The following is a 57,671-nucleotide window of genomic DNA, read 5'->3' as shown; positions in this document are numbered from 1 at the left end:
AACGAAGTGGGTTAAAATGGTTTTATTTACAAAACTGCGCCAGCGCATTGGCTGCGTCCGAATAGCCTACATTCAATGCCTGTTTCAGATTGGTGCAGCCAAGATCTTTCTCGCCATCATTCCACTGGGCAAGGCCCAATCCGTAAAATGCTTTGCCATAAGCCGCATCCAAACGCACAGTCTGGCGAAATGCCAATGTTGCCTTTTTGTAATCCTTATTGCGATAGTAAGTGTTTCCGAGGTTATACCAGGCTTGCTTGTTGTTGTCGTCCAGTTTGGTCGCTTTTTCAAAATCTGCGATCGCTTCCGTTGGTTTTTCCATTAATACCAATAGTTGGCCACGGTTAAGGAAGACATCGGCTGTGTCCGGCGCCAGTTCCGCTGACTTGTTGTAATCTGCAAATGCCGAATCCAGGCGGTTTTCATCTGTGTAAAGCAGCGCACGGTTAAAATAGGGACGGTAAGAATTTGGTTTCAGCTTGATTGCCTGTCCGAAGTCCAGCAGCGCACTCGGGTATTCTTTCAATTCGTAATATGCAACGCCGCGCAGGTTGAATGCATCAGCGTTTGCGTCGTCTTTTTCAATCGCTTTATTAATAAATTCAATGGCTTCACGGGTTTTGCCCTGTTGCATTAATTCTTTCCCTTTTTGCAGAAAAGCATCAGAAGATTGGGCACAGGAGAAACATAAATAGAGGAAAAATAAAAAAAAATAACGCGGCATAACTGTTCATTTCTAATTGATTCGCACAAAAGTAAGCCCAAACGTTAAATGAATGTTTTCTTTTTGTCAATAAAATGTCTTTATCTTTGCACCTGGCAAATCGGAACTACCAGCTCCTTCCGAATCCCCCAGGTCCTGACGGAAGCAAGGGTAGGTGGTCGATGCGGTGAGATTCTCGGTTTGCCTTTTTTTATGTCCTTTCGGTTCTATTCTCCTCTTTCTTTTTGCTTTTGACCAGGGTTTTCTACTTTTGTGGAATATTCTAACCAATAAATTCCCGTTATGAAATTTTTTATTGATACTGCTAACCTGGCAGAGATTCAGGAAGCACAGGCACTTGGTGTTTTGGACGGCGTTACTACCAACCCATCGTTAATGGCTAAGGAAGGAATTACGGGCAGGGATAATATCATGCGCCATTATAAAGCAATCTGCGACATCGTTGAAGGTGACGTGAGTGCAGAGGTTATTTCAATCGATTTGGCTGGAATGATCCGCGAAGGTGAAGAATTGATCGAGATCGATGATAAAATCGTTGTGAAGATCCCAATGACGAAAGAAGGCGTTAAAGCATTGAAATATTTTTCTGGGAAAGGTGTTCGTACCAACTGCACATTGATTTTCTCGGCAGGACAAGCGCTTTTGGCAGCAAAAGCAGGTGCAACATACGTTTCTCCGTTTATCGGTCGTCTGGATGATATTTCAACAGATGGTATCGCACTCATCGAGCAAATCCTTTTGATTTACAGAAATTACGGTTTTGATACACAAGTTTTAGCGGCATCTGTTCGTCACCCAATGCACATTATCCAATGCGCAGAAGTAGGTGCAGACGTTATGACAGGTCCATTGAGCGCGATGGAAGCATTGCTGAAACACCCGCTTACGGATATCGGTCTTGAGAAATTTCTTTCCGATTACAAAAAGGGAAATCCAAATACCTAATTTTTTATGACGGAGTCAACAGAGCCAATTATCATACTGGATCGGGCAGATATTTATCAGGGTGAGCGGCCTGTTTTAAACGATGTACATTTTGAAATAAAAAACGGCGAGTTCGTTTACATGATCGGACGGACCGGCAGCGGGAAAAGTTCTCTTTTGAAAACGTTATATGCAGATCTGTGGCTGCACACAGGTTCTGCGAAAGTTGCCGGTTATGAGCTTCATAACATTAAGAGATCGGACATTCCGTTCCTTCGTCGTAAGATAGGCATCGTTTTTCAGGACTTCCAGCTACTTTCCGACCGTTCTGTTGAGGACAACCTGTCATTTGTGTTAAAAGCGACTGGCTGGGATGATAAAGGCAAAATTTCAAAACGCATTGCCGAGGTTTTAATGCAGGTAGGACTGGGAACGGCTCAGAAACGAATGCCGCACCAGCTTTCCGGCGGTGAGCAGCAGCGGGTGGTAATCGCCCGTGCAATGCTGAACGAGCCCCGGATTTTGATCGCGGATGAACCCACTGGTAATCTTGACCCGGAAGTTGCCGAGCAGATCATGCAGGTGTTCAGGACGATTAATAATGCCGGCGTTGCGATCTTAATGGCGACCCATAACCATGAGTTCCTGCGAAAATTCCCCGCACGTGTTCTGAAATGCGAGAACGGAAGTGTCATAGAAGGCTGATTAATTCAAGCATAAAAAGGGAAAAGCATCCGATCATATGACCGGATGCTTTTCCCTTTTTTATATAAACCAAATTTACTTCGCTTTCAGATCAATGATCGGAATGATCATTTCTTCGAGGGAAACGCCTCCGTGCTGGAATGTATCCCTGTACAAGTTGACATATTGATTGTAATTGTTCGGGTAAGCAAAGAAATAATCCTCTTTGGTAAACACATAAGAGGTCGATACGTGCGGTTTTGGAAGGAAAATTCTCTCCGGTTTGCGACAAACCATTAAATTTTTGTCATCAAATCCCAAATTCTTCCCGTGTTTGTAACGGAGGTTCGTATTCGTTTCACGGTAACCAATAATTTTCACCGGTTTCTGAACGCGGATCATGCCGTGATCAGTTGTTAATATCAGCCTGCATTTCTTTTCAGCCACCTTTTTGATAAAGTCTAAAAGCGGTGAATGCTGGAACCATGACTTGGTTATTGATCTGTATGCAGCTTCGTCAGGAGCAAGTTCTTTAATCATTTGCACATCCGTACGCGCATGTGAAAGCATGTCCACGAAGTTGTAAACAACCACATTCAGCTGGTTATTCAGCATATTGTTGAAGTTGTCGATCAACGCTTTTCCCTGATTTGCATTCAGGATTTTGTGGTAAGAACTTTTAACATTGTTCAAATGATTCATTTCCAGTTGTTTCTGGAGGAAATCGTGCTCGTGATTATTAAGTCCTTCTTCACCTTCGGGTGTATTTTCGTCACTAACCCACCATTGCGGGTGCTTGCGCTCCATTTCGCTCGGCATAAGGCCAGAGAAAATAGCATTACGCGCATATCCGGTCGTTGTAGGAAGAATTGAGTAATAAGAAGACTCTTCTTCAATGTTAAAATATTCCTGCAAAATAGGCTGGATCATCTTCCATTGATCATATCGGAAATTGTCAATTAACAGGAAAAATAATGGTTCGTCCGATCCTTTAAGATGTGGGAAAACCTTTTGTTTCATCAATTGATGCGATAAAATAGGTTTATCCGAACGAGGATCATTCAGCCATTCCTCGTATTCGTCTTCGATGAACTTGCAAAAATTGGCATTGGCTTCGCTTTTTTGCATACTGAAAACTTCCGCCATTCCCTGATCTTCCGAGCTTTCCAATTCCAATTCCCAGTAAATCAGCTTTTTATAAATGTCAGCCCACTCCTCATGCCCGATCCTGTCCTGATATTGCATCGCCAAATTCCTGAATTCCTGCTGGTAACTCAATGTTGTCTTTTCAGTAACCAATCGTTTGTTATCCAGGATCTTTTTTACAGAAAGTAGTATCTGATTGGGATTCAGTGGTTTAATGAGATAATCGTCGATTTTTGAGCCGATAGCATCTTCCATAATATGCTCTTCCTCACTCTTTGTAATCATCACAACAGGCAAATTAGGCTGTTGCTGTTTTATTTGTGCCAATGTTTCCAGGCCAGTCATCCCCGGCATCATTTCGTCCAGAAAAACAATGTCAAACCGGTCATTTTCAATACGGTCCAAGGCATCTGCACCGCTGTTAACCGGCGTTACGCTGTAACCTTTATTGGTCAGGAACATGATATGTGGTTTGAGGAGGTCTATTTCATCATCGGCCCAAAGAATGTTATATTGCATATGTATGGTTTTTCAATTGTGGTAAATAAAATCACTATAAGGGTAACGCCCCAATTCCAACAGGTCGTATAAAAATACCCATTTTAACGTTTTTTAAGAGAATTGAATCTGAAAGCGCGTTGCCCTAAAATTTACAAATAGCGTTCCAGACGGGCATTTCTACAACAAAAACTTTCTGCTTACCCGCACAAGGTCTTCTGGCGTATCAACTCCATGAGAGTCGTCCGACGTGATCACTGCTTTGATAGCATAACCATTTTCCAGCCAGCGAAGTTGCTCCAGCGCTTCCGCTTTTTCCAATGCAGAAACAGGCAGTTTGGTGATCTCCGCCAGCACGTCAGCACGATATGCGTAGATGCCTATATGTTTGTAAAATGTGTGAGCACCAAGCCATTGGCCTGATTCCGGATTGCGAAGATAGGGGATCGTCTGACGGCTGAAATACATCACTTCGTTCCGTTTATTCAGGACTGCTTTTGGCACATTATGATTAAAAAGGATTTCATCGCTGTCGATAACCTTGACAAGTGTTGCGAGTTCAACTTGCCCGTCCAATGCTTCTGCCAGATTATCAATCGGTTCCGGGCTGATAAAAGGCTCATCACCCTGAATGTTAATCACATATTCGTATATGCCGTCCGTTTTCGTAAGTGCTTCAAAACAGCGATCTGTGCCACTCTGGTGTGTGTTTGCGGTCATTATCGCCTTTCCGCCGAAATCCGTAACGTGATTAAAGATTCTTTCGTCGTCGGTAGCAACAATAACCTGATCGAGTTGCGTAGCTTTGGATGATTGTTCATAAACCCGCTGGATCATGCTTTTTCCGCCTATATCAACCAACGCCTTGGCTGGAAAACGGGTGGAAGCATAGCGGGCAGGGATTATTCCTAATATTCGCACGAGGTCAGTTGGTCTATATTTTGTTGAATTTTGTTTCAAAATAAAGCTAAAAAATTGCAAAAAGTTTTTTCTCAACGGTTTTCACAAAATATCTGGCGGATTTTGCCTGACCCGGATCCGCAAAGCGATCTGTGGGTTATTGAATTGCGTGAAAGTGAACCCAAGCAAGTTTCATTCGCAATGGTCGATACGGCCCAGATGAAGCAATTGTGGCATTATTCCCCGCCGGAAGCAGATTGGTGGAGTTCTCTGACCGCGTTCTCTCACAACAATATTTTCCTGCATAATTATCGTTATCCCGAAGTGCCGGAACCAACTGATCTGCTTGCGTTTTCTGCTGTCAATGGAGAATTTTTATGGGCTTTGCCAGGACATTTGATGGTTAAGCCGCTCGATGACAAATACATAGAGGTGGCGGGCAAATCGGGTGAGCAATTTATTTACAAGGCTTGCAATGCTGACACGGGTGAAACATCCGCTTTGAAGGAAAGTTACACGGACGATTTTGAAAAAGTAATTTTACAGGAACCGGTTCGTTACAGGAAAGACAGCGTATACTTTGAAAAACTTGCCACTTTTATTCAAGATGTAACGAATGGGCATATAGCGGTGAGCATTGATTATCTGGAGAAAAGACCCTATATAATGTTTTCTTATTATATTTACGAGCAAGATAAATCAGTTCAATATCTCCTCATTGTTACAGATCAGAAGCAATTGGTTTTACACGAACAATTGTCAGAAGAACGCGAAGGAATGGGCCGCTCAACGATGATGTTAAAAGCATCTACATTGGTTTATCTAAAAAATAATAACGAGTTTTCGAGTTTAACACTTTCATAATAAATGAAATACGTTTTTTGCCTGACCATTCTGGCAGGTTTGTTGACAGGTTTGACTGAGGCCCGGGCAAAAGGGAGTAATGTTGTTGACTCCGTCGGGGTCGAAAGAGTAGGAGGTAAGATATTTGTTCTGCATAGAGTAAATCAAGGGCAAACTATGTTTGCGGTGGTTCGTCAGTATGGCACCACCATTCAGGCGCTCCGGGATGCTAATCCTGGCATGGCAGACAACATTCAGTCCGGGCAAACGATCCGCGTCCCTTACACGCCAAAGACCAGCAAAAAAGATTCAAAAAAAGAAGATAAAAAGGACGCCGCCAAAGCAGAGGAGAAGGAAGTTAAGCCTGTAGTGACAACGCCAGCTCCAACGGTTCCGGCGCCAACTGCTACAACGCCTGCCGTCCCTGCACCAACTGCCCCCGCACCAACAACCACTTCGGCACCCACTGCCAGTGCAACAACGCCAGCTCCGGCCAACGGTCTTCACAAAGTAGAACCTGGTGAAACACTTTATCGCGTTGCAGTGAAATATGGTGTTTTGATGGCCGACCTCAGGAAATGGAATAATTTGACAGACGATAACCTGAAAGATGGCCAGGAACTGATTGTCAGCGAGAAAGGAACTGAAAAACCCGCTCCAACTGTGGCAGCACCCGCACCCAAAGTGACTACAACGACAACAGTCGTTAAAGATTCAGTGAAAGCCAAAGCCATAGTTCCTGAAAAGGTAGTGAAGCCGGTGGAAGAAGTTGCGCCGCCAAAGGTTGTTAAGGGGAAGAAGAAATCGGAGTCCGGTCTAGCGGAAGTGATTGAAACAGACGAAAGCACGAGCAAATTTCTGGGTTTGCACCGTACGGCACCGGTAGGCGCTTTAGTGGAGGTTTTAAATGAATATAATCAGGAAAAAATTATCGTGCGGATCATTGGCCGTATCCCCGATACAAGTATTAATGACGACATTGTTATCAAGTTATCTTCCAGGGCTTTTGAAAAAGTTTCGCCTAACAGCAAACGATTCAGGGCAGTTGTAAGTTATCTTGAGTAAGCATCCTACATCAACATTATGAAGCACTCACCGGAATTTCGCTCAAAAAGAGAAGAAGAGCGGGCAGCACTTAAAAATACAGCAGGGTACAAGTTGTGGAGCGTAATGTTCACATTGCTTTATCCCTTCATTGCCATTTTTACCTTCTTGTTTTCGGGCATAATCATGTTTTTTTCAGGTATTTCAAAGGTTTTGGCTTACCTGTTCGGAGGAAGCCATGCAAGGCACTGAGACTATAATTCCTACATTTTCCTCATTCGTTACGGATTTATTGGAAGCAAAGGCTGAGCAGTATAACCAGCCTGCATTCATTCCTTTCGATCCAATTAGCATTCCGCATTCATTTTCTGTAAAGCAGGACATTGAAATAATGGGTTTCTGGGCGGCTGTGCTTGCCTGGGGACAGCGAAAAACCATCATCAACAAATGTCTGGAATTGTCCCGCTTAATGGATGGCGCTCCCTACGATTTTGTCCTCAATCACACCGAAAGTGATTTGAAACCCTTCCTACATTTCAAGCACCGCACATTCAATGCTACGGATACGCTTTACTTCCTGTATTTCTTTCAGCAATATTATAGGCAGCACGACTCCCTGGAATTCGCATTCAGCAGTCATATGCAAGAAAGCGAAGAGACTATAGAAAATGCATTAATCGGATTTCATAACCTGTTCCGGGATTCCGAAGATTTCCCTGCCAGAACGGCCAAACACATTGCCACACCATTAAGAAAATCCTCCTGCAAACGCCTCAATATGTTCCTGCGCTGGATGGTAAGGAAGGACGACAATGGCGTGGATTTCGGCATCTGGAACACCATTAAGCCGTCCCAACTCGTCTGCCCCTGCGACGTCCACGTGGACCGCGTCGCCCGTTTGTTAGGCCTCATCAAACGACCCGTCACCGACTGGCAAACCGCCAAAGAACTCACCGCCTCATTAAAGCAATTAAGCCCCGAAGATCCAGTGAAGTATGACTTTGCATTGTTTGGGCTGGGGATTGAGGGGTTTGCGAAGTAGTTGGCTTACTTGCCATAAGTACATTTATAATGGTTGTATTGCACCAATCTAGTATATTCCGATTGCTCACTGACTCCCGCCTTTCATTCAATCTTTTAGTTTAATAAATCGTCATCAGCACAATTTGCTATTGCTAAACGGAGCCTCTCTCCGATTTGTTAAACCAAAATAAAAATTGCTATGAAAAAAATTTATCTGACTGGATGTCTTCTTGTCCTTTTCTTATCCACGAATACCGTATCTGCACAAACACATTATGGTCCTTTGGTCGGAACCAATGGAAGTTACCACACTTTTTATGGTGAGTATGCGGGACAACACAACACTGGAGGCTATAATACATTTATTGGAGCTAACGCAGGAAAGGAAAATACAAGTGGAAAAGGCAATACTTTTGTTGGCAGCACTTCCGGACACTTTAATCTTTCAGGCGAGGAAAATACTTTTGTAGGGATATCGGCTGGTTTTAAGAATTCCACGGGAGATGATAACGTATACATTGGATCAACCGCCGGAAGGGAAAGTACCACTGCTTCTTCAAATACTTCTGTGGGTAGTCGTGCCGGATATGAAAATCAAGTGGGGATTGGAAACACAAACCTGGGATACAAAGCAGGATTTAGGAACGAGACAGAATATAACACTTTCATAGGATATTCAGCGGGCGCAAATACTCAAAGTGGTTATCATAATTCCTTTCTGGGGACCGACGCTGGTCTAAATAATAAGTACGGAAGTTGGAACTCATTTTTCGGCTCGGGATCTGGAAAATCAAGCCAAGGTCATTTCAACAGCTTTTTTGGGGTAAACACCGGCTTCAAAAATGAAACTGGTGAAGGGAACAGCTTCTTTGGGAGCCATGCAGGGTACAACAACAAGACTGGGCAGGAAAACACCTTTATCGGCTCGAAATCGGGAAGTGGTATTTTTGGTGACTTGTACAATGCAACCGCGATTGGTGCCAATGCATTTGTAAGCAACAGTAATAGCCTCGTCCTTGGTAACAATGCAAATGTTGGAATAGGCGTTTCTGCCCCGAACTATAAATTGCAGCTAAACACATTTTTGGCGGCAAAAGCGGGAACATCTACATGGATTGTTGCATCTGATCGCAGGTTGAAAAAGGACATCTCAGAGTTTGAGGACGGCCTGGAGTTGATCAAAAAGATTAAGCCGGTTTGGTTTTCTTACAACGGCCAAGCAGGAATCGGTACTGACAAAAAATTCGTTGGCGTAATCGCTCAGGACATGAAAGAAATCGCTCCTTACACAATTGGTAACTTCACTTACCAGGATTCATTGGGCAACAAAACGGAATATCTGGATTATGATGCGGGTACGGTGACATATATGCTGGTCAACGCGGTAAAAGAACAGCAGGAAATTATCGATCAAAAAGAAACGAAAATTCAGGACCTGGCGAAACGTTTGGAACAATTGGAAAGGATTGTAGCTTCTGGGACAATCAAACCCTTAACTGGTAATGCCGCAGCGCGTCAGGAGTCAAATGCAAACGGCGTCATGCTGGAACAAAATGCACCGAATGGCTTTTCTCAGAGCACTGCCATTCGCTTTTTTATTCCGCAGTCTGTGAAAGATGCCATTATTAATGTCTATTCGATAGAAGGCGTAAAGGTTGGTTCTTATCCTGTTAAAGATCGTGGCGAAGGCTCTTTGACATTATCAGCTGATCAGTTTGTTAACGGCGTTTTTGTTTATGATCTGGTTACAGACGGCAAAAGCAATGGTGCCAAGAAGATGATGGTTAACAAATAACATTGCTTCCATTACAGTGCTTAAAACAAAAATGCTGGCTTCTTAACGAGGCCAGCATTTTTATTCTGATATAATTCAAAATCTACATCGCCGCGCTATCAAACTTTATCCATTCGATTCCGAAGAGTGGCTTCGGGCCAGCTGAGGGATTTTTGAAAACGAAAAACAGTTTGTGCAGCTTATTGTCTGCCGGAGCTTTGATCGGAATGTTGATCGTCTCAGCTTTATCGACTTTTCCTTCGCCAACTTTTGGCCCGGAAACGCCATCCAGATGTATTTCAAGTATTCCTCCCGCTGTCCGCTCTGCAACAGATGTGACCGCAACGGAGAGGTTAGAAATGCCATTCAAATCAATGTCATCAAATGTGATGAAACTGCCATTTTTTGTGCCTATCACTATTTCTGTTCCTTTTTCATTTTTGAACTTGAAAACATTACTTGTGCTATCGGCTGCATTGGCCAGAATCGTCGCCGGGCGCAATGCGATCGTTTTAGAGCCTGTTAATGGTCCCATGTTCGCGCTGCCCTTGTCTGTATAGCTGGCTGTGAAAATGTATGAACCGTCTTTTTTCTTAGCCTCGGTTACATAGGAGCTTTTCAATGGCTTTTTGTCGACCGCTTTTTCCTGAGCGAGGGAGAGGATGTATTTTACCATTTCTTCCGCCTCTTCCGGCTTATGCTGCGGGTGCGCTGCCATAGCTTGCTCACCCCAAACACCACCACCGCCTCTGATCACCTTATCTGCCAGCGTTTTTACAGCGTTACGTTCCTTCTCGTAGCGTTTTGCCACTTCGATATAAGCAGGTCCGATCGACTTTTTATTGATCGAATGGCAAGCCTTGCAATCACTCAGTTCGATTAAGCGCTTTCCGGTTTCGAAACCGGTATTAGCCACGTGGCCTTGCGCCAGCTGCGTTTTGTCGAAACCTTCCAGGTAATTAATGGTCAAGGTTACTTCGTCTTCCGGGATTTTCTTGTCGGACAAACTTCCGTCCTCCTTATCTGCCACGGAAACCTCGTAATTGACCGGTTTATCATTCCAATAGAATGTTTTATTTCCCTTAATGGCCACATCAACTTTTGGAATAGCATTCCCTGCTTTTACTGTTACTTCGGATGTGTTGGAATTTCCGGCGCTATCGGTCACTTTCAAAGTTGCGACATATTCACCTGGTTTGGCATAGGTGAAGCTTGGGTTGGCAACAGTGCTTTTTGGTAATCCTTTGCCAAATGACCATTCATATTTCACGGCGTCACCATCGTAGTCTACTGAGCCTTTTGAAGAGAAATTAACTTTTAACGGAACTGCTCCAACCGTGTTGGTAGCATTTGCCATAGCAACAGGAACACGGTTTCCAGCATTGTAAGTAATGTGTGACAAGCTGGCTTCATCATTTTGCGCAAACCAGTTTGGCCCATATTCCAATGTATAAAGCGAGCCATCATTAGCGAACTGCATATCAATCGGATGACTGAATTTTGCGTTCGGCATAAAGCGTTCTATGTTCATCAAATCACCCTGCTCGTTCATCGTTACAATGTTAATGTAATCGCGGATCCAGTCGTAAGCGAAGAATTTGCCATTGTAATAACCTGGGAATTTATTTTTGCTATCCTGAAAATCAGCTGCATAATAAACCGGTCCGGCCATTGCATTACGGCCGCCTTTGCCAACAATTGCTCCGAAATCGGGCGAATCGGCATAAGGATAGTAAATGAATGCGGGCTGTGCCGGAGGAAGCTCTTGCAAACCCGTGTTGTGCGGTGAATTGTTGATCGGCTTAGCAGGATCAAATGGCTTTCCAGATGTGCTGTCCGCAAAATTGAATTCAATGTAAGGCTTGTTGTCTGCAATGAATAGGGGATAACCGAAGTAACCCGCCTTTCTTGCCTGGTTAACTTCATCATAGCCACGCGGGCCGCGCTTAGGGTCGTCATTTGATGCATCAGGCCCTACATCACCCCAATACAAATAACCCGTATGCTGATCGACAGAAATCCGATAAGGGTTTCTGGTTCCCATGACATAAATTTCCGGACGCGCTTTCGGGTTGCCTGCTGGGAATAAATTGCCTTCAGGAATGTCATATAAATTGGTTCCGCCTGGCATATTCGCACGGCGATCGCCATATCTTGGCTTAATTCTCAACACCTTACCACGAAGCGAATTGGTGTTAGAGGATGAATGTCTGCCGTCCCATCCCTCACGTCCCGGACGCCCGTCAATAGGGCCATATCCATTTGACTGGAAAGGATTTACATCATCACCCGTTGATAAATACAAGTTTCCTTTTGCATCCCATGCAATTGAACCGCCGGTGTGGCAGCAATCGGTTCTTTTCACAGGAACAGTCAGCAAAACTTCCTCGGTTGAAAGCAGCAATGTGTCTTTTACATCATCATACTTAAAGCGAGACAAATGCTGGGCAGTGTCCTTTTCGGTTGAAGGCGGAGAGTAGTAAAGGTAAACCAGCTTGTTGGTTTTGAAATTAGGGTCAATGTTGAGGCCCATTAAACCATATTCCTGTTTGATATAAACCGGAACATCTGCAACAACCTTAATCTTGCCTGTTTTTGGATTGTAAAGTTTGAGTTTTCCTTTGCGCTCAGTCAATAAAACGCGCTGGTCGTCCAGCACGACAAGCTCTGTTGGTTCGTCCAGTTTCGTAGCAAGCACTTTCTTGGTAAAGCGGTTTTCTTCCGGACGTGATTTGGAATAATCCAGGCTGGACGCCATCACATAGTTAAGGCCGCCTGTTAAATGTTTGACAAAAACAGGATTAACAAAAGTCGCATCCTCGTGCCCGAAATTGGTATAAAACGCTTTTCCACCGTCGTATTCGTGATACCAGGACATCGGGTGGTTATCACCCATTTTGCCGTCTTTATAAGACTTCTCATCGATCTTAACCAGCACATTAACCTTTGGGTTGAAGTTTTTAAAGTCATAGAACTCATCCTTAATCTTCCATTTTTTAGGAAAATCAGTCATTGACTCATGCTGATCATTTACCACATAGGCTTCGCCTTCCTGCACATTCGGGTTACCTGGGTGGCTTAGGAATTGCGCTCCTGCCAGTTTATTATACCAGGGCCATTCATATTCCGTGTCGGTCGAAGCATGAATGCCGAGATAGCCGCCACCCGCCTGAATGTAACGCTCAAATGCGTCCTGCTGCTTGTTGTCCAGCACATTGCCCGTGGTGTTCAAGAAAACAACGGCGCTGTATTTTTGTAAATTTTTTTCATTGAAAACGGAAGAATTCTCCGTTGTGTCGACGGCAAAGCCTTTTTCCTTGCCTAGCTTGATAAGTGCAGTCCGCCCAGCCGGGATAGATGAATGCCGGAAGCCTGCGGTTTTAGAAAACACGAGCACCCGTTTCTCAGGCGTGACGGTTTGTGCGGTTGCATTTACACAAAAACAGGCCATTGCAACGATGCCAAGCTTCCGCAGCTGTTTTGGTAAAATTTGATTTAAAAAATTACTCATTCTTAGAGTCATAATTGGGTTAACTGATATAGCAAAAAAACCTATCTTCCATAAGGAAAATAGGTTTTCAATATACTTGTTAGTTCGACAATTAAAGTCCTAACACCTTACGGTTGAATGCTTCATCAGCACCGGTTCCTGCAAAATCGTCAAATGCTTTTGTCGTAACTTCAATGATATGATTCTCAATGAATGGCGCACCTTCCGCAGCTCCCTGAACCGGCGATTTGATGCAGCATTCCCATTCCAAAACAGCCCAGCTATCGTAGTCATATTGGGATAATTTTGAGAAAATACTTCCGAAATCAACCTGGCCATCGCCTAGCGAACGGAAACGTCCTGCCCGGTCAGCCCAGCCTGCAAAACCGCTATAAACGCCTTGCTTGCCAGTTGGGTTAAATTCTGCATCTTTTACGTGGAACGCTTTGATACGGTCGTGGTAAAGATCAATGAATTGCAGATAATCCAATTGTTGCAATACAAAATGGCTTGGATCATAGTTAATGTTCGCACGCGTATGACCGCCCAGATAATCCACGAACATTTCGAAAGTGGAACCGTCAAAAACGTCTTCTCCCGGGTGCAGCTCGTACGCTACGTCCACACCATTCTCGTCATAAACGTCCAGAATCGGTTTCCAGCGGGCTGCCAATTCTTTAAACGCAGTTTCAACCAAACCAGCAGGGCGTTGCGGCCATGGATAAAGGAATGGCCATGCCAATGCGCCTGAAAATGTTGCACTTGCTTTCAAACCGAGATTTGCGCTGGCTTTCGCAACGTATTTCAAATGTTGCGTAGCCCATTCTGCGCGTGCTTTCGGGTTATTTCTCACTTCCGGAACAGCAAAGCCATCATACATCTCGTCATAAACGGGATGCGAAGCAACCAGTTGTCCAATAATATGAGAAGCCAGTTCAGTGATCTCTAAGCCTTTATCTTTCAGTTTTCCTTTCAGCTCATCAGCGTAAGTTTGAGATTCCGCGGCCTGCTTCACATCGATCACCCGCGGATCCCACGTAGGAAGCTGCAAGCCTTTATAGCCCAAAGCGGCCATGTAGTCCGCAATAGAATCCAGTGAATTAAACGGAGCTTCGTCGCCCAAAAATTGAGCAAGAAAGATTCCAGGTCCTTTTATTGTTTTCATAATGTTAATGAGTCAAAATTAAATAGTTACCCAGGCCTGCGCTTTGTTGCTTTCCAAAATCTTTTCACAAATCAACAGCTCGCGATAGCCGTCAGCGAAGGTTGGGAATGTTGGGTTTTCTGGTTGTTTTCCGGCGGCGATGGCTGCGTACACTTCTTTGAACATTTGTTTTGAAGTGTCCGGGAAGCCTTCGTTATGACCACCTGGGAATGTGATCGTCGAACGTACGTCTTCGTTTACCAGAGAAGGATCGCGCATCAGGATTTCATTCGCTTTGTCGCGGTTACCGATCCACATTTCATTGGGCGACTCGGAGCACCAGCTGAAAGTTTTCTTGGAACCTGAAATTTCCAGACTCATGCGGTTTTTACGACCGGCAGAAACTTGTGAAACGGTGATAACACCTTTGTTACCATTATCAAAACGAAGCAAAACGTTCGCATGATCCTCAGTTGTAATGGGGACGTCTGCGTAATCTTCGGGCTGCAACATTTTGCCGGAATATGTTTCAACGGCTTTAAGCGGCTTTTTACGCGTTTTATGAACGGTATTGAAATCGGCCATCACGGCAACGGTTTTCAATCCGGTAATGTATTCCAAAATGTCCATTAAGTGTGAACCAATGTCGGCAATCGCACGGGAATCGCCGGATTTGTCTGGTTCGAGGCGCCAGTTGTAATCCGTTTGGTAGAAAAGCCAGTCTTGCAAGTAAGAACCGATGAATGAATAAATTTCACCCAGTTCGCCCTTTTCACGCATGGACTTCATCTGGCGCGCCAAAGGATAGTAACGCAAATTAAAGTGAACAGCATTCACAAGCCCGGTTTCAGCTGCCAGCTTCACCAGTTCTTCTGCTTCATGCAGATCTTTGGCAAGCGGTTTTTCGCAAATCACATGTTTCCCTGCCAGCAACGCGGCTTTTGACTGGGAATAATGAAGAAAGTTTGGTGTACAAATGTGAATGGCCTGAATATCATCTTGTTTCAGTAATTCATCAAATGTATAGGAACGAGCAATTCCAAGTCCATCTGCTTTCTCTTTGGCAAGCTCGGCGGTTACTTCGCAAAGTGCAGCAACTTCTACATTTGGAAGACGTCTCAAAGCTTCAATATGTGCGGGCCCAATGAAGCCGGTTCCGACAACGCCAACTTTAATTTTGTTCATAAAACGGGTATTGAATGAAAAGGTGAAAAAAGATAAGATCAGAAATTAGTCCATTTGGTGTCCGAAGCATTTGATGCAATGACGGCATCAATGAACTTCATACCCCTAAGGCCGTCCTGTGCAGACGGGAAATCGTAAACAGGATCAGCATTGCGGCCTTCCCAATATGCTCTCAAGTGGATGGCAAAATTGCGGTAGAGGTTTGCAAAAGCTTCAAAATAACCTTCCGGGTGACCTGCGGGAATGCGGGTGTGCACCTGCGCGGCTTTGGACAAATTCCCGACGCCTGTCCGAATGATCCGGGCGCCTTGGTTGGTTTTGTGAATTAATGTGTTGGGATCCAGCTGTTTCCATTGCAGGCCGCCTGTTTCGCCATAAACACGAATGTTCAGGTCGTTTTCCTCGCCATTGGCAATCTGGCTGTTTTGAAGAATTCCTTTTGCACCATTATTAAAACGCAGCAGCACATGAGCGTCATCATCCAGCAAGCGGCCTTCCACGAAAATCGTCAGATCAGCGCAAACTTGTGTGATTTTCAGCCCTGTAATGTATTCAGCCAGGTTTTCAGCATGGGTTCCGATGTCGCCTAAGCCGCCCGCAGCACCGGAGCGTTTTGGATCTGTTCTCCATGCCGCTTGCTTGTTGCCAGTCACTTCCACCAATGTTGCCAGCCAGCCCTGCGGATATTCAACAATAACCTTCCTGATTTCCCCAATTGCGCCCGAAGCGATCATATGCTTCGCTTCTTTGACCATGGGATAACCTGTATAATTGTGGGTAAGACAGAAAATCAGGCCGGTTTTTTCAACCAATGCCGTAATTTCCTCTGCTTCCTCTGTATTCAGTGTAATAGGCTTGTCGCAAACAACATGAAATCCGTTTTCAAGTGCCAGTTTTGTCGGCGCTTTATGCATGTGATTGGGCGTTACGATAGCCACGAAATCCATGCGTTCTCCTTCAGGAAGTTGTTTTTCTTTGAGGATCATCTCCTCGAAATCGTTGTAAAGTCTGTCCTCCGGCAAATACAAGGCGCGGCCGGTTTCTTTTGATTTGGAAGGATCTGAACTAAAAACACCACAAACCAGCTCAATTTCTCCATCCATAATAGCAGCACGGCGATGGACCCCGCCTATAAAGGCATCAAGCGATCCGCCCACCATACCCATCCTGATCTTTCTTGACATTCCAGTTGGTTTAAAGTTTTGAAAAGATTTTTACAATATTAAAGAGTAGTATAGATGACTCTTACTTCTTACAAATATAATTTTAACACATAAAAAACACTGCCCGGGCATAATTAAAACCAGTAGAAAAAGCGTTAATTTGTTTTTTCTGTGAAATTCTTTCATAAAAACATTAGTCGTCAGGCTCGTAATTATCTTATTTTAAATAACAAACCCTTTTAGTCTTATGACTCAAACAATCAACAGTGGCAGGCTTTTTAATGCAAGTTGTTTTGCCCTCATTACCACCGCTTTTTCTTTCAGTATCCGGGCTGGGATACTTCCGCAGCTGGGGGATGAGTTTGGCCTGACCGCGGAGCAGCTTGGTTTTATTAACCTCATGTTTTTCCTTGGGTTTCCATTGTCCATGATCATTGGCGGACTTGTTTACCACACGGTGGGCCCCAAAATTATCATGCAAATTGCATTTGTTTGCCATGTTATCGGCATCCTTCTTACCATATATGCAGGCGGTTATACCGGCCTTTTGATCTCGACATTTTTTATTGGAATCGGAAACGGATGTACAGAGGCTGCTTGTAACCCGATGATAGCCGACACTTACGAAGGTTTGAAAATGAACAAGATGCTTAACCGCTTTCACATGTGGTTCCCGGGCGGAATTGTTGTCGGAAGCTTAATATCGAAGTTTATGACAGATGCTAACCTTGGATGGCAGGCGCAAATCTGGGTAATTATGATCCCAGCTGTTATTTATGCATTCTTATTCTGGGGGCAGGCGTTCCCTAAGCCACACGTTGCGGGCGTAACTTCTATCGGCGAGAACTTGAAAGCAATGGCTTCGCCTTTATTTATATTTATCTTCCTTTGCATGGCCCTGACAGCGATTTCTGAGTTTGGACCACAGCAATGGACTGGACTGATCATGAGCAAAAGCGGTGCAAGTCCTATGCTTATTCTTGCGCTTGTAACTGGCTTAATGGCTTTGATCCGCTTCTTCGCTGCTCCAATCGTGAAACTTCTCGGTGCAACCGGAATTCTTTGGGGATCGTCTATATTAGCCGCAATTGGGATCTATCTTTTCAGCACAGTAACAGGTGGAGCGGCTTATGCGGCAGCGGTTATTTTCGCGATGGGTGTTGGACTTTTCTGGCCGACAATGATTGGATTTATTGCACAGAACGTGCCTCTTAGCGGCGCTTTGGGAATGTCTCTTGTGGGAGGTGTTGGTATGTTTTCAACGGCGATCTGGCAACCGGTTATTGGTAGGTGGCTGGATGATGCCAAAGCTGAGAAAATAGCAGCAGGTTTGACAGGCGATGAAATGGAACTGGCAGCCGGACAGGCAACGCTCAGCACTATGATCATTTTCCCTGCGATCCTGATCGTCGCATTCGGAATTTTGTTCTTCTGGATGAAAGGCCGTCCGGCTACGACGACTTCAACGGCAGCTGCGCATTAATTCTGAGACATTATAAAATGCAAGAGGGTGCCATAGGCACCCTCTTTTTGTTTGCTATGTGGTCAATGAGGCCTATTTCAACTTCACAATGGTCACGCCGGCTCCACCGCGGTCCGGATGCTCGTCTTGCATGCCGGAAACCTGCGAGTAACCTCTCAAATGGTTTCTGACCAATGTTCTCAGGATTCCGTCGCCCTTACCGTGCACAATGCGCAACTCGTCATAGCCGAGCATAATGGCGTTATCCATAAACTGGTCCACTAGGGTAAGTGCTTCTTCGCCGCGCTTGCCGCGCATATCCAGGTTGAAACTGAAATTGAGCATCCGCTCGTTCAAGTCCACACCTTTTGCGCTCGTTTTCAGCTTTTTCTCGCCGGTTGCTGCTTTATAGGTTTTGTTTGAAACCTTTTCGAGCCTGTTAAGCTTGATGGTCGATTTCAAATCTCCTATCCGAACTTCTGCATCTTTCCCCCTTAGTCCGATCACCTCGCCAATGGCTGTCTGCCCGATGATCCGGACATAACTTCCAGGGATAATGTCGCCGCTTTCCGGTTCGAAAATTTCTTCTGCTGGCGTGGGTTCGGTAACTTGTTCGAGTTCCAGGTTTTTCTTGCCGAATTTTTCAAGTTCAACCCGGACAGTTTTCGTCTTTTCTTTCTCTGCTTTGTTTTCCTTTATCTCGCGGATTGTATTTTCAATCAGCTGATTCGCGTCTGAAATGAGGGTTTTGGCCTTTTGCTTGGCCTCGTTGACAATCTTTTTCTCATTGTTTTCCAGATTTTCTTTTAGCAAAGTGTAATCTGCGAGCTGCTTTGCCAGTTTCCGCTCCTTAATGCCGACTTCAATGTTCTTCTCAGCAAAAACGCGTCTTTCAATGTCGAGTTCCTTCAAAAGCTTTTCGAAATTCACCTGCTGGTTTCCCAGCTTCTCTTTCGCACGGTCAACCACCGCATTGGGCAAACCTATTTTTGAAGCAATCTCAAATGCAAATGAACTTCCCGGCCGTCCTATTTCGAGTTGATAGAGTGGTTCCAAATGTTCACCGTCAAAGCGCATCGCTCCATTTACAAGGCCCTCCGTTTTGTCGGCAAGCACTTTCAAGTTGGTATAATGCGTGTTAATTACTCCGTAAGCACCCGATTTTGTAAGGTTTTCAAGAATCGCTTCCGCTATTGCGCCACCTAAGCCCGGTTCAGTTCCTGTTCCAAACTCGTCGATCAGGAACAATGTGCGCCGGTTGGCCATTGCCAGAAAATGTCGCATGTTAGTCAAATGCGAGCTATACGTGCTCAGGTCATTTTCCAGCGATTGTTCGTCACCGATATCAATGAAAATGTTTTGGAAAAAACCCATTGTTGAACCTTCCGCAACTGGAACCAGCAAGCCGCATTGGAACATATACTGGATCAATCCGACAGTTTTGAGCGACACAGATTTTCCACCGGCATTAGGCCCCGAAACGATCAGTATGCGCTGTTTTTCCTGCAATTCAATGTTGAGCGGAACCACTTTCTTTCCCTGTTTTTGAAAGGAAAGATGTAGTAATGGATGCCTAGCGTCGCGCCAGTCGATGAATTGTTTGTTGAAAAACGGCGGATTAACCGCGCCCATTTCCGCAGCCAGTTTTGCTTTTGCTCTCAGGAAATCCATTAATCCCAGAAAGCCATATGCTTTTTGCAGATCCGGCACGAATGGCCGAAGTTGAGCGGTTAATTCCAGCAGGATGCGGTTGATTTCGCGGCGCTCTTCGTATTCCAGTTCACGGATTTCATTGTTGGATTCAAAAACATCCGTTGGTTCAATAAAAACCGTTTGTCCTGTCGCCGATTCGTCATGGATAAAACCCCGCAACTTACGCTTATGTTCAGCGGCAACGGGGATCACCATTCGCCCATTCCGCACGGTAAGCGACACATCGTCAGCGATCCAGCCGTTACTCCGGGCAGATTTCAAGATTGTGTCCAGCTTCTTTCTAATGCCTGCTTGTTCCGATATCAGCCTTTTTCTAATGCGCGATAATTCAGAAGAAGCCGAATCTCTGATCTGTCCGCGATCATCAATAATGCGGTCGATAGCGTCCGTAATTGCTTTATCGACACGAATTGTTTTGGCATACTCACCCAAAATAGGATAGGCTTCCGGCTCTTCATTTTCGAAAAAGCGAAGACAAAGTCGGATTGTCAGTAACGAAACTTTAATATCTGAAAACTCCGCCTGTGTCAGCAACATTCCTTCAATTGCTGCGCGTTTCAGGTATGGAGTTGCGTCAATATAGTTTTGCGAAGGGAAATTTTCGCCGATCTGCATGATTTTCTGCATTTCAGCGGTTTGACTTACAAGTTTTTCAACAAGCCCGAAGTTTTCGGAAAATTTTATTTTCTCTACGAAATTTTGTCCAAGCGGACTTATACAGGCTTCTTTCAACCGCTCACGCAGTTTGTCAAAACCTAATTTTTGTTCTAATGTATTGGGATAAAGCATTTTTTATGGCCAGGCTTCCGGCATGGGCCGTCAGCACTCTTTTCTTTTTAAAATAATGTCCTGATTTCTTCTTTCAGCACTTTCAAAGCATGCGAAGCAGGTTGCACCTCTTTTTCGATCACGTGGGAAAATATTTTCTTGGCAAGATCTGCGGGAGGGGCATCGGCAGGGATTTCCGTAGATGCCTGGTTAATAACCGCAACGGTTTCATTCATCGCATTGGTAACCTGTTCCCATGCATTGGCACTGATATACAATTGCTGTGCAACATTGTGGTTATATTCCTCGCGGATCTCATGCAATAAAATTTGTTGCAGTTCCAATGCGCTCATTGCAGAAGGCACCAGTCTTAACAACAAATTATTAGGTGTAATCCGTTCTAGGAAGAGGCACATGCGTTCGTAAGCCTGCAATCGTAATGGAAGGGTAATATCGGTGTGTTTACCCCGGATTTCCCATCTTTGCTTCTCTGATAATTTGGCTGCTACGGTCGTGATAGTTGCGTAAATGCCGTATATAATGGCTATTCCAAGAACAAAAATGACAAGCAGTGAATAATATTCCATCGTTTTTAGTATGCTGATTTTATCAATAAACCGCAAAATTAAAGGAATAACTGCATTAAGCAGAGAATTATTTGAAATAGCGAATGGATTGCAATGGATTCGTGTTCATGGTTATACTTAACAGAACATTGTACCAGATTTCAAAATGGAAAGTCCCGTTCAGCTCACGGAAAAGGCCAAATCGGAAATAAAGACAACCTTAGCTGCCAACAAAATTCCTGACTCTTATGGATTAAGAGTGGGACTCAAAGGCGGTGCATGCAGCGGTTCGTTCATGCTCGGTTTTGACACTGCAACAGAGCATGACCAGACTTATATGGTGGACGATATCAAGATCTTTGTAGACAGGCGACACCTCATGTACGTAATCGGTTTATCGGTCGATTACGAAGAAGGCGCGAACGGCACAGGTTATACGGTTTCTACGGACGAAAAAAAGTAGTTAAGTATTTCCTTTAATCCTCAATGGTTACATGTTTCCAATTTTCTCCTGAACGGATCCTGTTGAGCTGCGTATGCGTGATGCCAAATTGCTTCGCGATCATTTTCAAGCGGTTATTGTCGTTCTTCAACAGCTTTTTAATGATCCGCACTTTACTCTCCGTCAGTTTATAATTTTTAGTCCTTCTCGGTATAACACGGTTAATGAAAGCAGGATTTTCACGGTTGTGATCAATCATTTCTGCCTTCGTCACCCATTTCAGATTTTCGAAATAATTGTTCTGCTTTTCGAAGTCCGAATGGATCACAAACACGTGATCGTCGCTTGGTTTATCAACAAAATGTTCCGCTACCAGCTTGTGCACATATCTGTTAATAGTTTTACCGCCAGCCACACGTATGTTTAAAGACCTGTAACCTTGTATTACAGAACCCTTTATAACTGCACCTTCCTTTGGATTATTTTGAAAACTCTTTAATCTGCCATAGTTCGATACTTCATAATGAGGAGCGTTCTCGATTTCGTCGAATATAATTTTTGCCCACTTTTCGTTCCAGAAACTCCGACTTACATTTGACTCATTCATTTTGATTCAAGATATATAATTTGGTTTATAGCTATTTTGATGCACTTATCGAGACCGGCTTTTGGTGAAGGAAACGATTTTGTATTCTTTCCATGTTATTAATAGTGTTTAAAGGATCTGATTCCTTTTTTGTTTCACTAAATCCATTCATATGAAGCGCACGCTCATCTTAGGTGCAACATCAAACCCTTCCAGATACGCTTATCTGGCTGCACAAAAACTCAGAACCTACGGACATCCGATATTGCTCCTTGGCCGGAGAAAAGGAACTGCATTAGGCGAAGAAATTCATCTGGACAAACAAGACTGGAAGGATGTGGATACGGTAACGTTGTACATTAATCCAAGCCATCAGCCCGAGTACTATGATTATATTATTTCTTTAAATCCTAAACGCGTCATCTTTAACCCTGGTACAGAGAATCCTGAATTTAAAAGCATACTAGAAGATAAAAATATCATACCAATAGAGGGATGTACCCTTGTAATGCTTTCAATAGGACAGTATTAGTTCATTTTACCACCTGATCAGCGCGGAAGCCCACGTAAACCCGCTTCCGAATGCTGCCAGACAAATCAGGTTGCCGTCTTGCAACCTGCCCTGTTCCCAGGCTTCGGCCATGGCAATCGGGATAGAAGCCGCCGTGGTGTTGCCAAAACGTTGAATGTTGTTAACGACTTGTGCCTCATCGAGTCCTAATTGCTGGCGGACATAGTCACTGATGCGGATATTGGCTTGATGCGGAACCAGTAAATCCAGGTCGCTTTGCTGATATCCATTGGCTTCCAAAGCTTCATTAATGACCTCTCCGAAACGCACGATTGCGTGTTTGAAGACTGCATTCCCATTCATATGCACATTGAAGCCGCCTTCATCCAGCATTTCTTTTGTTGCTGCGCGTCCGGGTCTGCTGCTGCCTGGTTCTTTTACAAAAAGATCCTCTGCAAAACGTCCATCTGCATGAAGGTGTGTAGATAATATACAATGTTGGGGATCTTCAGTGGCGGTAAGAACCGCTGCTCCTGCGCCATCTCCGAAGATAACGGCCGTGTTTCTGCCCGCAGTAGTCTTGTCGATCCAGGACGACTGAATCTCGCTGCCGATCACCAGCGCGGTCTTGTACATGCCTGATTTAATGAATTGGTCTGCAATAGAAAGCGCATATACAAATCCCGAACATTGCTGGCGAATGTCTATCACTGGCTTCCCATCCATGCCGAGCTCCCGCTGCATAAGAAAGGCAGATCCGGGGAAGAAATAGTCGGGTGTAATGGTGGCATATACAATTACATCAATGTCGTTGGGCGCTAAACCGGCACGTTCCAAAGCTTGCCGCGAGGCTGCGGCAGCCATGCTGTAATTGGTGTCTTTCCCGTGCTCGAAATAGCGGCGCTCACGAATTCCCGTCCTTTCCTGAATCCATTCATCCGATGTCTCCATCCACTTGGTTAGGTCATTATTGGTGATAATGTTATCCGGAACGTAATAGCCAAGGCCGGTTATTCTAGAGAAAGCCATATTTTTTTGCAAAAAATTAACGTGAAATACAGTGGGCAAAGTTGCAACAAAAACTAAATGTTACCAATTGATCGACCCTTTTTCGTGACGTTGTCCACGATGGAAAGCAGAATGTAGAGAATAATAATTGCCGGCACAGCGAGGATTTTGAGTGTTACCACTAAAATGATAGTCAGCCCTATCAAGAGAAAGCGAAACTCGTTGCCTTTCCATCCGAAGTGCTTGAATTTCAATGCGATCAGTGGCATTTCCATCACGAGCAAATAGGACATTATCACCGAAAATATGAGCAGGTTATTGGTGTTGACAATTATTTCTTTCCAAAAAGGATCTTCGGTAAGAATGATAATCGGCAAGGATGCGACGAGCATTGCGTTGGCGGGAGTAGGCACTCCGATAAACGAATCGCTTTGCCGCGGATCATTGTTGAACTTTGCCAGCCTGATTGCTGAGAAAATGGCGATGATGAATGCGGGATAAGCCTTCCAAATACCGAATAGATCGGGAATGCTTTGCATCAGGAGCTGGTAAATGATAATAGAAGGCAGCAAACCGAACGTAACCATATCGGCCAGTGAATCAAGATCCTTTCCAATGGCAGAGCTCACTTTTAGCAATCTGGCAAGGAAACCGTCGAAAAAGTCAAAAACAAGCGCTACGCCAATCAGAATGCAGGAAATGACGATATTGTTATGAAACGCTTCTACAACTCCAATGCATCCGCACAGAAGATTTCCACAGGTAAGGGCGTTGGGGATGTTGCGACGGATCATATTATCTGAAAAAAGGATTGTTTTTCTTTTCAAAACCAATCGTAGTGGCTTGCATATGACCTGCATAGACTTTGTAGTCTTCGGGCAGTGTAAACATTTTGGTCCGAATGCTGTGAATCAATGTCTCGTGATTTCCACCTGGCAGATCGGAGCGGCCTATGCTCATATAAAACAACACATCGCCCCCGATTACGAAATGATCGGCGTGACTTACAAACGCAACGTGGCCGGGCGCATGACCGGGGACAAAAATGATTTCCAGTTCCGAGTTTCCAAACTTTATGATTTCTCCTTCCGTCAGGTAACGATCGATTTCAGGCTCATCAAACTGATAAAAACCGTAATTGGACGCGTAAGTTTTAACTGCCTTTAAATACGGCTCATCGATCTGGTGCAGCGCGAACGGAATATTGTATTTCCGCTTTACAGCCGCAACGCCCAGGACGTGGTCAATGTGTGCATGCGTGTTGATGATCTCAACCGGTTTCAAGCCGTTGACTTCAATGAAATTATACAATTCCTGATATTCGTCTTTCTCCACACAGCCCGGATCAATGATAACCGCTTCGCCCGTTTCATCGTAAAGCACATAGGTATTTTCCTGAAACGGGTTGAATGTGAAAGTCTGGACTGTGGTCATTTTCTATTTTTAAGAGCTGCAATAATTTCGGGCGAAGTTACAAAACACTTTGCAAACCGACCCGAAAGAAGCCTTTAATGTGCCAAAAACAAAAGCGTCGTTACACGGTAGTGCAGCGACGCTTCATTTTCGATTTTTGTTTTGGTATTCTACTGAGCGGAAATTAATGCTTTGATCCGGTCGTAGTAAACGGTGTTAATGCCTTCATAACCGGAGTCAACTCCGACGAACAGCCAGATTTCACCTTTTTCATTGGCCTTTGCTACAAATGGTTTTGTGCTGGCCTTCCGAACTAGCTTATAAGTGCTTTCAGATGTGCCATTTGTTGCGTCTCCAATGATCACAGCGTCCACGCCTTCCTCTGACTGTGCGCCTTTATCAAGATTGAACTCGTATATTTTGTTCACCAGCTTTCTGGCTGGCTGAATACCAGAGGCCCCGGTTTTGAGAAACATAGAGCCACCGGGAGCACCACCAGCTCCTATGCCGCCTTCCGGATAATGTGTGGCGATGGTTACCTCAAACGAAATGTTGTAGGTCTGGTTCGCATTCAAGCCGGTCAGTTTCTTTTTTAGATACATAAACATATCGTCACTGCCATTAGAAGCCTCAACCATATAGGCATATTTACTGGTATCCAGGCCGGTTGGTAGCCGGGACCTTCGCGCCAGCATACGCAATGTCAAAGAATCTGTCTCCGTAGAATACTCTGCAAATTCAGCAACCCATTCGTCTGTGCCCGTCTCAAAGGCTGAATCAGAAATAAATACTGGATTCAGCGAGTCATCATCATTGCAGGCTGACATTAATCCGGCCAGCGACAGGGCGGAAAATAAGATCCATTTTTTCATGGCGAAGTAAAGCTTTTTGTAGTTGAGTTATTGACTTTAATTACCATTAAGATCAGTTCACCCTGCATATGGTTGGAAAGATTGTATCAATTTTTACTTTTACCCGATCAGGAAAATCGTAGGCTTCTTGTGCAGATCCGGTTTATTCGCCTTCCAGTTTTTGACAGACATTGTTTTAATAAACTCATCCTCAGCAGTGACATTGGCAGCAATACAAAGCATCGTGTCTGTTGCACAGGTTTCAAGAATTGCATCTAAAAACGCGTTATTTCGAAATGGAGTTTCCATGAAAATCTGCGTCTGACCACTTTGCCGTGCATCACGTTCCAACTGCTGCAAAGCTTTTTTTCGTTCAGACTTATCAATGGGCAGATATCCATGAAAAGCAAAAGACTGTCCGCTCAGCCCGGACGACATTAATGCCAGCAAAATAGATGACGGTCCCACCAGCGGCACCACCCGAATGCCTAACCTGTGCGCAATGCCCACCGCCACTGCGCCGGGATCCGCAACGCCGGGACATCCCGCTTCCGAGAGCACGCCTGCATCCTCGCTAAGGCTTCGCAAATGTTCCATTGTAACATGCTCAGGCGTATCCTTATGCAGCTCAATGAACGTAAGCCCGTCAATCACCTTCCCTAGTTTCAGGCTGCTGATAAAACGCCTTGCAGTCCGGACATTCTCCACAAAGAAGACATTCAGATTTTGGATCGTGCTCAGGATCTGAGGGCTTAGCACTTGCTGCTGAGTATCATCTGCAAGAACTGTTGGGATAAGATAAAGCCTTGTATGCGGCTGATTCATAAGTTAATGTGAAATTTAATTTTTCTTCCAACCTTATTCACATGATTTGTATCATACATGAAAGAACAAAGTTAAAAACAATGAAACGGTTACTATACATACCCTTCTGTATCGCCTTGATGTTGTCGTGTAAAAAAGACTCCATGGACACTTTGAGCGCCGCCGACTTTTTATCCATTCAGGGCAAATGGTATCTATCGGCAACTGAAAAAAATGCGATAGACGGCACGAAAAACGTCTGGGAGCCCATTGAGCCGAGTAAAGCAGATACACTGATCTTTCGATCTGACGGCGTTATCCTCGAGCCGGACGGGAAACCTGCGTGCTGCGCACCCGGAACGCTCATCATTAATGGTTCGGTCATGGATGTAAAGCCGCAAATAGCCCTTCCTGCCAACCCATTATGCGCGCTTGTCAACTGCGTGAATTGCCCGAGTTGGGAAATTCAAATGTCGGGCAGCGAGATGATTGTTAAGCCCTGCAATAATCCAAGGCTTAAATTTGTCAGATAGTTTCATCCAGGAATTTTAGAAGCGCAGCCACAAAAGCTTTCGGTTGCTCTGCCTGCACCCAATGCCCTGCGCCGGAAATGGTTTCCAGCCGCGCATTCGGAAATATTTTCTGTATTCCTTCCCAGTCTTCTTCAACAATGTATTTGGAGTTCTCACCCTTGATAAAAAGGGTGGGGGCTTCAATTTTTTGTTCAGATACAATTTCTGCTCCAACTTTGCTCATATCCGAGGTCAGAACGGGCAGGTTAAACCGCCAGCCGAAGCCGCCTTCATCTTTTCTGTAAAGGTTTTTCAGCAGGAATTGGCGCACAGCCAGAATCGGTTCGTATTCGCTAAGGACTTCATCAGCCTGGTTTCTGTTTTCTATCTCACCGATCTGGATCGCGTTAAGCCCTTCCAATATTTTCTTGTGGTGAATAGGGTAAGCCTTCGGGCCGATATCCACGATTACGAGCTCTTTAATGCTTTCGGGATAGGTCACGGCATATTCCATTACAGTCTTTCCGCCCATCGAGTGTCCGATCAGGATAGGATCGGAAATCTGATGTTCTTCTAAAAATCCTTTCAAATCAGCTGCTAATGTCGGAAAATCAAGCGGCCCTTCGTGCGGCGACCGGCCGTGATGGCGCTGGTCAACCAGGAATACTTTGTAGCCGTGTTCGGAAATCGTTTTGCCAATGGTAAGCCAGTTGTCAAGGAAACCAAAAACGCCGTGAAGAATGATCAGTGGTCTTCCGTTGTCACCGATTTGTTTATAATTGAGTTGCATGGAATGCTGATTAATTTGATTTTTTCTCCGTCGAAATAATACTAATCACTTTATTTCATTGCTAAAAGCACGAATTGCAAAAGTCGCTAAAAAAACTTGTCAAGACATCAGAAATTGCTTTAAAAGCACAGGGACGCATCCTGGCTTTTGTTAACAATTTGATAATGCTAAAAATATTGAAGTATTGTTACAGAATTCTGCATTATTCCAACAAATCAAGTAGTTACACTTATTAGTATTGCATTTTAGTAGGATTTACAATTTTGTTATTAAAATAAAAAAGAATTTATTTTACGGTAAATATTACTCATCGTCATTGATGAAGCTACTAATATTACAAACCAAATCAACCAAATTTATGAACGGGAAAAGTTTACTTTTCAGGGCAGCGAGTCTAGCGCTGGTTGTCTTCCTATTATCCCTGTTTACTCCCGATGTCCGGGCGCAGGTAACTTCATCAGCAATCACGGGTCGTGTAGCGGACAGCAAAGGAGAAGTGCTGCCAGGAGCGACTGTAGTAGCAATTCACGTTCCATCCGGAAGTAAATATGGCTCCGTAACCAATGATCAGGGACTTTATACGATCCCCGCAGTGCGTGTGGGCGGACCTTACACGGTGACGGTTTCATTCGTTGGTTTCAGCGACAAATCACAGGAAAACATTTTCGCTAACCTCGGAACGGCCGCAAACGTAAATTTTGATTTACAGGACGGTTCAACGGAACTAAGCGAGGTGATTGTAACGGGAGCCGGAAGCGATATTTTCAGCTCGGACCGCACGGGAGCAGCTACGACATTCAACAAAGGCTTGCTTACAAGCCTGCCTACATTGGGCAGAACGTTGAATGACATTACGAAATACAATGCATACGGCAACGGCCGCTCTTTCGGAGGCCAGGACAGCCGGTATAACAACTTTACAATTGACGGCTCTGTTTTTAACAACGGTTTCGGCTTGGGTAACGAGGCAGCAGCTGGCGGGCGGACAGGCTCTTCTGCAATTTCGCTGGACGCGATTGAAGAGGTTCAGATCAACATTGCACCTTATGACATTCGCCAGTCCGGGTTTGCGGGTGCAGGCATTAACGCGGTAACGCGCTCGGGAACGAACGAATTTTCAGGTTCTGTTTTCCACTTTTTCAAAAACAAAAGCCTTGCAGGTGATAAGGCTGACGGAAACAAGATCAATGTTACTGAGTTCAATGAAAAAACAACCGGGTTCCGTCTGGGCGGACCAATTATTAAGAACAAACTTTTCTTCTTTGTTAACGGCGAATTTGTGAAACGTTCCAGCCCTGCATTGGATTTCGTGCTGAACCGCGGGCAGTCAGGAGACAATGTTTCGCGCACAACGGCGGCGGATCTCGAAGATCTGGGTTCTTTCATGAAAGAAAAATTCGACTACGACATCGGGGCCATCGACGGATTTAACAACGAGAACAAGAGTAACAAATTCCTTGCTCGCATTGACTACAACATCAGCGACGCACATAAACTGACATTGCGTTACTCACACCACGATTCTGACTCGGACGTGTTGATCAGCCAGAGCAATAGTAGTAATACAGCAGGTTTTGGTAACCGTACCAACTCATTGTCAGCGATTTCTCCCCAGAATACGGGCTACATTATCCAGGACAACACGCGCTCGTTCGTCGCAGAATTGAACTCCAACTTCGGCGGGAAGTTCGCAAACAACCTGATCGGAACATTCAACAAGCAGATCGAGGACAGGAAATACAAAGCGCCGATTTTCCCGACTGTGGAAATCCAGAAAGACGGATCGACTTACACGACCATTGGTTCCGATCCATTTACGCCAAACAACCGTTTGGATTACTCCACATTCAACATTACGGATAACCTCACGTATTTTGCGGGTAAGCATACATTCACTTTGGGTGCTTCTTACGAACATTTCAAGTCGAACAACTTGTTCTTCCCGACTTCCAATGGTGTTTATGTATTCAAATCGATCCAGGATTTCAAAAACGCTGCCAATGCATACTTAGCGAATCCTAATCTGACGGTCGCGCCGGACACATTGGTTCGTTTTAACTATCGTTATTCATTGCTTCCGGGCCAGGCACCACCTTGGCAGGTTTTCAAAACACAAACGGCGAGTCTTTACATTCAGGATGAAATCCAGGTTACGCCGAACTTCAAGCTTACAGCCGGTCTTCGCGGAGATTACATCACCATCCCGAACACATCAAAGCAATATTATAACGCAGATGTAGCAGCATTGACATTTAAAGACAATGAAGGCGCTGATTACAAAGTGAACACAGGAAATGTCCCAAAAGCGCGCATTTATTTCTCTCCAAGGATCGGTTTCAACTGGGATGTGAAAGGGAACAGAATGACCCAGGTTCGCGGGGGAACAGGTTTATTCTTGTCAAGAATTCCTTATGTATTGATCTCCAACCAATTGGGTAACAATGGTGTGAACTCTGCAACGGTTCAAGGAAGCAACACAGTGAACTTCCCTTTCACCCTGGATCCTACAAGATACAATCCAACAGACACTAAAAAGCTGACCGGATATCAGGTTAATGCCTCAGATGAAGATCTGAGATTCCCACAGGTTTGGAAAAGCAACATTGGTATCGATCAGCAGTTGGGCTGGGGCGTAATTGCAACCGTAGAAGGGATTCTCAATAAAAACTACAATGCACTCCGCTATATCGATGTAAACCTTAAACCTGCAACCGCAGACTTCGCCGGAACGGACACACGTGACCGCTTCCCTGCATCCGGATTATCAGGACAGGCGGCAACAACAGCGCGTTTGATCAATGGTGACGTTTCCAATGTTTATGTTTTGACCAATACAAACAAAGGTTATTCGTACTCGATCACGGGAAAACTGGAAAAAGCGGCAACACGCGGCTTCGGTGGAATGGTGGGTTATACTTACGGGCAGGCGAAAGACGTTGCTTCTGTTTCCAGTACAGTTGAGGGTAACGTGCCAGGGATCAATGGTTTGAATAATCTTGACCTTGCCTGGTCTGGAAATGATCTTCGTCACCGCTTTGTAGGTTACGTTTCTTACAGAAAAGAATATGGTGGCAAAATTGGCGGAGCAACAATGATCACCTTGGGAGGTGTTTCCAACAGCGGAACAAAGCTTTCTTACATCAGCTCGACGGACATGAATGGTGACGGTCAGAATAATGACTTGCTGTATGTGCCGAAAAGCGCTTCCGAAATCAATTTTGTCACTTCAACTACTACGGTGAATGGCAAAACTTACACATTCTCACCTGAGGAGCAGGCAGCGGCTTTTCAAAGCTACATTGATAGCCACCCATACTTGTCAAAAAGAAAAGGACAATATACAGAGCGTAATGGCGGTGCTTACCCATGGTTAACCCGTTTCGATCTTACAGTTGAGCAGGATTTCTATGTAAAAGTGGGAGCGAAAGACAAGAAGAATATTATCCGTCTTCGTGCCGACGTTTTCAATATTGGAAACATGATCAACAACAAATGGGGCGTAGGAAACCAGGTTACTGTATCTTCCAACTCTACGCAGTCGACCCCGCTTAACTTTGCAAGTGTTTCTGCTGACGGCGTTCCGTCATACAGAATGGGAACACAAGTAATTGCTGGTGAGACGGTCCTGGTTCGTGACGCATTCGTAAAAGGTCGTACGATCAATGACGTATGGCAGGCGCAAATCGGTATCCGTTATATTTTTAACTAATGTCGCGATAACGCATTTCATTGGTGCATTAAAAAAGCCTGTTCCGAGTTGGGACAGGCTTTTTTAATGTTATAGAACTGCGTTTATTTCTGCACTTTTTCCGTCGCTGCCATAATCGACTCCATCCCTGCGCGGTAACCTTCCACGATGAGCCGGGAAATGTCTTCGGAGGTGAAATGTTGCAGGTCGAGAAAAAGCGGCGTTGCGGGACGGACGACTGTTAATTTCATGGGCTTGCCACGCAGATTGGAGCGGTCTACAAAAGACTCTGCCCAAACAATATTGCTGTTGACGATCTGGTTCACCGTAATGTCCCTGACGCGCTCGATCAGGGTGATCAGGTTTCGGGAATTCATGTCTTCCGGTTGATATAAAAGCGGGGAATGGCAGGCGATCAGCACAATTTCCGTTGCGCCGTCTTCAATGGCCTGTCGGATAGGCGCCACTTCGCGCAATCCTCCATCAAGATAAAGCTGCTGCTCAATTTCCACCGCAGGCATTAACATGGGAATAGACGAACTGGCGTAGACATAACTCAAAAAATGCGCATGATCCGGCGAAGCATATTTTATTTCCCCGCTGCCAATATTTACTGCGCCCACTTTGAGCTTAACCGGGCTGTTGCGGATAAACGCGTCACTCACGTGCTTGCGTATGAGCGAATGCAGGGGTAAAGGGTCAACAATCCCGTCGAAACGGCTCATTAATGTGTTCATACCCAGCATTACCCGGGAACGGAGCATAGAAATGTCCTGCGGCTGCGTAATGTTCTTGATCCAGAATTCCAGTAGTTTTCTCCCCGCAACAGGCCATTGGATTTCTTTTTTTTCGTGAAGCTGTTTTCCTGCTTCATTGACCAGGAATGTTGCATTCAATGCGCCGACAGAAATGCCGTAAATCATATCGGGCTCAAACCCGTTTTCAAGCACGGACTGGATTACGCCGACCTGAAAAGCCCCTTTCATTGATCCTCCTCCCAGCACGAGTGCTTTCATGTGATATCTTATTTTTTCAATTCTAAACATTTTCAAAATAAAATTGATATAAACAGAAGATTTTATTCCAAATTTGAAGATTAGTGTTCAGAAGCAGGAAAACCAAAAAAATATAATTTCGCTTCTGTTCAGCGCCTTTTATATCAGGAGGGATTGTTGAAGCCCTCGTCCATTAATATGACCCTTTCAATAAAGGAAATTCAGGTCCCGATTGCAGATGAAATGAAGGCTTTTGAGCACAAGTTTCGTCAGTTTATGAAGAGTGATGTAATGCTGCTGGACCAGATCATGAATTACATCGTCCGCCGCAAAGGCAAGCAGCTCCGACCCATGTTTGTGTTTCTCTCTGCCGGTGTCTGCGGGCAAATTTCCGAATCGACTTACCGGGGCGGCGCATTGATCGAACTGCTCCATACGGCCACGCTCGTGCACGATGATGTGGTGGATGACTCCAACTACCGCCGCGGATTTTTCTCTGTTAATGCATTGTGGAAGAATAAAATAGCTGTGCTTGTAGGCGATTATCTGCTTTCCAGAGGTTTGCTTTTGTCTGTGGACCACGGAGAGTTCGATATACTGAAAATCGTTTCGACTGCGGTTAGGGAGCTCAGCGAAGGCGAATTACTGCAAATCGAGAAAGCACGCAGGCTGGACATTAACGAGGAAGTTTATTATCAGATCATTAAACAAAAAACGGCCTCGCTTATCGCGTCCTGCTGCGCGGTGGGAGCCAGTTCTGTGGGCGCAACTGCGGACATTGTGAAGCGTATGCACGCATTTGGCGAAAAAGTAGGAATGGCGTTTCAAATCAAAGACGACCTTTTTGATTACGGTGAGGACGAGATCGGAAAGCCGCTTGGCATCGACATTAAGGAGAAGAAAATGACGCTCCCGCTCATTTACGCGCTGAATAAGGCAAGCTGGCTGGAAAAGAGAAAGATCATTAACATTATCCGCAACGAAAGCCACAAACCCAAAAAAGTAAGCGAAGTGATCGCATTTGTGAAGGACTCGGGAGGCCTGGGTTATGCACAGCAGGTCATGCAGCGTTATGTAGAGGAAGCACGCGCACTTCTATACGAATTTGCGGACTCCCCGCACCGTCATTCACTCGAACAGCTCGTTCAATATACGATTGAGAGAAGTAAGTAGTTGATAAACAGAATGTTGTATATTCATACGAAGGTTCAAAAGGAAAATATGTAAGTAACTATAATAATATGACTAAACTTTTAGTTATGTTAGCACTTCCATAAAAAACCTTTTTGTCATGAAAGCTATATTATCTGCATTGTTCTGCTTGTGCTTGCAAAGTGCCTATGCGCAATTAAGGGTTATATCTTCAAAAAATGTTGAGAAAGAAGGAGTAGACAACATTAAGCTCGCCAACGATTACACGGGTACGGAGCCGTCAATGCTGAATGAGGTGATGAAAAAGACAAGCCTGATCATTGCATCGGCATTTCCGGAAAACCCCAATCCCGGCATTGCCGTCTTCACCCAAATTTACATCAACGAGTCGGGAAGTCTGGATTACCTGATTTTTGATCTGCGAACTGGTGATGGATACAATAAGGATTCGCTGGACAAACACGCCCAATATGCGTTTTTGACCGGGTTTGATGGTTGGAAAGTTTCCAAACCTGGTAAAAAGTTCTCCGTTGTCGCTGTCAGAACGGTTGGGAAACAGCCGGTGGTTCGTGAAGTCAGGCGCGGTGACAGTTCGGTGGTTGATCTTAAAACGGCGCTGGTTTTTCAGGATACGTTGAAAATCAAACGGCTTTATTTGAATCAATTGGATTTGAAGACATTACCCGACGCGATCTACCGCTTTCCGAATTTGGAAGAATTGTATCTGGGCGATAATGAGTTGCAGGCCGTCAACATTGTCATGGAGCGCCTGCCTAAATTGAGGCAACTTCACTTACAAAAAAATCTGATCACCGAAAGCGGGTTGCAGCTCACGGCGAACAAGACATTAACGCTTCTGAACCTGAAAGAAAATAAATGCAAAGACATTCCTGATGCAGCCCGGAAATCAAAAAGGCTGAGGACACTCTGGCTTGGCGGCAATGAGCTCACTGCTTTATCCAATCGCAGTTTCAAGAAGTTAAAGCAAGTGCATGATCTTAATTTTTACAAGTCGGACATTGCCCTTTTGCCAAAAGGAATTAAAAAAATGAAGAATCTGGAAGTGCTGGATCTTTATTATAACAAGCTTGAAACGCTTCCTACGTCCGTTACTAAACTGAAAAAGTTGACACATCTGGCAGTGTCCTATAACCAAATAAAGGCATTGCCCGAGCGCATTGACAAACTGGCCAGAATTCACACGCTTTATGCGCACCACAACCGTTTGAGTAAACTTCCGGCCAGCATTACGAAGATGCAAAACCTTAAAATCCTTGATCTCGGGTACAACTGGTTTACGAATTTTCCGGCAGAGCTTACCGCTTTTGTGAAATTGCAGGAACTTGATTTGTCTTCCAACAACTTTCCCGATTTTCCCGAGCAGCTTTTGGAGATAAAGCAATTGGAAAAGCTTTATCTCCGTGGTAACCCGTTTGTCAAAGAAGATGCCGAGAAAAAATACAGCAGACAGCTCGGACAGCTGAAAAGCAAGAATATTGAGGTGTTTTACTGATTTACAAATTCCACCAGTAAGTAAATTTCAACACAACGGCCCGGTTCTTAACCCGGAAATTTTCGGGCAGATAATTATCCGTATAAACAATAAAAAGATCTGATGCAGGCTTATAACGCCATTGCAAACGGGCATTGAGGTTAATGTTATCCGCCTGATTATTATACTGCATAAATGTTGTGAAAAACAGGCTATTGGTAAATGTGAAGTCCAAACGCGGCCCTACCAGCCACAATTGGGTTCGTTTCCACGGCTCCGGCAGGCGAATGTCGTTGTAATTTCCGGCCATAGTGATGGCAACGTAAGGCTGCACGCGGTAACCGAGTTCTGCGCGTAAGTTATTTCGGTGTCCGTTTTGATAATAACCACCAAAAATACCCGATGCTGCGTAGGTAAGACGATTCTGCGGGCCTGAAACAATGTCGAAACCTGTGGCTTTCCAATTATGCTCGCTGCCGGTTGGTAATGTTCCTACGCCCAGGTTAGTAGGGTCAAAAGGTCTTAATAATCGTACATAATTGCTGGAACCCCAAACTGCTACTGTTGCGCGGTTGATAAAATTGAGGTTATAGGAAAGGATGAATTCCCTGTCACTGAGGTCGAACTTTTTATCCCAGAAAACATTGCTGATCAGCTTAGGGCCGTGGCTGATGATCTTTGGGTTTTTTACAAAAAACAGGTAACCAATGTTCGGGCTGATCTTGTAATATCCCAACCTGACCGCATTGGGCACGTAACCTACTTCCGCATTGTAATTTTTGCCTACATATTCATGCTGCCATTGCCAGAAAAAATTGGCTTTGTTGAATTTCAGATCCGCCGCATGCGTAAAATCATCCGTTGACTTTCCGGGAGTGAATGATTTGAGCACCATTACTTTTCCCGTCCAGAGATTTTTAGCACTCGCAAGGTTAAATTCGGCTCCAATGTTGCGGTTATAGCGGTTTGTGGCGCTATGTTGCTCCAAATTATAATTGGTGGCGTCCTTATTCACGAAAATAAAACGCACATTGGAACGTGCCAGCAACTGTCTTTGCAAGGCAAAAACAGCGTAATTATTTCTGGGTGTAAGGCTGTCGGATGAGCCCGTCTGCACATCCAGGACGCCTATCCGCCAGTTCTTGTTGATCTTCCCGCTCATACGCGCCCCGAACTGGATCGGGACGCCTAATCCGATGCGCCGGGAGAAAAATGGCCGAATGGTAGCGTACCCGAAGTTGGCGAAAAGGTCGGCGTTTTCGAGGAAGAACTGGCGGCGCTCCGGGAAAAACAGTTCGAAACGGTCCAGATTAGTCTGCTGCACGTCCACATCCACCTGCGAAAAGTCAGGGTTAACCGTCAAATCCAGGTTAAGGGAAGGCGTGAGGCCAATTTTGACGTCTCCGCCGACTGTTGGTTTGTATTTGTTGGGCGTATCTTTTTGAAAGTCTTTGGTCAAACGATTCGCGACATAAGGAATAACGGAAATGTTCGGGCCTGGATTGGGAGGCGGCACATCCCAGGCGAGCACGCCTGTATAGGCGAGCGATGCGGAAGGAAATTGCCGGGGAACAGGCGCCCAGGCCGATTTTTCAGATATAGTCAGGTCCTGACGACTGAAATTGATGCCCCATTTTGTGATTCCCGGTTTGTAACGAATGCTTTTAAATGGAATGGCAGCTTCCCAAACCCATTTATCATCATCATTTTTTACAGCGCTCACCCATTTGTTGTCCCAACTGAGATCCACCGTTCCGCCGTCTCCCTGCTGGCCATCCCAGGGAGCCCCCGCAGCATTGGCACCAAATGAAAACCCGTTGGTTTTGTCGTCAAACGTGTCCATGAAAAGCAGGAAGTTGTCATTTTTCCCGAAAGAAAAATCCCTTTTCAACGATTCGACAATGATTGAGCCTTTAATTGGTTTGTAGTTAACAACCAGAATATAGAGGTTATCCTTATCATAACACATTTTCACATCGGTAAGCGCCCTGGAAAAACTGGTATCCATGGGCGTGATCATGAAAAAGTTATTGGCAACCTCAGCCGATTCCCAGGCCAGGTCATCTGCAACACCGTCAATGTTCAGGGAAGACGTTGCGGAATGAATATTGTATTGATATTTTTCATTGGGTTTCTGAGCAATGCTTTTGGAAATGATTAAACAGAAAAAAATAAGGTTTAGGATAGAAATTTTTCGCACTTGATCGGGGTGTAGGAATGTATAAAAATGTAAGCTTAAACGCTTCGCTTAACTTCTGAACCACTTTGCATCCGCATAAAAAGTACCAAATGGCACCAGCGATGAAATGAAGGACAGCAGGGATTTTTTGAAAGACCAGCTTCTTTCCGTGGCAACCTGGATTAATAAAATGACAAAAAGGACGAAAAGAACACCGTGAGCCATGCCCACAACACGGACAGCTTGTGGAAGTCCTGCGATATATTTCAACGGCATTGCAATTCCAAGCAAAACGAGGTAGGAAATTCCTTCAAGGAATGCAACAATGCGCAGGCGGCCGAGGGCAGATTTAATCAGCGTGGAGATCATATTCAATTGACAGTAAGCGTAAATATTTAGTTGTAAATATACGCTTCAAAAGCTTTGGAAAGGCAGGAATAACCAAAATTCAAACATCAGCATATATGACAAAATCAATTTTTACCTGTTTGCTCGCGCTTGCGGGTTTTTATTCGATGGCACAAAGCTTTAAGGTGTCCGGGAACGTGCGGGATGCCCAGGGTGAGCCGCTGGTAGGTGCCTCGGTTTTGGAGAAAGGCACTAATAACGGCACCATAACGGATGGGAGTGGGGCATACACACTTTCTGTGTCCCAGTCAAATGCCGTGATAGTTGTTACGTTTGTTGGTTACAATGTCGTAGAACGGCAAGTTGCGGCGAATGCTGCGCAGGATTTCACATTGGCAGATGCATCCATCTTGAACCAGGTTACCATTGTCGGTTCCCGTAATGGTAACCGCTCGTCCACGGACACGCCATCGCCTGTTGATGTGATCGATATCCGGGAAATTACTACAAAACAAGGTCAGCTGGATGTAAATCAGCTGCTTCAATTCGCGGCTCCTTCTTTTAATTCCAACAGGCAAACCGGTTCTGATGGTGCCGATCATGTGGATCCCGCTTCACTTCGCGGACTGGGGCCGGATCAGACATTGGTTTTGATCAATGGAAAAAGGCGTCATCAGTCGGCACTGGTTAATCTTTTTGGTTCGAGAGGTCGTGGAAACACGGGGACAGATTTAAATGCAATTCCCGCAGCGGCTATTGAGCGCATTGAAATTTTAAGGGATGGCGCGGCAGCGCAATATGGTTCGGATGCGATTGCGGGTGTGATCAACATTGTATTGAAGGAAACAGTTAACCAGCTTACTGCGAATGTAAATGCGGGAGTTTATAAAGCAAAATATCGCTTTGATAACAAAAACTTCGATGGCCTAAATTACAATGTTAACCTCAATTATGGCTTCAAGCTGGCGGAAAAAGGCTTTTTGAATGTAACGGCCGACTACAATTTTCGCGATCACACCAACCGTGCTAACACCGTTTCCAAAGAAAGTGATCTGGCCAGGAGACAGTATGGCGATCCCAGGATCAACAATGCCGCGTTGTATTATAATGCAAAGGTTCCCATCGGCGAGAAGTTTCAGGTTTACAGTTTCGGCGGCATTAACAAGCGCAAAGGTGATGCCTACGCCTGGACGCGATTTGCTGACGACGATCGCAATGTGCCTTCGGTTTACCCCAATGGATTTGATCCGATCATAGCGAGTACAATCGATGACAGGGCAGTCACGGGCGGCGTTCGGGGTGTTTGGAAGTCGTGGGACATCGATTTGAGCAACACTTATGGTTTCAACAAGTTCCAGTTTGATGTAAGGAATACTATCAACACGTCGCTGGGTGAAGGTTCACAGACCGAATTTGACGCAGGCGGTTTTCAGTTGGCGCAAAATGTGACTAACCTGAACATTACACGTTATTATAAGCGTGTTTTACAAGGTTTGAACATTGCTTTTGGAGGAGAGTTCAGGACGGAGCGTTACAAGATCTTTGCAGGCGAACGTGGCTCTTACTACAACTATGATCCAACTTTGGCCGGTGGATCGCAAGGTTTTCCAGGTTACAGTCCCGCAGATGTTACGGACAAAAGCCGTTCAAATGCCGGGGCTTATCTAGACATAGAGGCCGATCTGACCAAAAAATTACTGATCGATGCAGCCGTGCGCTTTGAAAGTTACAGCGACTTTGGGACAACATTGAATGGAAAAGTAGGTCTGCGTTACAAAATTACCAATGCCATTGCTCTACGCGGATCGGTAAGCACCGGTTTCCGTGCGCCGTCACTCGCCCAAAAGTATTTCAATTCTACATTTACAAATTTCGTAAATGGAGAAGCTGTGGATGTGCTGCTCGCCAATAACAACAGCGAGGTGACCAGAACGCTCGGCATTCCCAGGCTGAAAGAAGAGACCTCGCAAAACGCCAGCATAGGACTCACATTGAATCCTGCTCCCGGACTGTCAGTCACAATCGATGGTTATTATGTTAAAGTGAAAGACCGCGTGGTGCTTACAGGGCAGTTTAGCGATGATGATGAGGATATTGGCGATCTGCTTCAAGCGCTGCGTGTTGGTAAGGCGCAATTTTTCACTAATGCGCTTTCCTACACGACAACAAAAGGGATCGATCTGATCATAGCACATTCCGGTGCATTGGGCGTGGGGCGCCTGAGCACAACCCTGGCAGCCAACTTTAATCAAATGGACCTCGGGCCGGTTAACACGGTTCCGAGATTGAGGGGAAAAGAGGACACGTATTTTGATGAAAGGGAGCGGCGCTTTGTGCTTGCATCTGCGCCGCCTTCGAAAATCAACCTGACATTTGATTATGCCGTTGACAAATTCAGCTTAATGCTGCGTTTTGTTCGTTTTGGAGAGGTGAAGCTGGCAAACTGGGATTATGAACTTGACGTTTACAAAGCAAAAGTCCAGACCGATTTGACAGCAAATTATAAACTCAATAAGAACTTTTCCATTTCCATCGGCGGCAGCAACATTCTGAATGTTTATCCGGATATGTCACTGCCGGCGCTAACGGAATCGGGTGGTGGTTGGGATCCCGTTCAGATGGGTAGCAATGGTGCTTTTTTCTTTACCCGACTTGGTTTCAGGTTTTGATATAGCTTCAATTATGTACTGCTAGGTGGCCATCATTTCCAATGCGGCCGTTTCGCCGGAGACGATGGCGCCTTCCATAAAGCCTTGCCAGTCGGCCAGATGTTCACCTGCAAATGCGGTGTGCAGGAAGCTTTTTTGCAGCGCAGGCCGCACCTTAAACCATTGGCCGGGGCCATACATAGCATAGGCGCCATGCGATATTTTATCACTTCCCCAATAATAATTGGCTTGTGATTCCAGCTGATCTTTTACATTTCCAAAAAACGGTCCTAATGTCTGCTGAACCATTGTTTTGCGCCATTTATCGTTTTGATTGGCGATCGATTCTGCTTTCTCACCGATGGTGTAGGAGATTAATACGCCTTTGCGTGATCGCTGGTTTTTGGTGGCATGATAAAAATAATGAGGGGTTTGGTCGGTAATGAGGTCGAAGCTTTCGTCTTTCCAGAAACGGTTATTAAAGAGCAAAGCATTTTTATTGATGCGCGCATATTGCAATTGGTCCAATGCATCCAGTTTTTCCTGAGGCAGTCCGGGCTCCCATGCAATCCTCTTGATTGCGAACGTTGGGATAGCGCAAATATTTTTGTCCGCTTCGAATGTTTTGCCATTATCGCAATGCACGATGACCTTATCTTTTTGCTCAATCCGTTTTACTTTGTGTTCGAGAAGAATGTTTTCAAAACCAACCTTCTCAGCGAGCTTTTGAGCAAGTTGTCCGTTTCCGTTTTTGATTTTCAGATCCATCTCATTCTTTTCACTGCTTTCTGCAAATGTTGCTAACGCTACAAAAGCTGAAACGTGGCGGTTGCTTTCTCCGAAATCCGTGCTGTCCAGCAATTCACGCAGCATTAAATCTTTTCCTTCGCAGCCATTGTTGACCAGATAGCGCCACCAGTCGATTTGATCCAGCTGCATTTTATCATTGTCGCTCATGGTTTTGTATTTTTCCAAAAGCGAAGTGAATTTAGGTTTCCAGTCTGCCGAAAAATCCCAAGTGTTGCTTTTTGAATATTGATTGCGATAGATTAGTCCCGTATCAAGTTGATTGTTAAGTAGTTCAAGTTTGAAATCATCGCATAGCTCCCTGACACGCGTATGTGAGTTCCCGACCCATTCGGCGCCTAATTCTACGGTTAGCTTCTCTTTGGGATCAATTATATGTGAAAAAACGCGACCGCCGACACGACTGCGTGATTCCAGGATAGTAACGTCAACATGTTGTTTTTTCAATGCATAAGCAGCAGCGAGGCCGGCAAAACCGGAGCCGATCACCACAACTTTTACTTTTTTACCGATATGAAAATGACTGAATGCTTCAGGGGAAAATAATGCAGTTCCTGCGATCAGCGCTGACTGGCGTAGAAATTCTCTTCTTGAGGTTGGATTGGAGGACGTTTCCATGGTGTAGAATCGAAAGCTGTTGGATAGCAGCTAACCAAATCTATACACGTATATACGTTTCTCAAACGAGTCTTTATCCTGTGGTTACCATCTTTATTTAATGGTAAATGAGGTGATTATAAACAAAAAGGGCGCCGTTGCAGAAGCAATGCGCCCTTCCTGATCAAATGCTATTTTAAACAGCCTGAACCTTAATTTTCGGTTTCTTATCGGTCGACTGATTTTCTCTGTCTCTCATTTTAATAAAATCTTTGAACCGTCTGATCGTCGCCATCAGGAAACCGATCATTAATACAAATGTGCCTAACCAAAGAATGTTGATCAATGGCTTTTCAATGGCTTTCATCACGATGAAGTCACGCTGAGTGGTGTTGACAGCAAACGAGAACTGGCCTGTTTGCGGATTGATTTCCTGAAACTGGATACGCATGCCCAGATCGTTGTTTACCTCAGGCTTGCGTGCTACCATGCGGTCGCGGATCACGAACGAAGGCGTTACCACGTATTCTTTATCTTTATCCAGCACGCGGATCACTGCCTTAACCGCAGCATCGCCCTCGCCCAACTTCACGCCTTCAACCTGCTCTGTACGGACAACATTATCCAGGATCGCAACATAATCGTTCACGAAGAATGTGTCGCGCATGCTGATCGTAAAGTCTTCTGTCTGGCTCCAAACCGGCTCAGCGGTTGGGTTCGTAACCATGTTCACATGCGTATAAAGATCTTTGTCGACCTTTCTTTGAATGTCAGGAGAAGAAACAATTCCGCCCATTCTTGGGTTGATCTGCACTCTTGGGAACAAGCTGAAAATTCTGCCCGAAGGTTCGCGATACTCGATCTCGTAATAGAAGTTTTCAGGGAAAAGCTCAATGGTGTCTCCTTTGACATTATATTTTTTACCGTCGACCACGATATCTCTCAAAGCAACAGCGTGGAAGTCTCCTTCAATGATATCGACCCAACTTTTTGGAATATATCCAGGGATCTTACGCGGTTCTACGCGGACATCGCGCCAGGTAAGCATGTAATCACCCATTTTCTCAGGCTTGTTGAGCCAGAGCGTAATGTTCTCTTTATTTTCCTTATTGTCATTGTTGGTAAATTCTTCGCTCCGGGAGATCATTAAGCCCGAATTGTTGATTGAAACAACTTTGGTATAAGCAGAAGAAAACAAGATCCCGATCAGCATTAAGGCCACACCAATGTGCGTGATCGCACCGCCTGAAAGGTTATAGTTTCCGCGGATAATGTTCAGTAGAATAGTCCCGTTTGCCACAATTGCAAAAACAGCAGACGTCAGCAAAACGATATATTGAATTTCTTTAACCCCTTGAATCGTAATGATTGCCGCACTAATTAGTAGGGAGATCAGCAAAGGATTATAAAGGGCCTGCAACTTATTTTGTCCCACTCTTTTCCACCAAAAGAATTGTCCAACACCAGTCAAAATGACGATCAGTGAGAAGAACCAGAGCTGGAATTTGTTATAATGACCAATCTGATCCGCCGGAAGCGCCATATTCAGCACAGTTCCGAATGCTTCGGCAATTTTGTTATAAACAGGAATTGAAGTCGTTGCCAGAATCTGAAAACCAGACAAACAAAGCAATGTTGCGCCGATAAAAATCCAGAATTCCTGGGAATAGGTCGAAACTTCGTCTTCGTCGCTCGGCAGATCTTTCCAGCGATAAATTAATAAACCGGTTGCTACAAGCGTGAATGTTAACAGATAAATCAGCAGCTGACCGGAAAGTCCCAAATCCGTGAATGAGTGAACGGAGGCGTTACCCAAAACGCCGCTGCGCGTCATGAATGTGGAATACAGAATCAATATAAATGTTGCAATCGTGAGGATGAACGACGTTTTTAGCGCTGTCGCGTTTTTACGGCCGATGATCATCGTGTGCACAGCTGCAACCAGAACGAGCCACGGCACGATGGAAGAGTTTTCAACAGGATCCCAGTTCCAGTAACCACCAAAATTCAGCGTTTCATAAGCCCAATATGCGCCCATCAAAATTCCGATACAAAGGATCATGGCAGAAAATAACGCCCAGGGTAATGCCGGACGAATCCATTCCTGTATTTTTTTAGTCCATAATCCTGCGATTGCGAATGAGAAAGGGATTAATGTTGTAGCAAAACCTAAGAACAGGGTAGGAGGGTGAATAACCATCCAATAGTTTTGCAAAAGCGGGTTAAGGCCATTTCCATCTTTGGGGATAAAGTTCGGATCCATCTGATAAACGGGCAGGTCCGGCATTACTTCTTTAAGCAGCAAAAATGGTGTTGAGCCAATTTTCAAGTCCAGACCAGGAATAACAACACCCAAGATCATGGAAGTCAGAAACGCCTGCACCAGTGCAAAAACGGTCATTACTGGTGCTTCCCATGAACGGTTTGTGAAAATAAGCACGCAGCCCAGGACAACATTCCAGAAGATCCATAAAAGGAAACTTCCCTCCTGATCCTGCCAGAAACTGGAAATCGTGTAGCCTGTTGGCAACGACAGCGAGGAGTTTTTCCAGGCGTAATGATATTCAAAATAATGGTTTCCAATGATCCAGTAAAGGGAGAAAACCACGCCTAAAACTGCCGCAACGTGGAAATAAAAAACAGCGCGGCCAAATTTTTTCCAAACCTTGCCGTCTTCAATGCTCATGCCTGTTGAACTGGCCTTGAAATAGGCGAATGTGGCTACGAGCGCGGTTACAAAAGCAATAATTACCAGCAGGTGACCTGCACTTCCGATTGTGCTGTGAATCATGATTGTTCTGCTGTATGTTCAGTAGTTTCCATTTTGCCGTTTTCGTACTTCGATGGGCATTTCATCAATATTTTTTCAGCAGAAAATTGGCCGTTTACCATTTTACCCACGACAACAACCTGCTCTGATTTGTCAAAATCCTGTGGTTTGGAGTTTTTATAAACTACTCTTTGTTCAACCTGATTATTGTCAATCAATGTAAAAGCAAAATAGTTTGGATCAAGCTGAGGTTGATACTCCATGCCCAAAATGTGTCCGGAAGCATCTTTTTTGAGTTTGCCCACCACGTGTATGCTCTCCGCATCTCCGTCCTGCGCCATTTCCTTCGCCTTTGTAAAATCGACATATGTGCTCGCATCGCCGGCAGTAGACACAATAATGCCAATAGCCACAGCAATGATGATCAAACCGAATATTTGTATTTTTTTCATGAAATTTTACTTGATATTTAATTCCTTTTCGATTTTGCTCACTTTGGAATCAATCCGAAGCATATTAATTGCGATTCCCGCAAAGATAGCGGCAATCACTGCTACCACGACCCAAATCTTACCGTCTTCACGAAGCTTGTCGGCCATAGGCACGCCATTGTCAACGGCTTGCGCAAACAAGTTTCCTGAAATCAAAAGCAGGGTCAGCAGAAAGAGGGAGACTTTTTTCATTGTATGAGTAATGGTCTGAAATCTTAACGAAAATTTGATTTAAAATGTTTGTGATGGGTAAAATTAGTGTGGTTCAGAACACTTTGTCGGAAGTGATCGAAGCTTCGTCCCGCACCCGGTTAATTACTTTTATCCGGATCCGAAGTTCAGCCAGCCATAGTCCCAACAGGATATAGCCTATAATGGCCGGGTAAAAAACCTTTCTGATATCATTATCGAAATCGTATGAGCCAAATGTGCTGTTTCCGCCGCTGCCCGGGTGCAAAGAGTCGGTAAGCCGGGGCAGGATATAAATAATTGGAATAAAAACGGCGAATGCAAAAATGTTGTAAACGGACGAAATCCTTGCTTTGCGCTGCTCGTCTTCGAAAGAACTTCTTAATAATAAATACGCAAGGTAAATCAATATGCCAACGGCCGCGCCATTGAGTTTAGGGTCGTTCGGCCAGGGGTCTCCCCAGGTATAATTCGCCCAGATCGAGCCGGTCAGGCAACCCAGAATTCCAAAAAATATTGCGGATTTTGCCAGTTCACTTGCAATGTCGTCGTCTCCGATGCGTCCTTTATTGAGATAGCGGATTGAGAAAATCATGGACACAAAAAGCAGTGTGGTCATGGCCAGCCAGAGCGCTACGTGGAAATAGGTGTTGCGGATGCTTTCATTAATAATGGCGAGATGCGGAACAGGGCCCATCAGACCCATAATGATGACATAGAATATAATTACTATGCAGAGGATTTTCCACCAGATCTTTCTCATTTTACTCTTTTACTTTAATGCTTTACTCGCCCGTCGCAATCAGCTTCTCCACAGATAAGGAAAAAGCAGATAACTGAGCGTAATTACTATGAGATCAATTGATAACAGTGTGCTGATTTCGTCCGTGCTGACCGACCAGTCCAAGCCATCCATGGCGTTTTTGGCCAGCTTGATTGTCATGAGCAGCATGGGCAAAATGATCGGGAAGCTCAGAACAGCCATTAATGTTGCGCTGTTATCAGCCTTGGATGCAATTCCTGCCACAAGCGTAAGCACCGATGCAAAACCGATGGCGGCGAGAAAGAGACACAGGATAAAAAGTCCCATATCACCGATTGCATTGCCCATTACAAACGAATAAAATACAAACCCCATGCCTGATAATAGTAACATTATCAGCGAGTTGTAAATGATTTTCGAAATAATGATCGACTGCGGACTGCAAAGGCTGTAATAGTAAAGCAACCGGCCATAGCGCTCCTGGGAGAAACTTTTGGCAATTGCATTCACCGCAGTGAACAGAATGATTATCCAGAATAGTGTGTTCCAGACAATAGGAGTGAGTTGATTTCTTCTTAAATTAAAGCTCAGATAGCAGACGAAAACAGTGCTGATCACGTAAAGTAACATGCCGCTCAGCGCATACTTTTGGCGCCATTCGAGTGTAACTTCTTTCCAGATAAGGGTTTTAATCTCGTTCAAAATTCCGCTGCTCATTTACTCTTTGCGCTGCAAAAGTACTACATAAAGGCTGAGGGAAATAATAAAACGGTCATGATTTTCCATGATTTGTATGAGTGTGGGCACAATTGCAAAAGTTATGTTTGAATTACGGTGTGATAGTGCTTTATTTGCACTTTAAATAAAATGAATCTAAATAAGGAGTGTATGTCAGCTCGTACGGTCAGTCATCTTCGAAAGGGCGAAAAGGGGGTCATAAAATCTTTTACAGATCGGGGAATGTCATTGAAATTGTTGGAAATGGGCTGCCTGCCCGGGTGCGAAGTGCGCCTGGATGCGATAGCGCCATTTGGTGATCCGATTTGTATCAATGTTGGCGGTTCGTATTGCCTTTCTCTGAGATTGAATGAAGCCGCGGTGATTGAGCTCGAATAACAACATACGTTCCGTTTATAAGCCTCTCCATTGAAACTAGGGAATATAAAAGTTGCGCTGGTTGGTAACCCCAATGCCGGCAAGTCTACATTATTTAATGCATTGACAGGTTTACGCCAAAAGACCGGGAATTTTCCGGGCGTAACTGTTGAAAAAAAATCAGGAACTTTCAAGCTTCCAGGCCAGAATGGACAGCAGGAGACGGCCGCCATTATCGTTGACTTACCTGGTACATATAGTATTTATCCCAAATCACGGGATGAAACTGTGGTGATGGACATTCTGGCCAATCCGGCGCACCCGGATTTTCCGGATGTTGTTGTTGTGGTGGCCGATGCCTCTAATCTGCAAAGAAATCTGCTGCTTTTTACCGAAATAAGTGACCTTGGCTTGCCATGCGTTCTGGCACTTAATATGCTCGACGTTGCGACGAGTATGAATCTGACCGTCAATGCGGTGCAACTCGCCATGAAACTGAATGTGCCGGTTGTACGCATTAATGCCAGGACGGGAGAGGGGCTGAGCGGTTTGAAGGAAGCGGTCAGACAAATGGCCGAGCGCGTTGACAAACCTGCGCTGGCTTATTTTTATGAGCCCAAAGGCAATGAAATCCAGCTTATTGCAGATGTAAAGCGAATGTATGCGCTTGACAATGATTACGTTGCATTACAATATGTTTGCCAGCACGACAATTTTTCCTTTCTGGAAACGCCTGCCCGGGTTGCATTGGACAAGTTGATTGAAAAGCATGACTTTGATGAAAATGGTTTTCTTGCGGCTGAAACGGTGGCCCGTTATGAAAAGATTAAGCCTATTGTCAGTAAATCGGTAAAATCCGCGGGTATTACCGAGCAACCTTACTGGACGCGCAAACTGGACAGCGTTTTATTGCATCCGTTTTGGGGATACGTCACATTTGCGGCAGTTCTGATCCTGATTTTCCAAGCCATTTTTTCGTGGGCAACCTATCCCAGCGATTTGCTGGATGCCGGCATTGCGGCAACGATCGAGTGGACAAAAGGCATTTTGCCCGAAGGTTTCTTGAATGATCTGATCACGGACGGCATTATGGCTGGTTTGGGCGGGATTTTGGTATTTATTCCGCCGATAGCGATACTTTTTGCGCTCGTTTCTATTTTGGAGGAGTCGGGTTATATGGCGCGTGTGATGGTGATTATGGATAAATTAATGCGCAAGTTCGGTTTGAACGGACGAAGCGTTGTCCCTTTGATTTCGGGCGTAGCATGCGCAGTTCCAGCCATCATGACCACCCGCAGCATCAGCAGCCGCTACGAGCGTTTGCTTACGATATTAGTGACACCATTAATGAGCTGCTCCGCTCGTTTACCCATTTACACGATCCTTATCGCGTTGGTCGTACCGCCTACAAAAGTGCTCGGCGTTTTGAATGTGCAGGGTCTGGTTTTATTCGGTTTGTATTCATTAGGTTTAATCGGCGCACTGGCAACAGCGTGGATTCTCTCATTGTTTATTCCAAGAAAAGAACCGGGCTATTTCATGCTCGAAATGCCATCTTACAAGCTGCCTCGATGGGGACATGTGGCATTTACCATGTATGACAGCGTAAAATCATTTGTTTTCGAAGCTGGTAAGGTCATTATGGCCATTTCCATTATTCTATGGGTATTATCTTCATACGGACCCGGTGACGAAATGGAGAAAGCTGAAGCAGCAGTCACATCCTCAATGCCTCAGGCATCCGAGGAGCAGGTCAATGCAGCCATTTCTTCTGTCCGTCTTGAACATTCTTACGCAGGGCACTTCGGGCATTTCATTGAGCCAGTTATAAAACCACTTGGATACGATTGGAAAATCGGAATCGCTTTGTTGGCATCCTTCGCCGCAAGGGAAGTTTTCGTAGGGACAATGGCCACCATTTACAGCATTAGTGGCGATTTTGAAGACGTCCCGACCGTGAAGGAACGGTTGATCAAGGAGAAAAATCCAGAAACCGGAGGAGCAATGTTCACCCCGGCCGTTTGTTACTCGCTGTTAATTTTCTATGTTTTCGCCATGATGTGCATGAGTACAATCGCCGTAGTCCAACGCGAAACCCACGGCTGGAAATGGCCTTTAATCCAGCTGGCTTACTTAATGGTGCTGGCTTATGTGTCGGCGTTTGTGGTTTATCAGGTTATGAGTTGATGTTGCAGGATTTTAAGGTTGTAAAGTTAAAGTTAACTCCCGACCTTTTTTCCTGGTAATTTATTAAGATCCTGTCTCGTTAATTTATCTTTTCCACGCGAGATTTCGACCAGCGCTTCAAAATCATCAATTGTCAACTCTGTATCAAAGTCACTTAACCGAACATGTTTTGGTATCGTTGGTACGTAAAAAATTTTGCTATTCTTTTTCATATTGCTGTCTTTCTGTGATTCTCGCAACCCTGGTTCCAATGACCCTAACTTTTCCATTTCTAATCGTGTAGTATGAAGTTAATATTTTATTTGAAAAACTTTTGCCAATACATAGAAAGCGAATCTCATTTGCCCTATGGCTTATTATATATTTCCGTTTCGGATCCAAGAAAATACTTTCTGCTTCTGCGTTCGTAATAAGATGTTTCTCGACTGATTTTTTCTTATTCCCATCATCCCAATCAAACTTTAACGGCGCCATCAATAAATTAAGTCATGTGAATTTGTCACTTTGACTTACTGATAATCGCCGCAACGCTTATTAAGACGTGGCTTCTTTAATTAGGTAACGAGAGTTTGAGATTTTTTTAATTTTTTTACCAACCCAACCCCTCCACAACATCGGAAGCGATCAAGGCACTTTCTCCTTTCTCTTCCGCCGCCCGATCACCGGCAAGTCCGTGCTGAAAGACCGCCAGAATCGCTGCTTGCACAGGATCGTATTTTTGGGCTAGCAGGCTCGTTAGGATTCCTGTGAGCACGTCGCCGGTGCCTCCTGTGGCCATGCCTGGGTTGCCTGTAGAGTTGAAGTGCACTTCGCCGTTTGGGAGAATGACGGCAGTGTTTGCGCCCTTTAAGCAGATGATTACTTTATGTCTTTTTGCGAAATCAATTCCTATTTGAAGTCTTTCGAATTCATCATTGCTTTCTCCGGCTAATCGCTGAAATTCTTTGGGATGCGGGGTTAGGACTGTGTTTTGAGGTAATTTTTCTAAAAGATGCCTGTTTTCGGATAGAATATTCAACGCGTCGGCGTCGATGATGAGCTTCGCTTTTGCAGCGGTTAGATTTAATTTTTCCAACAATATTTCCACAGCATTCACCGTGGCAGACTCTTTACCAACTCCGGGACCAATTCCGATGGCAGAATATGATTCAAGCTCGGTGACTTCACTTAAATTTTTCGCATCCTGATCTGTGATTGTCATTGCCTCGGGTAGGGAAATCTGGATAATGTCGTATCCGCAGGCGGGAATATGCATGGTAAGCAAACCCACGCCTGATCTCAGACAAGCTTTTCCCGATAAAACCGCCGCGCCCATTTTGCCGTAACTGCCCGCCATCAGCAATGCATGCCCGAAAGTGCCTTTGTGCGAAAATTTATCACGTGGTTTGATCAGTTTTTCGGCCGTGAGCTTGTCGGTATAATAATAAGGCGTTTCGATGTTTTTGATAAAATCCTCACTCAAACCAATATCAACAAGATGCCAGGAGCCCACAAATTTGGCATTTTGCGGCATCATGAATGCTAATTTTGGCAATTGGAACGAAACAGTGAAGTCTGGCTCAATAACAGGATCGCCTTTCTGATTTGCTTTGTCTGCATATAATCCGCTCGCAATGTCAACGGAAACGAGCTTATTGGACAAACCGTTTAAGGAATGTATTATGTTGGCCAATAGTCCGTCAACCGGTCTTGATAAACCTGATCCCAGCAGTGCATCAATACAAATTACATTTGCTGCCAATGTTGGAAATGCATCGTTTGCAGCAACGCTAACGGGCTGTAAATGATCTTTTAATCGCGATAAGTTGCTTTGAAAGTCTTCTGAGGCGTTATCTGTATATTCAATGATATATAGCTGAACATCATAACTGTTCATGCTCAAAATGCGTGCAATGGCCAGCCCATCTCCGCCATTATTTCCTTTTCCGCAAAAAACAGCAACCGGCCTGGTGTTTACAAACTGGTCACAGAACCATCTGACGAACGCTTTTGAGGCGCGTTCCATTAAATCCAGTGATGAAACACGTTCATTTTCAATAGTATATGCATCCAGTGCGCGAATCTGTTTTACATTTAGTATTTTCATGTAAAATGCTTTTACAAACAAATAAATAATATTAGCTTTGCACTCGTTTTCGCAAGAGCTGTTTTGAATGAAGGGGCGTCACCTCATCCGCTGGAAGCAAGCTATCATTTTAAATCCAAAAAAGCATTCGTCATGAGCGAACTTATTAAACTCGTAGAAGCTACGATTGAAAATCGTAAATCCGAGTATCCTGAATTCAATTCAGGCGACACGATCAACGTTCACGTGAAAATCCGTGAAGGTAACAAAGAGCGTATCCAGCAATTCCAGGGTACAGTTATGCAGCGTCGCAATCTGAGCGGCAGCGGTGAAACTTTCACAGTGCGTAAAATCTCAAACGGCATCGCCGTAGAACGTGTTTTCCCTATTCTTTCACCAAGTATCGCTAAAATCGAATTGATTCGTCGCGGTAAGGTGCGTCGTTCACGTCTGTTCTTCTTGCGTGGCCGTCAGGGCAAAGCCGCTCGTATTAAAGAGCTTAAAGTATCGAAGTAGTATAAATTTTCTTCGGACAAAAATTTTAAACCCTGCAAGCGATTATTTCTTGCAGGGTTTTGTTTTTCCAATAGCGGCCGATTCAAATGGCCCCCATACCCGTCGGTTTAAACCGACGGAAAATATCAATAACATGAACATTGCTTTTTATAAATATCAGGGCACGGGAAATGATTTTGTAATGATTGACAACCGCGATCTGTCCTTTCCGGTTTCGAAAGAGTTGATCGCTTCTATCTGTCATCGCAGGTTTGGCATTGGCTCGGATGGGCTGATTCTCCTACAGAACGAACCGGGCTATGATTTTCGAATGGTTTATTTCAATGCGGATGGGGGCGAGGGAAGCATGTGCGGGAACGGAGGGCGTTGTGTTGTGCGTTTTGCGCATGATTTAGGTCTTTTTAGCGATTCAACAACCTTTATTGCAGTTGACGGTCTGCATGAGGCAACCGTTTCAGGTGAGGTGATCAGTTTGAAAATGTCGCCTGTCAAGGATGTCGAGCGTTACCAGGAGTTTGATTTTATGAACACAGGTTCGCCTCATTATGTCACTTACGTGGATAATGTATCGGAAACAGACGTCTATAATATAGGAAGCGAGATCCGGTACGGCTCAGTTTACGGCCCAAAAGGTGGCACGAATGTCAATTTTGTAGAAGTGATCGAAGATAATCATTTGAGCGTCAGAACGTATGAACGTGGCGTTGAAGATGAGACCTATTCTTGCGGAACAGGTGTAACCGCTTGCGCATTGTCTGCACATTTACGCAAAGGCTTTGAGGGGCCTATTACCATTGAAACACTCGGCGGAACTTTGAAAGTAGATTTTGAAGAAACGTCAGCTGGATTTGATAACATTCACCTGATCGGCCCGGCGTTGAGGGTTTTTGAAGGAAGCTTAGACTTGCCAAGTCTTTAAGACTGTGTAAGTCTGGTTATTCAGATTCAATAATTCCTCCCTTAACATGGAATATCCGCTTGTCGAGCCATTCTGGCACACGACAGTAATCCATTGCTGCAACTTTGCTCCTTACACCATTGGTGCAAATCACGATAATGCTATTAAAAGGAACGAGATCCGCTCTTCTTTCGCGGATCTCGGCCAGAGGAATGTTAATCCCCCCTTCATTAAATTCTTCAAATTCCCAGTTTTCCCTCACATCCACTAAAACGGTGTCAGCTTCCGCTCCTAATCGTCTGGCCTCGTTGAGGTTAATGTCCGTGTAAGTATTCCTTGTCATTTTACCTGCCCGTTGCGTAGGGATGGTCGTTTATAACCGGGATGTTCTTGGCAATCAGTTTATGGATATCCTTCAAATAAGCTTTTTCATCCAGGTCACAGAAAGAAAATGCAGTTCCTTTGGCTCCTGCACGCCCTGTACGGCCAATTCGGTGCACGTACGTTTCAGGGATATTGGGGATCTCGTAATTAATAACGTGCGTCAGATCATCTACATCAATTCCTCTTGCAGCAATGTCGGTGGCCACCAAAACCCTGGTAGTCTGGCTTTTGAAGTTTTTCAAAGCATTCTGGCGCGCGTTCTGAGATTTATTCCCGTGAATCGCTTCTGAGCTTACACCTGCTTTCCTCAAAACCTTCACTACTTTATCCGCGCCGTGTTTGGTACGGGTGAAAACCAATGCAGTGGCAATAGTTTCGTCTTTAAGAATGTGCAGCAACAGCGAATTTTTATCCGATTTATCTACAAAAAATACCGACTGACGAATCGTGTCGGCCGTAGATGAGACCGGTGTAACTTCTACTTTTAGTGGATTGCGAAGGATTGTGTTTGCCAATGTTACGATGGCAGGGGGCATGGTTGCAGAAAAGAACAGCGATTGCCTCTTTGCAGGCAGCAATTTGATCACTTTCTTAACATCATGCACAAAACCCATGTCCAGCATACGGTCGGCTTCGTCCAGAACGAAGAATTCCAGCTGATTTAGTTTTATAAATCCCTGATTAATTAAATCTAATAAACGTCCCGGCGTTGCGATGAGCACGTCCACACCGCGTTGCAGCGCATCTGTCTGCGGCTTCTGACCAACTCCACCAAAAACCACTGTATGTTTAATGCCGGTATGGCGTCCGTAAGCAGCAAAACTTTCGCCAATTTGAATGGCTAACTCGCGTGTAGGTGTGAGGATCAAAGCGCGGATGCGGCTTTTTTCAAATTTCCCAACCGGGTTATCATGAAGCAATTGCAGCATCGGAATTGCAAATGCTGCCGTCTTTCCTGTGCCTGTCTGCGCGCAGCCTAGTAAATCTTTTTGATCCAGAATAATAGGGATCGCTTTTGCCTGGATGGGTGTGGGGGTTGTGTATCCTTCTTCTTGCAGGGCCTTAGCAATGGGCTCAATGAGCTTTAAATCTTGAAATGTCATTTGATTTTTTTAAAGGGCTGTTCCTTTATATTAATATAAAAACAGCCTGAATAATATAAAAGGCCTTATAAGCCTCCCGTATAACAGCAGTATTTTTTTAATCGTTCAGTCCGGATTTTGTCACTTCATCAACCGAAACACTGGATAGCGCATATATTCCTTTTCGCGGTACGGCGAATTGTCATAAATGAAGTCCAGTTGTGCGCTGCCGTTTTTAGCAAATTCAGGATCACTCTTGCGCTTATCTTCCAGCTTAATTCTTAAAGCTACATCCTTGGCCAGCATTTCCGCCGCAAGGTCTTCAAATACATAGGCAGAATAATGTTCCTTGGATTGCAAAATCGTATCGAAGAAATTCCATTTGAAGAATGAATCAACGCCTTTTGGTTCAAGCGTCTCGACAATGTAACGGTTAGTCCATTGATTGACAGGGATATACCAATCGCCTTTTTGGAATGTAACTTGCTGTTTAACCGTCTTTGTCGTCACGCTTGTGTGCCAGTAATGTCCTTCAAAGGGCTGCTTCGGCGTTTCCAGATTTTCTATATAATATGTTTCCACCACCATTTGGGTGTCTTTTTCCAGTTGCTTTACTTCCACGCCATTGAGTTTCATCAAGTCGATCACATTGTGCCAGCCTTGCGGGATAATGTAGGCCACTGGCTTGGTAACCTCGTCTACGGGTGAATAGTTATCGTAGAACGGAATCTTTTTTGTAAATGGTTTAGAGCGGTTATAATGAAGTCTCTGGGCACCGCTCACTTTACTGGTAACGTATTCAGGCTCATAACCTTTAAATTCGATTTGCGTGTTCTTGACTTTATTAACCTCCCAGGAAACAGCAAATTTCTCCTGCTTTTTCACCGCTTCCTTAGTGTCTTTCCGAAGTTTGAGAAGCTCCTTTCTGTTTCTTGCTAAAAACTTAATGTTACCAAGCAAATAAGCGTAAGTTGAAGCAACGCGTTTGTCGTAAGGCTTCAACATATGTGTCTCCGTCATGACCCCGATGGTGTGAAACAATGCAGCGTAACCCGTTGAATAGCGCGGCCAGTCCGGAAACTGGACAAAACCTTTATCAGGTGTCTGGCCCCATGAATTGACATAAGGTGTGGCTTCAAATCCCGATTCCTTCAAATGCTTGTACATGTAGGGCAGGAAAACCTTATCATTGAAATAGCCCAGTTTTCCACCCAACTTGTCTTTCTGTGCATAGTCCAATGTCATGACATATTGATAATCAGCGCCGTTACTTACATGTGTATCGGCAAAGAGGTCGGGATCAAGTTCGTGAAAAATGGCTGCAAAGCTGCGTGCATTTCTTGTGTCGCTTTTGATAAAGTCCCTGTTAAGGTCATAATTTCTGGCATTTCCACGGAAACCATATTCTTCCGGCCCGGCTTGATTTGTTCGGGTTGTGCTATTTCTATTTAATGCGCCCCCAATGTTATAAAAAGGAATTACAGCTATAATGACATTGTCCAGTTCCGGAAACTTTTCAGGGTTCACGGCAATGTCGCGAAGAAGCATCATGGAAGCGTCAACGCCGTCAGACTCGCCGGGATGAATAGCGTTATTGACCAGCAGAAAGGCTTTTTGTTGTGATTTTAATTTCTTTATATCAAATGTCCTGCTTTTCGAATACAAAACCAGATGCAATGGATGTCCGCTGTCTGTAAGCCCTTTTTCGGTGATTTGAATTTGCGGGAAGTCTTTTGCCAGCAGCTTGTAAAAAGCAATTCCTTCTTCATAAGTCGGCGTTTGCTTGCCGCCACTGCTTTCAAAACGGGTAGTGTACTGGGCGCTGGCTAATAATGTAAAAAGGAGAAGGACCGAGAGTAAAAATATGCGCATTGAGTAGGTGAATCGTTGAATTTAATGTTTGTATTTCTGAATTAAATACAAATATGGATCTTGCAAATGATGAATAAAAACTTGTGTATCCGAATTTGGAAAGAGCTTATAATATTCTGCATCCGGAATTAATGCAATCGTGGGACCGATCCGGACGTAATTGTTACTTTTGAAATAAACCGGCGGCTGAAAATCAGGAAGCACCTTGATGATTGATTTGGACGCGTAATTGCCCAGATATTTTTGATAGTTGCGCTGCGCTTTCTCACTCGGCTTCTTCATTTGCTTGTAAGCATGCCGCAATGCGACCCGTGTCAGTAGTTTTTGTTTGTTTATGACCGGATCGATGTTTTTGAAAGGGTTCGTCTCATTAAAATCCGCCAACGTTTGTACTGAAAAGGGCAATTCAGGGATCCAGTCCGCGGCATTCACAACATTATAACCCCAGCCGCCATCAATAAGGCTTTCGTATTCATAACCATAGTAAGTGTTGCCCGTTTTCGGACTGGCGCTGGCGTAAGTTTTAAAACGAATGTCACTGGGCAGCTTTTTGTCTTTTTGTAATTGATAAAGATGCGAAGTGAGCAAATAAACAATCGCCCCGCCCTGGCTATGACCCATGATAAGAAACTCTTTAATGCCCGATTTGTAGCAGGAATCAATTTTCGGGACAATGTCCTTTGCCAGAAATGCCATGCCCACAAGCCAACCCACGTGAACAGCGGCCTGTGGATTGTCTGCCAGATGATATTGAAAAGTATATGCATTGGTAAGCTTCAATTCGCCTATTGCGGGAACCATCGCCGCATAGAAATTTTCCAGCCAGCCCACAGGTTCAACGGTTGTTCCCCTGACATTGATCGCAGCGACAGGGCGCGTTTTGTGAGTCCATAAGGCCCATTTGTTGTCCAAACCCATTATAGGCGACTCATAGGCTTGTTTAAATTGCTGCGGCTTGGTGATTGCGGATTTTGGCTTAGCCGGATCTCTTCTCGCTGTGTCATATAAAAGGACGTGTATCCGCAATTGTTCTAGATATTCTTCTTTATCAAAACCGGGTTTCAGCTCGCTTTTCTGAGCTTTAACTGAAATAGAACCGAGCAGAATAATGGCTGCAAAAAGGACATTGCTAAACCTGCAGGCTATGCATTGCATGCCAAACGATTGATAATAATTCATACAGTCAAATCTGAAAAGCGAATATCCGACATTGTAAATCACTTAAATGTAGGAAATCCCGGCAGATAAGCAGGCAGTTCAATTAAATATTTTCCTGATCAACGAAGCTGTTAATCAATGTATTGACTTTGTTAAGCCACAAGTTTTGCCCTTCGCAGGTCCAATGAGAATCGCCCTTTAAGTAAGAAGCCGTTCCCATTTTTCTAAAATCAGAAAGAACGTCAATGTAAGGAACAGGCAATTTGGGATGTTGGTAAATGTGCTCAATCAACTGATTATAGGCATCGTAATCGGGCTGCACAACAG

52 protein-coding genes (1 of these 52 running past the window's edge) are annotated in these 57,671 nt (G+C 44.6%); 19 read left to right on the top strand and 33 right to left on the bottom strand.

Features of this window, described 5'->3' with window-relative positions:
- Positions 1-22: 22 nt before the first annotated feature.
- Positions 23-724: a tetratricopeptide repeat protein gene (locus B5X68_RS04335; protein WP_082213409.1), complete on the bottom strand. Its 702-nt coding sequence runs from the start codon at positions 722-724 to the stop codon at positions 23-25.
- Positions 725-1,006: 282 nt separating this feature from the next.
- Here B5X68_RS04335 and fsa point away from each other — a divergent pair, with 282 nt between their 5' ends.
- Together fsa and B5X68_RS04325 are read left to right on the top strand one after the other, a co-directional pair.
- On the top strand, positions 1,007-1,669 hold the full coding sequence (fsa, locus tag B5X68_RS04330; protein WP_082213408.1) for a fructose-6-phosphate aldolase: 663 nt from the start codon (positions 1,007-1,009) through the stop codon (positions 1,667-1,669).
- A gap of 27 nt (positions 1,670-1,696) precedes the next feature.
- The gene (locus B5X68_RS04325; protein WP_445447086.1) at positions 1,697-2,353 is read left to right on the top strand and encodes a cell division ATP-binding protein FtsE; all 657 of its coding nucleotides are present in this window, start codon (positions 1,697-1,699) and stop codon (positions 2,351-2,353) included.
- 75 nt (positions 2,354-2,428) lie between these two features.
- Here B5X68_RS04325 and porX read toward each other — a convergent pair whose 3' ends face one another.
- Both porX and kdsB read right to left on the bottom strand, forming a co-directional pair.
- Positions 2,429-3,997: a T9SS response regulator signal transducer PorX gene (gene porX, locus B5X68_RS04320; RefSeq protein WP_082213406.1), complete on the bottom strand. Its 1,569-nt coding sequence runs from the start codon at positions 3,995-3,997 to the stop codon at positions 2,429-2,431.
- Between the two features lie 159 nt (positions 3,998-4,156).
- On the bottom strand, positions 4,157-4,897 hold the full coding sequence (gene kdsB / locus B5X68_RS04315) for a 3-deoxy-manno-octulosonate cytidylyltransferase (RefSeq protein WP_082213991.1): 741 nt from the start codon (positions 4,895-4,897) through the stop codon (positions 4,157-4,159).
- Between the two features lie 54 nt (positions 4,898-4,951).
- Here kdsB and B5X68_RS04310 point away from each other — a divergent pair, with 54 nt between their 5' ends.
- The 5 genes from B5X68_RS04310 (at position 4,952) to B5X68_RS04290 (ending at position 9,581) form a co-directional block, all read left to right on the top strand.
- Positions 4,952-5,740 (top strand): DUF4905 domain-containing protein, encoded by a 789-nt coding sequence (locus B5X68_RS04310; RefSeq protein ID WP_170916578.1) that lies wholly within the window; start codon positions 4,952-4,954, stop codon positions 5,738-5,740.
- Between the two features lie 3 nt (positions 5,741-5,743).
- Entirely contained in the window at positions 5,744-6,784 is a 1,041-nt protein-coding gene (locus B5X68_RS04305; RefSeq protein ID WP_082213404.1) for a LysM peptidoglycan-binding domain-containing protein, read from the top strand.
- An 18-nt stretch (positions 6,785-6,802) separates the two neighbouring features.
- Positions 6,803-7,015, top strand: coding sequence for a hypothetical protein (locus B5X68_RS04300; RefSeq protein WP_229208274.1), 213 nt, complete (start codon positions 6,803-6,805; stop codon positions 7,013-7,015).
- Positions 7,002-7,805 carry a TIGR02757 family protein gene (locus tag B5X68_RS04295; protein WP_082213402.1) on the top strand — a complete coding sequence of 268 codons (804 nt, stop codon included), beginning with the start codon at positions 7,002-7,004 and terminating at the stop codon, positions 7,803-7,805. Before B5X68_RS04300 ends, B5X68_RS04295 begins: the two co-directional genes overlap by 14 nt.
- Before the next feature lie 180 nt (positions 7,806-7,985).
- Positions 7,986-9,581, top strand: coding sequence for a tail fiber domain-containing protein (locus tag B5X68_RS04290; RefSeq protein WP_082213401.1), 1,596 nt, complete (start codon positions 7,986-7,988; stop codon positions 9,579-9,581).
- Positions 9,582-9,663: 82 nt separating this feature from the next.
- On the opposite strand, the gene B5X68_RS04285 is transcribed toward B5X68_RS04290, so the two are convergent.
- From B5X68_RS04285 to B5X68_RS04270, 4 genes are all read right to left on the bottom strand, one after another.
- Positions 9,664-13,071: a ThuA domain-containing protein gene (locus tag B5X68_RS04285; RefSeq protein ID WP_082213400.1), complete on the bottom strand. Its 3,408-nt coding sequence runs from the start codon at positions 13,069-13,071 to the stop codon at positions 9,664-9,666.
- Positions 13,072-13,162: 91 nt separating this feature from the next.
- A complete protein-coding gene (locus B5X68_RS04280; RefSeq protein ID WP_082213399.1) occupies positions 13,163-14,215 on the bottom strand; it encodes a sugar phosphate isomerase/epimerase family protein in 1,053 nt (350 codons plus the stop codon).
- Positions 14,216-14,233: 18 nt separating this feature from the next.
- Complete coding sequence (locus B5X68_RS04275; RefSeq protein WP_082213398.1) at positions 14,234-15,379, bottom strand: Gfo/Idh/MocA family protein; 1,146 nt, start codon at positions 15,377-15,379, stop codon at positions 14,234-14,236.
- A 38-nt stretch (positions 15,380-15,417) separates the two neighbouring features.
- Positions 15,418-16,545 carry a Gfo/Idh/MocA family protein gene (locus tag B5X68_RS04270; protein WP_082213989.1) on the bottom strand — a complete coding sequence of 376 codons (1,128 nt, stop codon included), beginning with the start codon at positions 16,543-16,545 and terminating at the stop codon, positions 15,418-15,420.
- 244 nt (positions 16,546-16,789) lie between these two features.
- Here B5X68_RS04270 and B5X68_RS04265 point away from each other — a divergent pair, with 244 nt between their 5' ends.
- Complete coding sequence (locus B5X68_RS04265) at positions 16,790-18,025, top strand: MFS transporter (protein WP_082213397.1); 1,236 nt, start codon at positions 16,790-16,792, stop codon at positions 18,023-18,025.
- Between the two features lie 72 nt (positions 18,026-18,097).
- Here B5X68_RS04265 and B5X68_RS04260 read toward each other — a convergent pair whose 3' ends face one another.
- A complete protein-coding gene (locus tag B5X68_RS04260) occupies positions 18,098-20,506 on the bottom strand; it encodes an endonuclease MutS2 (RefSeq protein WP_082213396.1) in 2,409 nt (802 codons plus the stop codon).
- A gap of 47 nt (positions 20,507-20,553) precedes the next feature.
- On the bottom strand, positions 20,554-21,072 hold the full coding sequence (locus B5X68_RS04255; protein WP_082213395.1) for a DUF7935 family protein: 519 nt from the start codon (positions 21,070-21,072) through the stop codon (positions 20,554-20,556).
- A 145-nt stretch (positions 21,073-21,217) separates the two neighbouring features.
- On the opposite strand from B5X68_RS04255, the gene B5X68_RS04250 reads away from it, so the two are divergent.
- Positions 21,218-21,514 carry a HesB/IscA family protein gene (locus B5X68_RS04250; protein ID WP_082213394.1) on the top strand — a complete coding sequence of 99 codons (297 nt, stop codon included), beginning with the start codon at positions 21,218-21,220 and terminating at the stop codon, positions 21,512-21,514.
- 13 nt (positions 21,515-21,527) lie between these two features.
- Here the strand turns inward: B5X68_RS04250 and B5X68_RS04245 are convergent, their stop codons facing one another.
- Positions 21,528-22,100: an NUMOD4 domain-containing protein gene (locus tag B5X68_RS04245; RefSeq protein WP_082213393.1), complete on the bottom strand. Its 573-nt coding sequence runs from the start codon at positions 22,098-22,100 to the stop codon at positions 21,528-21,530.
- Positions 22,101-22,251: 151 nt separating this feature from the next.
- Between B5X68_RS04245 and B5X68_RS04240 the strand changes: the two genes are divergently transcribed.
- Positions 22,252-22,611: a CoA-binding protein gene (locus tag B5X68_RS04240; protein ID WP_082213392.1), complete on the top strand. Its 360-nt coding sequence runs from the start codon at positions 22,252-22,254 to the stop codon at positions 22,609-22,611.
- 6 nt (positions 22,612-22,617) lie between these two features.
- Here B5X68_RS04240 and B5X68_RS04235 read toward each other — a convergent pair whose 3' ends face one another.
- The 5 genes from B5X68_RS04235 to B5X68_RS04215 all read right to left on the bottom strand — a co-directional run bounded on the left by B5X68_RS04235 (position 22,618) and on the right by B5X68_RS04215 (position 26,687).
- Positions 22,618-23,619 (bottom strand): 3-oxoacyl-ACP synthase III family protein, encoded by a 1,002-nt coding sequence (locus tag B5X68_RS04235; RefSeq protein ID WP_082213391.1) that lies wholly within the window; start codon positions 23,617-23,619, stop codon positions 22,618-22,620.
- Between the two features lie 53 nt (positions 23,620-23,672).
- The gene (gene pssA, locus B5X68_RS04230; protein ID WP_082213390.1) at positions 23,673-24,392 is read right to left on the bottom strand and encodes a CDP-diacylglycerol--serine O-phosphatidyltransferase; all 720 of its coding nucleotides are present in this window, start codon (positions 24,390-24,392) and stop codon (positions 23,673-23,675) included.
- A 1-nt stretch (position 24,393) separates the two neighbouring features.
- Positions 24,394-25,032: an MBL fold metallo-hydrolase gene (locus B5X68_RS04225; RefSeq protein WP_082213389.1), complete on the bottom strand. Its 639-nt coding sequence runs from the start codon at positions 25,030-25,032 to the stop codon at positions 24,394-24,396.
- 149 nt (positions 25,033-25,181) lie between these two features.
- On the bottom strand, positions 25,182-25,883 hold the full coding sequence (locus tag B5X68_RS04220; protein WP_082213388.1) for a hypothetical protein: 702 nt from the start codon (positions 25,881-25,883) through the stop codon (positions 25,182-25,184).
- A gap of 99 nt (positions 25,884-25,982) precedes the next feature.
- On the bottom strand, positions 25,983-26,687 hold the full coding sequence (locus tag B5X68_RS04215; protein WP_082213387.1) for an SAM-dependent methyltransferase: 705 nt from the start codon (positions 26,685-26,687) through the stop codon (positions 25,983-25,985).
- A 143-nt stretch (positions 26,688-26,830) separates the two neighbouring features.
- Between B5X68_RS04215 and B5X68_RS04210 the strand changes: the two genes are divergently transcribed.
- Positions 26,831-27,199: a hypothetical protein gene (locus B5X68_RS04210; RefSeq protein ID WP_229208273.1), complete on the top strand. Its 369-nt coding sequence runs from the start codon at positions 26,831-26,833 to the stop codon at positions 27,197-27,199.
- Here B5X68_RS04210 and B5X68_RS04205 read toward each other — a convergent pair.
- Positions 27,192-27,968 carry an alpha/beta fold hydrolase gene (locus B5X68_RS04205; RefSeq protein ID WP_082213386.1) on the bottom strand — a complete coding sequence of 259 codons (777 nt, stop codon included), beginning with the start codon at positions 27,966-27,968 and terminating at the stop codon, positions 27,192-27,194. The two genes, B5X68_RS04210 and B5X68_RS04205, sit on opposite strands and share 8 nt — an antisense overlap.
- A 358-nt stretch (positions 27,969-28,326) precedes the next feature.
- On the opposite strand from B5X68_RS04205, the gene B5X68_RS04200 reads away from it, so the two are divergent.
- A complete protein-coding gene (locus B5X68_RS04200) occupies positions 28,327-31,677 on the top strand; it encodes a TonB-dependent receptor (RefSeq protein WP_082213986.1) in 3,351 nt (1,116 codons plus the stop codon).
- Positions 31,678-31,760: 83 nt separating this feature from the next.
- Here the strand turns inward: B5X68_RS04200 and B5X68_RS04195 are convergent, their stop codons facing one another.
- Positions 31,761-32,672, bottom strand: coding sequence for a patatin-like phospholipase family protein (locus tag B5X68_RS04195; RefSeq protein WP_082213985.1), 912 nt, complete (start codon positions 32,670-32,672; stop codon positions 31,761-31,763).
- A gap of 177 nt (positions 32,673-32,849) precedes the next feature.
- Between B5X68_RS04195 and B5X68_RS04190 the strand changes: the two genes are divergently transcribed.
- On the top strand, positions 32,850-33,824 hold the full coding sequence (locus tag B5X68_RS04190) for a polyprenyl synthetase family protein (protein WP_082213385.1): 975 nt from the start codon (positions 32,850-32,852) through the stop codon (positions 33,822-33,824).
- A gap of 118 nt (positions 33,825-33,942) precedes the next feature.
- Complete coding sequence (locus tag B5X68_RS04185; protein WP_082213384.1) at positions 33,943-35,316, top strand: leucine-rich repeat domain-containing protein; 1,374 nt, start codon at positions 33,943-33,945, stop codon at positions 35,314-35,316.
- A 1-nt stretch (position 35,317) separates the two neighbouring features.
- On the opposite strand, the gene B5X68_RS04180 is transcribed toward B5X68_RS04185, so the two are convergent.
- Positions 35,318-37,495 carry a DUF5916 domain-containing protein gene (locus B5X68_RS04180; protein WP_082213383.1) on the bottom strand — a complete coding sequence of 726 codons (2,178 nt, stop codon included), beginning with the start codon at positions 37,493-37,495 and terminating at the stop codon, positions 35,318-35,320.
- Positions 37,496-37,543: 48 nt separating this feature from the next.
- Positions 37,544-37,843 carry a DUF3817 domain-containing protein gene (locus B5X68_RS04175; RefSeq protein WP_082213382.1) on the bottom strand — a complete coding sequence of 100 codons (300 nt, stop codon included), beginning with the start codon at positions 37,841-37,843 and terminating at the stop codon, positions 37,544-37,546.
- 95 nt (positions 37,844-37,938) lie between these two features.
- On the opposite strand from B5X68_RS04175, the gene B5X68_RS04170 reads away from it, so the two are divergent.
- Positions 37,939-40,491 carry a TonB-dependent receptor gene (locus B5X68_RS04170; RefSeq protein WP_082213381.1) on the top strand — a complete coding sequence of 851 codons (2,553 nt, stop codon included), beginning with the start codon at positions 37,939-37,941 and terminating at the stop codon, positions 40,489-40,491.
- A gap of 21 nt (positions 40,492-40,512) precedes the next feature.
- On the opposite strand, the gene B5X68_RS04165 is transcribed toward B5X68_RS04170, so the two are convergent.
- The 6 genes from B5X68_RS04165 to B5X68_RS04140 all read right to left on the bottom strand — a co-directional run bounded on the left by B5X68_RS04165 (position 40,513) and on the right by B5X68_RS04140 (position 46,804).
- Positions 40,513-41,895, bottom strand: a complete 1,383-nt coding sequence (locus tag B5X68_RS04165; protein ID WP_082213380.1) for a flavin monoamine oxidase family protein — start codon at positions 41,893-41,895, stop codon at positions 40,513-40,515.
- A 175-nt stretch (positions 41,896-42,070) separates the two neighbouring features.
- On the bottom strand, positions 42,071-44,665 hold the full coding sequence (gene ccsA, locus B5X68_RS04160) for a cytochrome c biogenesis protein CcsA (protein WP_082213379.1): 2,595 nt from the start codon (positions 44,663-44,665) through the stop codon (positions 42,071-42,073).
- Positions 44,662-45,096: a cytochrome c maturation protein CcmE domain-containing protein gene (locus B5X68_RS04155; protein WP_082213378.1), complete on the bottom strand. Its 435-nt coding sequence runs from the start codon at positions 45,094-45,096 to the stop codon at positions 44,662-44,664. Before B5X68_RS04155 ends, ccsA (B5X68_RS04160) begins: the two co-directional genes overlap by 4 nt.
- Before the next feature lie 6 nt (positions 45,097-45,102).
- Positions 45,103-45,327, bottom strand: a complete 225-nt coding sequence (locus B5X68_RS04150) for a CcmD family protein (RefSeq protein ID WP_082213377.1) — start codon at positions 45,325-45,327, stop codon at positions 45,103-45,105.
- A 73-nt stretch (positions 45,328-45,400) separates the two neighbouring features.
- Positions 45,401-46,087 carry a cytochrome c biogenesis protein CcsA gene (gene ccsA / locus B5X68_RS04145; protein ID WP_082213376.1) on the bottom strand — a complete coding sequence of 229 codons (687 nt, stop codon included), beginning with the start codon at positions 46,085-46,087 and terminating at the stop codon, positions 45,401-45,403.
- A 39-nt stretch (positions 46,088-46,126) separates the two neighbouring features.
- Positions 46,127-46,804: a heme exporter protein CcmB gene (locus B5X68_RS04140; RefSeq protein ID WP_141110186.1), complete on the bottom strand. Its 678-nt coding sequence runs from the start codon at positions 46,802-46,804 to the stop codon at positions 46,127-46,129.
- Between the two features lie 171 nt (positions 46,805-46,975).
- Here B5X68_RS04140 and B5X68_RS04135 point away from each other — a divergent pair, with 171 nt between their 5' ends.
- The gene (locus tag B5X68_RS04135) at positions 46,976-47,203 is read left to right on the top strand and encodes a FeoA family protein (RefSeq protein ID WP_082213984.1); all 228 of its coding nucleotides are present in this window, start codon (positions 46,976-46,978) and stop codon (positions 47,201-47,203) included.
- A gap of 30 nt (positions 47,204-47,233) precedes the next feature.
- Positions 47,234-49,369 carry a ferrous iron transport protein B gene (feoB, locus tag B5X68_RS04130; protein WP_082213375.1) on the top strand — a complete coding sequence of 712 codons (2,136 nt, stop codon included), beginning with the start codon at positions 47,234-47,236 and terminating at the stop codon, positions 49,367-49,369.
- A gap of 32 nt (positions 49,370-49,401) precedes the next feature.
- On the opposite strand, the gene B5X68_RS28845 is transcribed toward feoB, so the two are convergent.
- The 3 genes from B5X68_RS28845 to B5X68_RS04115 form a co-directional block, all read right to left on the bottom strand.
- Positions 49,402-49,638 (bottom strand): hypothetical protein, encoded by a 237-nt coding sequence (locus tag B5X68_RS28845; RefSeq protein WP_170916535.1) that lies wholly within the window; start codon positions 49,636-49,638, stop codon positions 49,402-49,404.
- Positions 49,568-49,843 carry a BrnT family toxin gene (locus tag B5X68_RS29425; RefSeq protein ID WP_082213373.1) on the bottom strand — a complete coding sequence of 92 codons (276 nt, stop codon included), beginning with the start codon at positions 49,841-49,843 and terminating at the stop codon, positions 49,568-49,570. The genes B5X68_RS28845 and B5X68_RS29425 overlap by 71 nt, the downstream gene beginning before the upstream one ends.
- Positions 49,844-49,958: 115 nt before the next feature.
- Positions 49,959-51,455 (bottom strand): NAD(P)H-hydrate dehydratase, encoded by a 1,497-nt coding sequence (locus tag B5X68_RS04115; RefSeq protein ID WP_082213372.1) that lies wholly within the window; start codon positions 51,453-51,455, stop codon positions 49,959-49,961.
- Positions 51,456-51,587: 132 nt separating this feature from the next.
- Between B5X68_RS04115 and rplS the strand changes: the two genes are divergently transcribed.
- Positions 51,588-51,950 carry a 50S ribosomal protein L19 gene (gene rplS, locus B5X68_RS04110; RefSeq protein WP_082213983.1) on the top strand — a complete coding sequence of 121 codons (363 nt, stop codon included), beginning with the start codon at positions 51,588-51,590 and terminating at the stop codon, positions 51,948-51,950.
- Positions 51,951-52,083: 133 nt separating this feature from the next.
- Positions 52,084-52,869 (top strand): diaminopimelate epimerase, encoded by a 786-nt coding sequence (gene dapF, locus B5X68_RS04105; protein WP_082213982.1) that lies wholly within the window; start codon positions 52,084-52,086, stop codon positions 52,867-52,869.
- 16 nt (positions 52,870-52,885) lie between these two features.
- Here dapF and B5X68_RS04100 read toward each other — a convergent pair whose 3' ends face one another.
- From B5X68_RS04100 to B5X68_RS04080, 5 genes are all read right to left on the bottom strand, one after another.
- The gene (locus B5X68_RS04100; protein WP_082213371.1) at positions 52,886-53,191 is read right to left on the bottom strand and encodes a rhodanese-like domain-containing protein; all 306 of its coding nucleotides are present in this window, start codon (positions 53,189-53,191) and stop codon (positions 52,886-52,888) included.
- Position 53,192: 1 nt separating this feature from the next.
- A complete protein-coding gene (locus tag B5X68_RS04095; protein ID WP_082213370.1) occupies positions 53,193-54,335 on the bottom strand; it encodes a DEAD/DEAH box helicase in 1,143 nt (380 codons plus the stop codon).
- 120 nt (positions 54,336-54,455) lie between these two features.
- Positions 54,456-56,186: a M14 family metallopeptidase gene (locus B5X68_RS04090; protein ID WP_082213369.1), complete on the bottom strand. Its 1,731-nt coding sequence runs from the start codon at positions 56,184-56,186 to the stop codon at positions 54,456-54,458.
- 21 nt (positions 56,187-56,207) lie between these two features.
- Positions 56,208-57,365 (bottom strand): lipase family protein, encoded by a 1,158-nt coding sequence (locus tag B5X68_RS04085; RefSeq protein ID WP_141110185.1) that lies wholly within the window; start codon positions 57,363-57,365, stop codon positions 56,208-56,210.
- A gap of 82 nt (positions 57,366-57,447) precedes the next feature.
- Positions 57,448-57,671: the 3' portion of an alginate O-acetyltransferase AlgX-related protein gene (locus tag B5X68_RS04080; RefSeq protein WP_082213368.1), read on the bottom strand. The gene runs 805 nt beyond the window's last position; the window shows 224 of its 1,029 coding nt (coding positions 806-1,029); its start codon lies beyond the right edge, outside the window — the gene reads right to left on this strand; it ends in the stop codon at positions 57,448-57,450.

It is taken from the genome of Dyadobacter psychrophilus, from assembly GCF_900167945.1.
GTDB lineage: Bacteria > Bacteroidota > Bacteroidia > Cytophagales > Spirosomataceae > Dyadobacter > Dyadobacter psychrophilus.
Note: the sequence above shows the minus strand (reverse complement) of the source record. Positions and strands in the feature narration are given on the sequence as shown.

Excerpts from the sequence above, each read along its gene's own strand:
- B5X68_RS04265 (WP_082213397.1), top strand. The coding sequence starts at position 16,790 with ATGACTCAAACAATCAACAGTGGCAGGCTTTTTAATGCAAGTTGTTTT.
- B5X68_RS04260 (WP_082213396.1), bottom strand. The coding sequence starts at position 20,506 with ATGCTTTATCCCAATACATTAGAACAAAAATTAGGTTTTGACAAACTG.
- B5X68_RS04225 (WP_082213389.1), bottom strand. The coding sequence starts at position 25,032 with ATGACCACAGTCCAGACTTTCACATTCAACCCGTTTCAGGAAAATACC.
- B5X68_RS04295 (WP_082213402.1), top strand. The coding sequence starts at position 7,002 with ATGCAAGGCACTGAGACTATAATTCCTACATTTTCCTCATTCGTTACG.
- B5X68_RS04175 (WP_082213382.1), bottom strand. The coding sequence starts at position 37,843 with ATGATCTCCACGCTGATTAAATCTGCCCTCGGCCGCCTGCGCATTGTT.
- ccsA (WP_082213379.1), bottom strand. The coding sequence starts at position 44,665 with ATGATTCACAGCACAATCGGAAGTGCAGGTCACCTGCTGGTAATTATT.
- B5X68_RS04170 (WP_082213381.1), top strand. The coding sequence starts at position 37,939 with ATGACAAAATCAATTTTTACCTGTTTGCTCGCGCTTGCGGGTTTTTAT.
- rplS (WP_082213983.1), top strand. The coding sequence starts at position 51,588 with ATGAGCGAACTTATTAAACTCGTAGAAGCTACGATTGAAAATCGTAAA.
- B5X68_RS04255 (WP_082213395.1), bottom strand. The coding sequence starts at position 21,072 with ATGGAATATTATTCACTGCTTGTCATTTTTGTTCTTGGAATAGCCATT.
- B5X68_RS04250 (WP_082213394.1), top strand. The coding sequence starts at position 21,218 with ATGGAAAGTCCCGTTCAGCTCACGGAAAAGGCCAAATCGGAAATAAAG.
- B5X68_RS04235 (WP_082213391.1), bottom strand. The coding sequence starts at position 23,619 with ATGGCTTTCTCTAGAATAACCGGCCTTGGCTATTACGTTCCGGATAAC.
- pssA (WP_082213390.1), bottom strand. The coding sequence starts at position 24,392 with ATGATCCGTCGCAACATCCCCAACGCCCTTACCTGTGGAAATCTTCTG.
- B5X68_RS29425 (WP_082213373.1), bottom strand. The coding sequence starts at position 49,843 with ATGGCGCCGTTAAAGTTTGATTGGGATGATGGGAATAAGAAAAAATCA.
- B5X68_RS04150 (WP_082213377.1), bottom strand. The coding sequence starts at position 45,327 with ATGAAAAAAGTCTCCCTCTTTCTGCTGACCCTGCTTTTGATTTCAGGA.
- dapF (WP_082213982.1), top strand. The coding sequence starts at position 52,084 with ATGAACATTGCTTTTTATAAATATCAGGGCACGGGAAATGATTTTGTA.
- B5X68_RS04195 (WP_082213985.1), bottom strand. The coding sequence starts at position 32,672 with ATGAAAGCACTCGTGCTGGGAGGAGGATCAATGAAAGGGGCTTTTCAG.
- B5X68_RS04220 (WP_082213388.1), bottom strand. The coding sequence starts at position 25,883 with ATGAAAAAATGGATCTTATTTTCCGCCCTGTCGCTGGCCGGATTAATG.
- B5X68_RS04100 (WP_082213371.1), bottom strand. The coding sequence starts at position 53,191 with ATGACAAGGAATACTTACACGGACATTAACCTCAACGAGGCCAGACGA.
- B5X68_RS04190 (WP_082213385.1), top strand. The coding sequence starts at position 32,850 with ATGACCCTTTCAATAAAGGAAATTCAGGTCCCGATTGCAGATGAAATG.
- B5X68_RS04085 (WP_141110185.1), bottom strand. The coding sequence starts at position 57,365 with ATGAATTATTATCAATCGTTTGGCATGCAATGCATAGCCTGCAGGTTT.
- B5X68_RS04135 (WP_082213984.1), top strand. The coding sequence starts at position 46,976 with ATGTCAGCTCGTACGGTCAGTCATCTTCGAAAGGGCGAAAAGGGGGTC.
- B5X68_RS04185 (WP_082213384.1), top strand. The coding sequence starts at position 33,943 with ATGAAAGCTATATTATCTGCATTGTTCTGCTTGTGCTTGCAAAGTGCC.
- porX (WP_082213406.1), bottom strand. The coding sequence starts at position 3,997 with ATGCAATATAACATTCTTTGGGCCGATGATGAAATAGACCTCCTCAAA.
- B5X68_RS04140 (WP_141110186.1), bottom strand. The coding sequence starts at position 46,804 with ATGAGCAGCGGAATTTTGAACGAGATTAAAACCCTTATCTGGAAAGAA.
- B5X68_RS04165 (WP_082213380.1), bottom strand. The coding sequence starts at position 41,895 with ATGGAAACGTCCTCCAATCCAACCTCAAGAAGAGAATTTCTACGCCAG.
- B5X68_RS04280 (WP_082213399.1), bottom strand. The coding sequence starts at position 14,215 with ATGAAAACAATAAAAGGACCTGGAATCTTTCTTGCTCAATTTTTGGGC.
- B5X68_RS04240 (WP_082213392.1), top strand. The coding sequence starts at position 22,252 with ATGAAGCGCACGCTCATCTTAGGTGCAACATCAAACCCTTCCAGATAC.
- B5X68_RS04200 (WP_082213986.1), top strand. The coding sequence starts at position 28,327 with ATGAACGGGAAAAGTTTACTTTTCAGGGCAGCGAGTCTAGCGCTGGTT.
- B5X68_RS04210 (WP_229208273.1), top strand. The coding sequence starts at position 26,831 with ATGGACACTTTGAGCGCCGCCGACTTTTTATCCATTCAGGGCAAATGG.
- B5X68_RS04215 (WP_082213387.1), bottom strand. The coding sequence starts at position 26,687 with ATGAATCAGCCGCATACAAGGCTTTATCTTATCCCAACAGTTCTTGCA.
- ccsA (WP_082213376.1), bottom strand. The coding sequence starts at position 46,087 with ATGAGAAAGATCTGGTGGAAAATCCTCTGCATAGTAATTATATTCTAT.
- B5X68_RS28845 (WP_170916535.1), bottom strand. The coding sequence starts at position 49,638 with ATGGAAAAGTTAGGGTCATTGGAACCAGGGTTGCGAGAATCACAGAAA.
- B5X68_RS04245 (WP_082213393.1), bottom strand. The coding sequence starts at position 22,100 with ATGAATGAGTCAAATGTAAGTCGGAGTTTCTGGAACGAAAAGTGGGCA.
- B5X68_RS04115 (WP_082213372.1), bottom strand. The coding sequence starts at position 51,455 with ATGAAAATACTAAATGTAAAACAGATTCGCGCACTGGATGCATATACT.
- B5X68_RS04300 (WP_229208274.1), top strand. The coding sequence starts at position 6,803 with ATGAAGCACTCACCGGAATTTCGCTCAAAAAGAGAAGAAGAGCGGGCA.
- B5X68_RS04290 (WP_082213401.1), top strand. The coding sequence starts at position 7,986 with ATGAAAAAAATTTATCTGACTGGATGTCTTCTTGTCCTTTTCTTATCC.
- fsa (WP_082213408.1), top strand. The coding sequence starts at position 1,007 with ATGAAATTTTTTATTGATACTGCTAACCTGGCAGAGATTCAGGAAGCA.
- B5X68_RS04095 (WP_082213370.1), bottom strand. The coding sequence starts at position 54,335 with ATGACATTTCAAGATTTAAAGCTCATTGAGCCCATTGCTAAGGCCCTG.
- B5X68_RS04270 (WP_082213989.1), bottom strand. The coding sequence starts at position 16,545 with ATGGGTATGGTGGGCGGATCGCTTGATGCCTTTATAGGCGGGGTCCAT.
- B5X68_RS04305 (WP_082213404.1), top strand. The coding sequence starts at position 5,744 with ATGAAATACGTTTTTTGCCTGACCATTCTGGCAGGTTTGTTGACAGGT.
- B5X68_RS04205 (WP_082213386.1), bottom strand. The coding sequence starts at position 27,968 with ATGCAACTCAATTATAAACAAATCGGTGACAACGGAAGACCACTGATC.
- B5X68_RS04275 (WP_082213398.1), bottom strand. The coding sequence starts at position 15,379 with ATGAACAAAATTAAAGTTGGCGTTGTCGGAACCGGCTTCATTGGGCCC.
- B5X68_RS04155 (WP_082213378.1), bottom strand. The coding sequence starts at position 45,096 with ATGAAAAAAATACAAATATTCGGTTTGATCATCATTGCTGTGGCTATT.
- B5X68_RS04335 (WP_082213409.1), bottom strand. The coding sequence starts at position 724 with ATGCCGCGTTATTTTTTTTTATTTTTCCTCTATTTATGTTTCTCCTGT.
- B5X68_RS04090 (WP_082213369.1), bottom strand. The coding sequence starts at position 56,186 with ATGCGCATATTTTTACTCTCGGTCCTTCTCCTTTTTACATTATTAGCC.
- B5X68_RS04285 (WP_082213400.1), bottom strand. The coding sequence starts at position 13,071 with ATGAGTAATTTTTTAAATCAAATTTTACCAAAACAGCTGCGGAAGCTT.